Source organism: Streptomyces sp. NPDC005820, assembly GCF_040630255.1.
In the GTDB taxonomy this organism is placed as follows: Bacteria; Actinomycetota; Actinomycetes; order Streptomycetales; family Streptomycetaceae; genus Streptomyces.
This window is the reverse complement of record NZ_JBEXXE010000033.1, coordinates 1-46,961: the sequence shown is the minus strand read 5'-3', so window position 1 is coordinate 46,961 and position 46,961 is coordinate 1. Positions and strand designations below refer to the sequence as shown.

At 72.3% G+C, this 46,961-nt stretch carries 40 protein-coding genes and 1 tRNA gene; 32 read left to right on the top strand and 9 right to left on the bottom strand.

What is annotated here, in order from left to right; all coding sequences use genetic code 11:
* The first annotated feature begins 53 nt into the window (after positions 1-53).
* The 9 genes from ABZ464_RS34215 (at position 54) to ABZ464_RS34175 (ending at position 11,354) form a co-directional block, all read left to right on the top strand.
* Positions 54-1,253: an acyltransferase family protein gene (locus ABZ464_RS34215; RefSeq protein ID WP_359283580.1), complete on the top strand. Its 1,200-nt coding sequence runs from the start codon at positions 54-56 to the stop codon at positions 1,251-1,253.
* Between the two features lie 119 nt (positions 1,254-1,372).
* Positions 1,373-2,776, top strand: coding sequence for a nitrate/nitrite transporter (locus ABZ464_RS34210; RefSeq protein WP_359283577.1), 1,404 nt, complete (start codon positions 1,373-1,375; stop codon positions 2,774-2,776).
* A gap of 100 nt (positions 2,777-2,876) precedes the next feature.
* On the top strand, positions 2,877-4,052 hold the full coding sequence (locus tag ABZ464_RS34205; protein ID WP_359283575.1) for a uroporphyrinogen-III synthase: 1,176 nt from the start codon (positions 2,877-2,879) through the stop codon (positions 4,050-4,052).
* 112 nt (positions 4,053-4,164) lie between these two features.
* Positions 4,165-4,785, top strand: coding sequence for an ABATE domain-containing protein (locus tag ABZ464_RS34200; RefSeq protein ID WP_359283574.1), 621 nt, complete (start codon positions 4,165-4,167; stop codon positions 4,783-4,785).
* 337 nt (positions 4,786-5,122) lie between these two features.
* The gene (locus tag ABZ464_RS34195) at positions 5,123-5,644 is read left to right on the top strand and encodes a sigma-70 family RNA polymerase sigma factor (RefSeq protein WP_010039908.1); all 522 of its coding nucleotides are present in this window, start codon (positions 5,123-5,125) and stop codon (positions 5,642-5,644) included.
* 50 nt (positions 5,645-5,694) lie between these two features.
* On the top strand, positions 5,695-6,471 hold the full coding sequence (locus ABZ464_RS34190; protein WP_359283571.1) for a zf-HC2 domain-containing protein: 777 nt from the start codon (positions 5,695-5,697) through the stop codon (positions 6,469-6,471).
* A 96-nt stretch (positions 6,472-6,567) separates the two neighbouring features.
* Entirely contained in the window at positions 6,568-8,988 is a 2,421-nt protein-coding gene (locus tag ABZ464_RS34185; protein WP_359283569.1) for a UvrD-helicase domain-containing protein, read from the top strand.
* A 368-nt stretch (positions 8,989-9,356) separates the two neighbouring features.
* The gene (locus tag ABZ464_RS34180; protein WP_359283568.1) at positions 9,357-10,775 is read left to right on the top strand and encodes an NAD-dependent malic enzyme; all 1,419 of its coding nucleotides are present in this window, start codon (positions 9,357-9,359) and stop codon (positions 10,773-10,775) included.
* A 297-nt stretch (positions 10,776-11,072) separates the two neighbouring features.
* The gene (locus ABZ464_RS34175) at positions 11,073-11,354 is read left to right on the top strand and encodes an HU family DNA-binding protein (RefSeq protein WP_004000874.1); all 282 of its coding nucleotides are present in this window, start codon (positions 11,073-11,075) and stop codon (positions 11,352-11,354) included.
* A 167-nt stretch (positions 11,355-11,521) separates the two neighbouring features.
* Here ABZ464_RS34175 and murA read toward each other — a convergent pair whose 3' ends face one another.
* Positions 11,522-12,868 carry a UDP-N-acetylglucosamine 1-carboxyvinyltransferase gene (gene murA / locus ABZ464_RS34170; RefSeq protein WP_359283565.1) on the bottom strand — a complete coding sequence of 449 codons (1,347 nt, stop codon included), beginning with the start codon at positions 12,866-12,868 and terminating at the stop codon, positions 11,522-11,524.
* A gap of 346 nt (positions 12,869-13,214) precedes the next feature.
* Here murA and ABZ464_RS34165 point away from each other — a divergent pair, with 346 nt between their 5' ends.
* The 8 genes from ABZ464_RS34165 (at position 13,215) to ABZ464_RS34130 (ending at position 23,269) form a co-directional block, all read left to right on the top strand.
* Complete coding sequence (locus ABZ464_RS34165) at positions 13,215-13,787, top strand: YqgE/AlgH family protein (RefSeq protein WP_133914983.1); 573 nt, start codon at positions 13,215-13,217, stop codon at positions 13,785-13,787.
* Between the two features lie 29 nt (positions 13,788-13,816).
* On the top strand, positions 13,817-14,104 hold the full coding sequence (locus tag ABZ464_RS34160) for a DUF3039 domain-containing protein (RefSeq protein WP_133914984.1): 288 nt from the start codon (positions 13,817-13,819) through the stop codon (positions 14,102-14,104).
* Positions 14,105-14,623: 519 nt separating this feature from the next.
* Complete coding sequence (locus ABZ464_RS34155; protein ID WP_359283562.1) at positions 14,624-16,273, top strand: beta-N-acetylhexosaminidase; 1,650 nt, start codon at positions 14,624-14,626, stop codon at positions 16,271-16,273.
* Positions 16,274-16,522: 249 nt separating this feature from the next.
* On the top strand, positions 16,523-17,416 hold the full coding sequence (locus ABZ464_RS34150) for an FAD binding domain-containing protein (RefSeq protein ID WP_359283559.1): 894 nt from the start codon (positions 16,523-16,525) through the stop codon (positions 17,414-17,416).
* Complete coding sequence (locus tag ABZ464_RS34145; protein ID WP_359283558.1) at positions 17,413-19,299, top strand: 2Fe-2S iron-sulfur cluster-binding protein; 1,887 nt, start codon at positions 17,413-17,415, stop codon at positions 19,297-19,299. The genes ABZ464_RS34150 and ABZ464_RS34145 overlap by 4 nt, the downstream gene beginning before the upstream one ends.
* Positions 19,296-21,605: a molybdopterin cofactor-binding domain-containing protein gene (locus ABZ464_RS34140; protein ID WP_359283556.1), complete on the top strand. Its 2,310-nt coding sequence runs from the start codon at positions 19,296-19,298 to the stop codon at positions 21,603-21,605. Before ABZ464_RS34145 ends, ABZ464_RS34140 begins: the two co-directional genes overlap by 4 nt.
* Before the next feature lie 126 nt (positions 21,606-21,731).
* On the top strand, positions 21,732-21,953 hold the full coding sequence (locus ABZ464_RS34135; protein WP_359283553.1) for a hypothetical protein: 222 nt from the start codon (positions 21,732-21,734) through the stop codon (positions 21,951-21,953).
* A 125-nt stretch (positions 21,954-22,078) separates the two neighbouring features.
* A complete protein-coding gene (locus ABZ464_RS34130) occupies positions 22,079-23,269 on the top strand; it encodes an SUKH-4 family immunity protein (RefSeq protein ID WP_359283551.1) in 1,191 nt (396 codons plus the stop codon).
* On the opposite strand, the gene ABZ464_RS34125 is transcribed toward ABZ464_RS34130, so the two are convergent.
* Positions 23,266-25,641 (bottom strand): lamin tail domain-containing protein, encoded by a 2,376-nt coding sequence (locus ABZ464_RS34125; protein WP_359283715.1) that lies wholly within the window; start codon positions 25,639-25,641, stop codon positions 23,266-23,268. The two genes, ABZ464_RS34130 and ABZ464_RS34125, sit on opposite strands and share 4 nt — an antisense overlap.
* 291 nt (positions 25,642-25,932) lie before the next feature.
* Here ABZ464_RS34125 and ABZ464_RS34120 point away from each other — a divergent pair, with 291 nt between their 5' ends.
* Entirely contained in the window at positions 25,933-26,421 is a 489-nt protein-coding gene (locus ABZ464_RS34120) for a DUF6083 domain-containing protein (RefSeq protein WP_359283549.1), read from the top strand.
* Between the two features lie 76 nt (positions 26,422-26,497).
* On the opposite strand, the gene ABZ464_RS34115 is transcribed toward ABZ464_RS34120, so the two are convergent.
* Positions 26,498-26,569: transfer RNA gene (locus ABZ464_RS34115), tRNA-Cys, on the bottom strand.
* 208 nt (positions 26,570-26,777) lie between these two features.
* Between ABZ464_RS34115 and ABZ464_RS34110 the strand changes: the two genes are divergently transcribed.
* From ABZ464_RS34110 to ABZ464_RS34085, 6 genes are all read left to right on the top strand, one after another.
* A complete protein-coding gene (locus ABZ464_RS34110) occupies positions 26,778-28,256 on the top strand; it encodes an MFS transporter (RefSeq protein ID WP_359283546.1) in 1,479 nt (492 codons plus the stop codon).
* A 77-nt stretch (positions 28,257-28,333) separates the two neighbouring features.
* Complete coding sequence (locus tag ABZ464_RS34105) at positions 28,334-28,570, top strand: hypothetical protein (RefSeq protein ID WP_359283543.1); 237 nt, start codon at positions 28,334-28,336, stop codon at positions 28,568-28,570.
* Entirely contained in the window at positions 28,567-28,953 is a 387-nt protein-coding gene (locus ABZ464_RS34100) for a type II toxin-antitoxin system death-on-curing family toxin (RefSeq protein ID WP_359283540.1), read from the top strand. Before ABZ464_RS34105 ends, ABZ464_RS34100 begins: the two co-directional genes overlap by 4 nt.
* 120 nt (positions 28,954-29,073) lie before the next feature.
* Positions 29,074-30,876, top strand: a complete 1,803-nt coding sequence (locus ABZ464_RS34095) for a DEAD/DEAH box helicase (protein ID WP_359283537.1) — start codon at positions 29,074-29,076, stop codon at positions 30,874-30,876.
* Between the two features lie 322 nt (positions 30,877-31,198).
* Positions 31,199-31,840: a helix-turn-helix domain-containing protein gene (locus ABZ464_RS34090; protein ID WP_059202790.1), complete on the top strand. Its 642-nt coding sequence runs from the start codon at positions 31,199-31,201 to the stop codon at positions 31,838-31,840.
* Positions 31,841-31,932: 92 nt separating this feature from the next.
* On the top strand, positions 31,933-32,724 hold the full coding sequence (locus ABZ464_RS34085; protein ID WP_359283534.1) for a S16 family serine protease: 792 nt from the start codon (positions 31,933-31,935) through the stop codon (positions 32,722-32,724).
* On the opposite strand, the gene ABZ464_RS34080 is transcribed toward ABZ464_RS34085, so the two are convergent.
* The 3 genes from ABZ464_RS34080 to ABZ464_RS34070 form a co-directional block, all read right to left on the bottom strand.
* Positions 32,714-32,914: a hypothetical protein gene (locus ABZ464_RS34080; RefSeq protein WP_359283713.1), complete on the bottom strand. Its 201-nt coding sequence runs from the start codon at positions 32,912-32,914 to the stop codon at positions 32,714-32,716. The genes ABZ464_RS34085 and ABZ464_RS34080 overlap by 11 nt on opposite strands.
* The gene (locus ABZ464_RS34075) at positions 32,914-33,513 is read right to left on the bottom strand and encodes a winged helix-turn-helix domain-containing protein (RefSeq protein ID WP_359283531.1); all 600 of its coding nucleotides are present in this window, start codon (positions 33,511-33,513) and stop codon (positions 32,914-32,916) included. The genes ABZ464_RS34080 and ABZ464_RS34075 overlap by 1 nt, the downstream gene beginning before the upstream one ends.
* A 66-nt stretch (positions 33,514-33,579) precedes the next feature.
* Positions 33,580-34,059, bottom strand: coding sequence for an Lrp/AsnC family transcriptional regulator (locus ABZ464_RS34070; protein WP_359283711.1), 480 nt, complete (start codon positions 34,057-34,059; stop codon positions 33,580-33,582).
* Between the two features lie 122 nt (positions 34,060-34,181).
* On the opposite strand from ABZ464_RS34070, the gene hppD reads away from it, so the two are divergent.
* Together hppD and ABZ464_RS34060 are read left to right on the top strand one after the other, a co-directional pair.
* On the top strand, positions 34,182-35,327 hold the full coding sequence (gene hppD / locus ABZ464_RS34065; RefSeq protein WP_359283528.1) for a 4-hydroxyphenylpyruvate dioxygenase: 1,146 nt from the start codon (positions 34,182-34,184) through the stop codon (positions 35,325-35,327).
* Between the two features lie 39 nt (positions 35,328-35,366).
* Positions 35,367-36,221, top strand: coding sequence for a Teichoic acid biosynthesis protein C (Precursor) (locus tag ABZ464_RS34060; RefSeq protein WP_359283526.1), 855 nt, complete (start codon positions 35,367-35,369; stop codon positions 36,219-36,221).
* A 32-nt stretch (positions 36,222-36,253) separates the two neighbouring features.
* Here ABZ464_RS34060 and ABZ464_RS34055 read toward each other — a convergent pair whose 3' ends face one another.
* On the bottom strand, positions 36,254-37,693 hold the full coding sequence (locus ABZ464_RS34055; protein ID WP_359283523.1) for a tetratricopeptide repeat protein: 1,440 nt from the start codon (positions 37,691-37,693) through the stop codon (positions 36,254-36,256).
* A 92-nt stretch (positions 37,694-37,785) separates the two neighbouring features.
* Here ABZ464_RS34055 and ABZ464_RS34050 point away from each other — a divergent pair, with 92 nt between their 5' ends.
* Positions 37,786-39,192: an FAD-linked oxidase C-terminal domain-containing protein gene (locus tag ABZ464_RS34050; protein WP_359283520.1), complete on the top strand. Its 1,407-nt coding sequence runs from the start codon at positions 37,786-37,788 to the stop codon at positions 39,190-39,192.
* Positions 39,193-39,235: 43 nt separating this feature from the next.
* On the opposite strand, the gene ABZ464_RS34045 is transcribed toward ABZ464_RS34050, so the two are convergent.
* The gene (locus tag ABZ464_RS34045) at positions 39,236-39,649 is read right to left on the bottom strand and encodes an SsgA family sporulation/cell division regulator (protein WP_359283519.1); all 414 of its coding nucleotides are present in this window, start codon (positions 39,647-39,649) and stop codon (positions 39,236-39,238) included.
* A 262-nt stretch (positions 39,650-39,911) separates the two neighbouring features.
* On the opposite strand from ABZ464_RS34045, the gene ABZ464_RS34040 reads away from it, so the two are divergent.
* Complete coding sequence (locus ABZ464_RS34040) at positions 39,912-41,654, top strand: RDD family protein (protein WP_359283516.1); 1,743 nt, start codon at positions 39,912-39,914, stop codon at positions 41,652-41,654.
* Between the two features lie 82 nt (positions 41,655-41,736).
* The gene (locus ABZ464_RS34035) at positions 41,737-42,414 is read left to right on the top strand and encodes an RDD family protein (RefSeq protein WP_359283514.1); all 678 of its coding nucleotides are present in this window, start codon (positions 41,737-41,739) and stop codon (positions 42,412-42,414) included.
* A 76-nt stretch (positions 42,415-42,490) separates the two neighbouring features.
* On the opposite strand, the gene ABZ464_RS34030 is transcribed toward ABZ464_RS34035, so the two are convergent.
* Positions 42,491-42,781, bottom strand: coding sequence for a hypothetical protein (locus ABZ464_RS34030; protein ID WP_359283513.1), 291 nt, complete (start codon positions 42,779-42,781; stop codon positions 42,491-42,493).
* A 356-nt stretch (positions 42,782-43,137) separates the two neighbouring features.
* On the opposite strand from ABZ464_RS34030, the gene ABZ464_RS34025 reads away from it, so the two are divergent.
* The 3 genes from ABZ464_RS34025 (at position 43,138) to ABZ464_RS34015 (ending at position 46,817) form a co-directional block, all read left to right on the top strand.
* The gene (locus ABZ464_RS34025) at positions 43,138-45,483 is read left to right on the top strand and encodes an immune inhibitor A domain-containing protein (protein ID WP_359283510.1); all 2,346 of its coding nucleotides are present in this window, start codon (positions 43,138-43,140) and stop codon (positions 45,481-45,483) included.
* A gap of 133 nt (positions 45,484-45,616) precedes the next feature.
* Complete coding sequence (locus ABZ464_RS34020) at positions 45,617-45,949, top strand: hypothetical protein (protein WP_359283508.1); 333 nt, start codon at positions 45,617-45,619, stop codon at positions 45,947-45,949.
* Positions 45,950-45,980: 31 nt separating this feature from the next.
* Positions 45,981-46,817 (top strand): restriction endonuclease, encoded by an 837-nt coding sequence (locus ABZ464_RS34015; protein ID WP_359283507.1) that lies wholly within the window; start codon positions 45,981-45,983, stop codon positions 46,815-46,817.
* Positions 46,818-46,961: the final 144 nt, after the last annotated feature.

Sequence of the window (46,961 nt, the reverse complement as noted above, 5' to 3'; positions counted from 1 at the left end):
GTCGGCGGCGGCTCGGCGTTCGGAGAAGGCTCGGCGGTCGGAGGGGGCTCGGTATGACCGTCACCCAGCCCGCCGGCGGCGTCGCCGCCCCGGCGCCCGCGCCCGGGGGCGGCCGCGACCGCTACTTCGACCTGCTGCGCGCGATCGCCCTCTTCCGGGTCGTCCTCTACCACCTGATGGGCTGGGCCTGGCTGCCCGTCGCCTTCCCCTCCATGGGTGTGATGTTCGCCCTCGCCGGCAATCTCATGGCCCGCTCCCTCGGCAAGCGGCCCGCCCTGGAGGTCGTCCGGGGCCGGATGCGCCGGCTGCTGCCCCCGCTGTGGCTGCTCGGCGCGGTCGGGGTGAGCGGGATGCTGCTGGCCGGCTGGGGACCGGACGACGAGGGGCACCCCGGCTGGTGGTGGCTCCACCTCACCTTCTGGATCCTCCCGCTCAGCGACCCGCCGTACGGCGAGAGCCTCCCCGGCGTCCACGGGCTGCTCGCCGACGGCTGGGCCGTCGACCTAGCCGTACCCCTCTGGTATCTCCGCGCCTACCTCTGGTTCGTCCTGCTCTCCCCGCTGCTGCTGCGGGCCCTGCGGGCCGCGCCCTGGCCGACGGTCCTCTCCCCGCTCGCGCTGTCCGCCGCCCTGGAGTTCGGCGTGCTGTCGGTGTCCAGCTGGCGGCTGGACTCCACCCTCAGCGACTTCGGCGCCTTCGGCGCGTGCTGGCTGCTCGGCATGGCCCACCAGGAGGGCGTTCTGCGCCGCCTGCCCCGCTATGTCGTGCCCTCGCTGGCGCCCGCGGTGGCCGGATTCGCCCTCTGGTACGCCCTCGGCCACGGCTTCCGGGCGGGCCACGACCTGGACGACATGCCGTTCGCCCAGTCCCTGTGGTCCTTCGCCGCGGTCCTGCTGCTCCTGCACCTCAGCCCGTCCTGGACCGACTGGCCCCGCCCGCTGCGCCGCTGGGACCGGCTGGTCACCCTCCTCAACTCCCGCGCCGTGACGATCTATCTGTGGCACAACGTGTGCATCGACGCCGTCGAGGGGCTGTGGGACCGGCTGTGGGGCGTCCCGGGGCTGGAGGAGCACGCCTCCTGGCTGCTGCTGAGCCCCTGGCCGCAGCTCCCGGCCGTCTGGGCGCTCACCGCGCTGTGCGTGGTCTGCTGCGGCTGGGCGGAGGATCTCGCGGCCCGGCGCAGGCCCCGGCTGTGGCCCGACGGTTCGCGTAGCCTTGCCCAGAACCTCTCACCCGGCCGCCGCCGGAGGTGAGAGCAACGTTCCCTTCCGGTCACCGACAGCCACCGGACCGGAAACGCGCCCTCCCTACCTTCGGGACTCATCACCGCTCATCCCCCCGAACCACCCGGCCCGGAGCACGTGGAGGCGTCATGACAGCCCCGAGCACAGACACCGCACCCCCGTCCCCCACGGTTTCCCCCAAGAAGGGGAGCCGCTGGATCGAGGAGTGGGACCCGGAGAACGAGTCCTTCTGGAACGACAAGGGCGAGAAGATCGCCCGCCGCAACCTCGTCTTCTCCGTCCTCTCCGAGCACATCGGCTTCTCGATCTGGACGATGTGGTCCGTGCTGGTGCTCTTCATGGGCCCGGAGTACGGCCTCACCCCGGCCGACAAGTTCCTGCTGACGTCCATGGTGACGCTGGTCGGCGCGGTCGTCCGGGTGCCGTACACCTTCGCCGTCGCGATCTTCGGCGGCCGGAACTGGACGATCATCTCCGCCGGCCTGCTGCTCATCCCCACCATCGCCGCCTTCTCGGTGATGAAGCCGGGGACCTCCTTCTCCACCTTCCTCCTGGTCGGCCTGCTCGCGGGCATCGGCGGCGGCAACTTCGCCTCCTCCATGACCAACATCAACGCCTTCTTCCCGCTCCGCAAGAAGGGCTGGGCGCTCGGCCTGAACGCGGGCGGCGGCAACATCGGCGTACCGGTCCTCCAGCTCGTCGGCCTCGCCGTGATCGGCGCGAGCGGCGGCCCGCGCGTCCTGCTCGGGATCTACATCCCGCTGATCCTGATCGCCGCGACCCTCGCCGCCCTGTACATGGACAACCTGGCGTCCGTGAAGAACGACACCGGCGCCGCGATCGACTCCGCCAAGGACGCCCACACCTGGATCATGTCCTTCCTGTACATCGGCACCTTCGGCTCGTTCATCGGCTACTCCTTCGCCTTCGGCCAGGTGCTGACGAACCAGTTCGGCCGTACGCCGCTGCAGGCGGCCTACCTCACCTTCATCGGCCCGCTGCTCGGCTCCCTGATCCGCCCCGTGGGCGGCTGGCTCGCCGACAAGTACGGCGGCGCCCGCATCACCCTCTACAACTACGTCGGCATGGCCGCCGCCACCGCCGTGCTGGTCTTCGCCAGCATGCAGAAGTCGCTGCCGCTGTTCGTCTCGGTCTTCGTGGTGCTGTTCGTGCTCAGCGGCCTCGGCAACGGGTCGACGTACAAGATGATCCCCGGCATCTTCCAGGCGAAGGCCGTCGCCAAGGGCCTCGAGGGTGAGGAGGCCGCCGCCTACGGCCGACGGCTCTCCGGGGCCTCCATGGGACTCATCGGCGCGGTCGGCGCGCTCGGCGGTGTCGGCATCAACCTGGCCTTCCGCCAGTCCTTCCTCTCCTACGGCTCCGGCACCGGCGCGTTCGTCGCCTTCCTCGCCTTCTACGCGGCCTGCTTCGTGGTCACGTGGGCCGTATACCTTCGCCGCCCGGCGGGGAGGATCACCGCCGCAAGCTCCTCCTCGGAGGCGAAGCCGCAGCTCAGCTACGCCGAGGTGTGACGTAACACTGGCGACATGAAGCCGAACCGAGCCTGTCACGCACCGTTGACAGGCTCGTCGGCATGTAGGTGCAGGGCGACTCGAGTGCGGGACGAGAGTGATGTACGTGGAACAGCAGCGACCGGACGCCACGACGCAGGCATCCGTGGAACACGGCCCCCTGGCCGGTTTCACCGTGGGCGTGACGGCCGCGCGCCGGGCCGAGGAGCTCGGCGCGCTGCTCCAGCGGCGCGGGGCGACGGTGCTGCACGCGCCCGCCCTGCGGATCGTGCCGCTCGCCGACGACGGTGAGCTGCTCGCCGCCACCAAGGACCTCATCGACCAGGCCCCGGACGTGGTCGTGGCGACGACCGCGATCGGTTTCCGGGGCTGGGTGGAGGCCGCCGAGGGCTGGGGGCTCGGCGAGCCGCTGCTCTCCCGGCTCGGTGAGGTCGAACTGCTCGCCCGCGGCCCCAAGGTGAAGGGCGCGATCCGCGCCGCAGGCCTCACCGAGGAATGGTCGCCGTCGTCCGAGTCCATGGCGGAGGTGCTCGACCGGCTTCTGGAGGAGGGCGTCGACGGCCGCCGGATCGCCGTCCAGCTGCACGGGGAGCCGCTGCCCGGGTTCGTGGAGGCGCTGCGGGCCGCCGGAGCGGAGGTCGTGGGCGTCCCGGTGTACCGGTGGATGCCGCCCGAGGACATCGCCCCGCTCGACCGGCTCATCGACGCGGCCGTCTCGCGCGGCCTCGACGCGATCACCTTCACCAGCGCGCCGGCCGCCGCGTCCCTCTTCTCGCGCGCCGAGGAGCGGGGCGTGCTGTCCGAGCTGCTCGCCGCGCTCCACCATGATGTGCTGCCGGCCTGCGTCGGCCCCGTCACCGCGCTGCCCCTGCAGTCGCGCGGCCTGGACACCGTACAGCCGGAACGCTTCCGGCTCGGCCCGCTGGTGCAGCTGCTCTGCCAGGAACTTCCGGCGCGGGCACGGGCGTTGCCGGTCGCCGGGCACCGGGTGGAGATCCGCGGGCACGCGGTGCTGGTCGACGGCTGTCTGAAGCCGGTGCCGCCGGCCGGGATGTCCCTGCTGCGGGCGCTGTCTCGACGGCCGGGCTGGGTCGTCCCCCGCGCCGACCTCCTGCGCGCGCTGCCCGGCGCCGGCCGCGACGAGCACGCCGTCGAGACGGCGATGGCCCGCCTGCGCACGGCCCTCGGCACCCCGAAGCTGATCCAGACGGTGGTCAAGCGCGGCTACCGACTGGCCCTGGACCCGGCGGCGGACGCGAAGTACGCGGACGCGTGAGCCGCGACTGAACGGGCCGGACCGGTGGTACGGGGGTTCCGGCCGGGGCGGGACACAGGGCACTGTGAGGGGAGCGCTTTTCTCGTTCCTCTGTCGGTGCAGGCGGTGGCGCATGACACTGGGCACGGCCACGGACCCCTACGAGCTGCGCTTCGACGCCGGACGCAGTTGTCTCGACCTCCTCGCGACCAGCCATCCCCGGGAACACCTCGACGGCGTGGGCCCGTTGTGCGCCTGGATCCGCGGCGCGGGACTGGTCCCGCCCGGCACCCAGCTCGGCCACGCCGACGCCTCCTGGCCCCTCGCCTTCCGTGAACTGCGCTCCGGCGTCGACCGGTTGGTGCGGGACTGGCTGGCCCGGGCCCACCCCGGCCCGTACGAGGTCGACCTCGGCCGCCTCAACGACGCCGCCCGCGCCGCGCCGCCCGTCCCCCGCGCCGTACGCGACGAGGACGGCACCCTCGTACGGGAGTTGGAGGAGCCGCCGGAGTGCGCCGCGCTGCTCGCCGCCGTCGCGCGGGACGCCGTGGAGCTGCTCACGGATCCCGTGGCGCGGGCGGGGCTGAGGGAGTGTGAGGGGGACAACTGCCCGATCGTCTACGTCGACACCTCCCGTGGCAGACGCAGGCGTTGGTGTTCGAGCGAGGTCTGCGGCAACCGGGAGCGGGTCGCACGGCATCGGCGGCGCGCCGCCTTGGCACGCGCCCAACTGCCCGGTATACGCCTTCTCTGATGAGCTGACAGCAATTGCACAGTGTCCCGTGACAGCCTGGGCGCAAAATTGTCGAAGTGATTTCGACAACATCATGTTTGCCCATGCCTGAGCAAGGGCAGGCCGCGTGATCGCGCCCGTGTGGTGAAAACGTGAAGAAGAAGCGGTGGGAATGTGCCGCCATGTCCCCCTCGTCATGACACCCCGAAGAAAACTGTCACCTCGGTTTGAACACTGCGAACACCCCTTCCGTACCTGTCACCGAGCGACCGACTGGGGGATCCCCCGGACACCGGAGGTGGGCGTGCGCAAGGATGCGGCCGTGGCCAATGAACATGGATCGAGGGCCCGACATCGCATGTCCCAGCCCTCGGAGCCCGACGAGGAGCTGATGCGTGCTCTGTATCGGGAGCACGCCGGACCCCTGCTTGCGTATGTCCTGCGCCTGGTTGCCGGAGACCGCCAGCGTGCCGAGGACGTGGTGCAGGAAACACTCATCCGTGCCTGGAAGAACGCCGGCCAGCTCAATCGAGCGACCGGATCGGTACGCCCCTGGCTGGTGACGGTCGCTCGCCGCATCGTCATCGACGGCCACCGCAGCCGGCAGGCCCGGCCGCAGGAGGTCGACCCGTCGCCGCTGGAGGTCATCCCCGCGGAGGACGAGATCGACAAGGCGCTGTGGCTGATGACGCTGTCGGACGCGCTCGACGACCTGACCCCGGCCCACCGGGAGGTGCTCGTCGAGACGTACTTCAAGGGGCGTACCGTCAATGAGGCGGCCGAGACGCTGGGCATTCCCAGTGGCACCGTCCGCTCTCGGGTGTTCTACGCCCTGCGGTCGATGAAGCTGGCTCTGGAGGAGCGGGGGGTGACGGCGTGATGAGCATTTACGGGGGATTCGGATCAGGTGGTGCGGGTATGTCTGGCCCCATGCAGGGATCTGTGGGATCTCCGAGCCCGAGCGAACACGAGACCGTGGGCGCCTACGCCCTCGGCATCCTCGACGACGCCGAGGCGACCGCCTTCGAAGCGCATCTCGCCGGCTGCGAGTGGTGCGCGCAGCAGCTCGACGAGCTCGCCGGGATGGAACCGATGCTGGCCGCCCTCGCGGACCTGCCCGGCTCCGGCACCCCGGCGATCGGCGACTCCCTGTCCGCCCGGCCCAGCCCACGGCTCGTGGAGAAGCTGGTCGACGAGGTGTCCGAACGGCGCGCCCAGAAGCGCCGCCGCTCCTTCTACCTCGTGGCGGCCGCGGCGGCGCTGATCATCGGCGGCCCGGTCGGCGTCATGGCCGTGACCGGCGGCGACGACGGCGGCAAGGCGCCCGTGGCGAGCAGTACCACCAACCCCGCCAAGTCGACCTTCGAGACGCTCTCCGACAAGGCCTCCGCGACCGACTCCGCCAGCAAGGTGACGGCCACCGTCGCCATGGGCGAGAAGGCCTGGGGCACCGAGGTCGGCGTCGAGCTGAAGAACGTCTCGGGCCCCGAGAAGTGCTCGCTCATCGCCGTCGGCAAGGACGGCAAGCGCGAGACCGTCTCGTCCTGGTCCGTCCCGGAATGGGGCTACGGCCTCCCGAACGCCAAGACCGAGCAGGCCAAGAACCCGCTCTACGTCGTGGGCGGCGCGGCCTTCAAGCCGAACGAGATCGACCACTTCGAGGTCATGACCTTCGACGGCAAGAAGCTCGTCCAGGTCGACGCCTGACGAAGAACGCCGGGCCCGCCTTCGGGCGGGCTCTCGCCTCCACCGGTCCCCTTCGCGTACGGTTGACGGCTGCCCAGCACGTCAGAAGGGGGCCCGGTGGCCGCACAGGCTCAGCAGGAAACCGCGGTCGATGCCGCACCGGACACGGTCCGGGAACGCGAGATCGGTGTCGAACAGGAACACCTCGACCGGGTGTACCGGCGCCTCGAGGAGAAGATCCACGAGGCGGAGTTCCTCATGAACGACGCCGCCAAACGCGGCCAGGTGGGAACCCCCGGCGCTCTCGCCGAGCGCGACGCCCAGGTCTTCCGGGCCGGTGTCCACCTCAACCGGCTCAACAACGAGTTCGAGGACTTCCTCTTCGGCCGGATCGACCTCCTCCTCGGCAAGGACGGGAAGAAGGGCCCCGACGGCGCCTTCACCGCCGTGGAGCCCGCCGAGGGCGCCGTGCGCGAGGACAACACCGCCGACATCGCGGAGACCCTCCACATCGGCCGTATCGGAGTCCTGGACTCCGAGTACGCGCCGCTGGTCATCGACTGGCGCGCACCCGCCGCCGCGCCCTTCTACCGCTCCACCCCCGTCGACCCCGGCCGGGTCGTCCGCCGCCGGGTCATCCGCTCCAAGGGGCGCCGCGTCCTCGGCGTCGAGGACGACCTGATGCGCCCCGAGCTGACGGCCTTCCTCGACGGCGGCGCGCTGCCCGTCATCGGCGACGGCGCCCTGATGGCCGCGCTCGGCCAGGCCCGCGGCCACACCATGCGGGACATCGTCGCCTCCATCCAGGCCGAGCAGGACCTGGTCATCCGCGCCCCCGCCGCCTCCGTGACCTACGTCGAGGGCGGCCCCGGCACCGGCAAGACCGCCGTCGCCCTGCACCGCGCCGCCTACCTGCTCTACCAGGACCGCCGCAGATACGCCGGCGGCATCCTCATCGTCTCGCCCACCCCGCTGCTGGTGGCCTACACCGAGGGCGTCCTGCCCTCCCTCGGCGAGGAGGGCCAGGTCGCCATCCGCGCCATCGGCTCCCTCGTCGACGGCGCCGAGGCCACCCTGTACGACGCCCCGTCCGTGGCCCGCGCCAAGGGCTCCTCCCGCATGCTGAGGGTGCTGCGCAAGGCGGCACGGGGGGCACTGGAGCTGGGGCCGGGCGGGTCCGCCCGGCCGAACGGCGGCGGCAGCGGCGGCAACGCCGCCCGTGGTGCCAGTGCCAACGGCCAGCTCTCCTTCGACGACACCCCCGCCGACACCCCCGCCGACACCGCGGTGACCACCCCCACCCGGCTCCGCGTCGTCGTCTTCGGACGGCGGATCGAGCTGGAGGGCGCCGATCTGGAGCGGATCCGGCAGAGCGCCCTCGGCGGCACCGCCCCCGTCAACCTGCTGCGCCCCCGCGCCCGCAAGCTGCTCCTGGACGCCCTGTGGGAGCGCTCGGGCGCCGCAGGCCGGCACACCGACCCCGAGCTGGCCGCCGAGCTGCGCTCCTCCTTCGACGAGGACGTGACCACCGAGGACTCCTTCATCGGGTTCCTCGACGCCTGGTGGCCCGAGCTGACCCCCGGCGCCGTCCTCGCGGCGATGGCCGACGAGCGCCGGCTCGGCCGCTGGGCCCGCCGGATCCTCAACCCCGGCGAGGTCCGCAGGGTCGCCCGCTCGCTGCGGCGGGACGGCCTCTCGGTGCACGACATCGCCCTGCTCGACGAGCTCCAGGCGACCCTCGGCGCCCCGGCCCGCCCCCGCAAGAAGCGCGAGTACGACCCGCTGGACCAGCTCACCGGCCTGGAGGAGCTGATGCCGGTGCGCGAGGAGTCCCAGCGCGAGCGCGCCGAGCGGCTCGCCGCCGAACGCGTCGAGTACGCGCACGTCATCGTCGACGAGGCCCAGGACCTCACCCCCATGCAGTGGCGCATGGTCGGCCGCCGCGGCCGGCACGCCACCTGGACGGTCGTCGGCGACCCCGCCCAGTCCTCCTGGTCCGACCCCGACGAGGCCGCCGAGGCCCGCGACGAGGCCCTCGGCACCCGGCCCCGCCGCCGCTTCCAGCTCACCGTGAACTACCGCAACCCGGCCGAGATCGCCGAGCTGGCGGCCAAGGTCCTGGCCCTCGCCATGCCCGGCGCCGAGTCCCCCACCGCGGTCCGCTCCACCGGAGTCGTCCCGCGCTTCACCGCCGTACAGGACACCCTCGCCGCCACCGTCCGCGCCGCGGCCGAACGCCTCCTCGCCGAGGTCGACGGCACCGTCGGCGTCGTCGTCGCGATGCAGCGCCGCGAGGAGGCCCGCCGCTGGCTGGCCGGGCTCGGCGACCGGGTCGTCGCCCTCGGCAGCCTGGAGGCCAAGGGCCTGGAGTACGACGCCACGGTCGTCGTCTCGCCCGCCGAGATCGCCGACGAGTCCCCGGCCGGCCTGCGTGTGCTGTACGTCGCACTGACCCGGGCCACCCAGCAGCTCACCGTGGTCTCGGGGGACCGGGACGAGCCGGACGCGCGGGGGGTGCCCGACCTGCTCAGGGACTGAGCCGGAGGCGCCCGACCGGCCCCGGACGAACGTTTCCTGTGAACCGCCCCGCACGGGAATGGTGTTCGGGGATCCGTTTGTTAGCCTGGGTGTGACACCGGCTCGATCCAAGCCCCCGGGCCCAACCTTCGTCGCTACGAGCGACCACTTGCCGCGAGGCGAGCATGGCGGGTCGGTGTCATGAACGGACGGAGAGGCCCACATCCGATGTGATGTGGGCCTCTTCGCATGGCGCCCCCGCACGTCCCCGCACGTCCCCGCACGAACAAAACGACCGTAAGTTGAGGCGACTTTCCCGTACTCGTCAGTAGGTGCGACGATCGGACGGCAATCCCGCGACCCACCCAGCAGTGCAGAGGAAGTCGGCCATGGCAACGGCGCCCAGCGTCTCCTACTCGATGACGGTCCGGCTGGAGGTGCCCGCGAGCGGAACCGCGGTCTCCCAGCTCACCACGGCCGTCGAGTCCCACGGAGGCTCGGTGACCGGCCTCGACGTCACCGCCTCCGGGCACGAGAAGCTCCGCATCGACGTCACCATCGCGGCCACCTCGACCGCGCACGCCGACGAGATCGTCGAGCAGCTCCGCCTCATCGAGGGCGTCACGCTCGGCAAGGTCTCCGACCGTACGTTCCTCATGCACCTCGGCGGCAAGATCGAGATGCAGTCCAAGCACCCCATCCGCAACCGTGACGACCTCTCCATGGTCTACACGCCCGGTGTGGCCCGGGTCTGCATGGCGATCGCCGAGAACCCCGAGGACGCCCGCCGCCTGACCATCAAGCGCAACTCGGTTGCGGTCGTGACGGACGGCTCCGCCGTGCTGGGCCTCGGCAACATCGGCCCCAAGGCCGCGCTGCCCGTCATGGAGGGCAAGGCCGCCCTCTTCAAGCGGTTCGCCGGCATCGACGCCTGGCCGATCTGCCTGGACACCCAGGACACCGACGCGATCGTCGAGATCGTCAAGGCCATCGCCCCCGGGTTCGCCGGCATCAACCTCGAGGACATCTCCGCCCCCCGCTGCTTCGAGATCGAGGCCCGGCTGCGCGAGGCCCTCGACATCCCCGTCTTCCACGACGACCAGCACGGCACCGCGATCGTCGTCCTCGCCGCGCTGACGAACGCCCTGCGTGTGGCGGCCAAGAGCATCGAGTCCATCCGCGTCGTGATGTCCGGCGCCGGCGCCGCCGGCACCGCCATCCTCAAGCTGCTGATCGCGGCCGGCGTGAAGAACGCGGTCGTCGCCGACATCCACGGCGTGGTGCACGCCGGCCGCGCGGACCTCGTCGACGCCGCCCCCGGCTCGGCCCTGCGCTGGATCGCCGACAACACCAACCCCGAGGGCCTCACCGGCACCCTCAAGGAGGCCGTGCGCGGCGCCGACGTCTTCATCGGCGTCTCCGCCCCGAACGTCCTCGACGGCGACGACGTGGCCGCCATGGCCGAGGGCGCGATCGTGTTCGCGCTCGCGAACCCGGACCCCGAGGTCGACCCGGCCGTCGCCCGCGAGACGGCCGCCGTCGTGGCCACCGGCCGCTCCGACTTCCCGAACCAGATCAACAACGTGCTGGTCTTCCCGGGTGTCTTCCGGGGCCTGCTGGACGCCCAGTCCCGCACCGTCAACACCGAGATGATGCTCGCGGCCGCGAAGGCCCTCGCGGACGTCGTCAGCGACGACGAGCTGAACGCGAACTACATCATCCCGAGCGTCTTCAACGACAAGGTCGCGGGCGCGGTCGCGGGCGCGGTCCGGGACGCCGCGAAGGCGGCCGGCGCGTCCGCCTCGTAAACGGGCGGGACCTGCGGGACCTGCGGGGACTGTGAGGATCACCACGGTCCCCGGGTCCGGCGCGTCGCGGGGCCCCTGTCGGGGGGCTGTGTCTATCGTGGCCAGAGCCACAGGCGCGCTTCGGGTGACTCCCAAGGGTGTTCTCCCGACTCCTGCGGGTGCCGGATTGGCTTTCCCGCCGCAGGTAGGGGCAGGATGCGTCCCTGGGCGCGAGCACATCGCACTTCGCTGTGCCCGCTATGCGGCCCTCCGCCGCGTGGCACGCCGCAACGGCAAGAAGAACACGGGAGTAACAACATGAACCGCAGTGAGCTGGTGGCCGCGCTGGCCGACCGCGCCGAGGTGACCCGCAAGGACGCCGACGCTGTGCTGGCCGCGTTCGCCGAGGTCGTCGGCGACATCGTCTCCAAGGGCGACGAGAAGGTCACCATCCCCGGCTTCCTGACCTTCGAGCGCACCCACCGTGCCGCTCGCACCGCGCGCAACCCGCAGACCGGCGACCCGATCCAGATCCCGGCCGGCTACAGCGTGAAGGTCTCCGCGGGCTCGAAGCTCAAGGAAGCGGCCAAGGGCAAGTAACGCTCCGCCGAGAGCGCCGTAGGTGACTGCGGGCCGGCGGTGGCTGGTCGCGCAGTTCCCCGCGCCCCTTCGGGGGCGCGTCGTCCGCCACGAGCACGGACAACGACAAGGGGCGGCCCCCCTCCAGGGGCCGCCCCATCGTCGTACCGCGTGACAGCTGCCGACGGCTAGCCGAGCGCCTTGCCGGGCAGCTCGACCTTGGCGCCGAGCTCCACGAGCTTCTCCATGAAGTTCTCGTAGCCGCGGTTGATCAGGTCGATGCCGTGGACGCGGGAGGTGCCCTGGGCCGCGAGGGCGGCGATCAGGTAGGAGAAGCCGCCGCGCAGGTCGGGGATGACCAGGTCGGCGCCCTGGAGCTTGGTGGGGCCGGAGACCACCGCGGAGTGCAGGAAGTTGCGCTGGCCGAAGCGGCAGTCGGAGCCGCCCAGGCACTCGCGGTAGAGCTGGATGTGGGCGCCCATCTGGTTCAGCGCCGAGGTGAAGCCCAGCCGGGACTCGTAGACCGTCTCGTGGACGATCGACAGGCCCGTGGCCTGGGTCAGGGCGACCACCAGGGGCTGCTGCCAGTCGGTCTGGAAGCCCGGGTGCACGTCCGTCTCCAGCGCGATGGACTTCAGCTGGCCGCCGGGGTGCCAGAAGCGGATGCCCTCGTCGTCGATCTCGAAGGCGCCGCCCACCTTCCGGTAGGTGTTCAGGAACGTCATCATCGAGCGCTGCTGGGCGCCACGGACGTACACGTTGCCCTCGGTCGCCAGCGCCGCCGACGCCCACGACGCGGCCTCCAGCCGGTCCGACAGCGCGCGGTGCGTGTAGCCGCCGAGCTTGTCCACACCGGTGATGCGGATCGTGCGGTCGGTGTCGATCGCGATGATCGCGCCCATCTTCTGCAGGACGCAGATCAGGTCCTCGATCTCCGGCTCGACCGCCGCGTTGGACAGCTCGGTGACGCCCTCCGCGAGGACGGCCGTCAGCAGCACCTGCTCGGTCGCGCCCACCGACGGGTACGGCAGCTGGATCTTCGTACCGCGCAGCCGCCGCGGCGCCTCCAGGTACTGCCCGTCGGCCCGCTTCTCGATCGTCGCGCCGAACTGCCGCAGCACCTCGAAGTGGAAGTCGATGGGCCGGCCACCGATGTCGCAGCCGCCGAGGCCGGGGATGAAGGCGTGTCCGAGCCGGTGCAGCAGCGGACCGCAGAGGAGGATCGGGATACGGCTCGAGCCCGCGTGGGCATCGATGTCGGCGACGTTGGCGCTCTCGACATAGGTCGGGTCGAGCACCAGCTCGCCCGGCTCCTCACCCGGACGGACCGTCACCCCGTGCAGTTGCAGCAGACCGCGTACGACCCGCACGTCACGGATGTCCGGAACGTTGCGCAGCCGACTCGGCTCACTGCCCAGCAGGGCGGCGACCATGGCCTTCGGTACGAGGTTCTTCGCACCGCGGACACGGATCTCGCCCTCGAGCGGGGTTCCGCCGTGGACAACCAGTACGTCGTCAGAGCCGTTGACGGTCATGTATCTCGCGTTCCATGGGTGGTGGACTGGGGCAGGGGCCGATGGATCGGGGCAAGGGCCAGAGCAGACAGGGTAATCGCCACCGGGGCCCCTCAAGTAAGCCCGAGGACGACCCAGGAAGGTCATAGCTGTGTCACAACACGAACCGTTCCGCGGCGGGTACGTGCGGTCACCATGAAGGCCCCTTCGTGTTCGTGCGCCCGGACCGCATCCGTGCGCCCGCCCGTCTCCCACCACCACCCTCAACCGAGGCCCTGACGGGCCGCACCTGCTGATTCCGCTGCCCCTCGCCCATGTGTCCGCATTGCCTCCCCACTTCACGGGAAGATGCGGGATCATGTCTGGCATGACCGAGGTGTCCTCGCTCACAGGGCGGCTGCTCGTGGCCACGCCCGCCCTGGCGGACCCGAACTTCGACCGCGCGGTGGTGCTCCTTCTCGACCACGACGAGGAGGGTTCCCTCGGTGTCGTCCTCAATCGTCCGACGCCCGTCGGCGTGGGCGACATCCTGGAGGGCTGGGCCGACCTCACCGGGGAACCGGGCGTGGTCTTCCAGGGCGGCCCGGTGTCCCTCGACTCCGCGCTGGGCGTCGCCGTGATCCCCGGCGACTCCTCGGGCGACCGCGGCCCGCTCGGCTGGCGCCGGGTGCACGGCGCGATCGGCCTCGTCGACCTGGAGGCCCCGCCGGAACTCCTCGCCTCGGCCCTCGGCTCCCTGCGGATCTTCGCCGGATACGCCGGCTGGGGCCCGGGCCAGCTGGAGGACGAACTGGTCGAGGGCGCCTGGTACGTCGTCGAGTCCGAACCCGGCGATGTCTCCTCCCCGTCCCCGGAAAGACTCTGGCGCGAGGTCCTGCGCCGCCAGCGCAACGAGCTCGCGATGGTGGCGACGTACCCCGACGACCCTTCGCTCAACTGATCGCTGTGACCTTCAGTACCCTTGGGCGCATGAGCACTCTTGAGCCCGAGCGCGGTACTGGTACGGGGACCCTCGTAGAGCCGACGCCGCAGGTGTCGCACGGCGACGGTGACCACGAGCGCTTCGCGCACTACGTCCAGAAGGACAAGATCATGGCGAGCGCCCTCGACGGGACGCCCGTCGTGGCGCTGTGCGGCAAGGTGTGGGTGCCCGGCCGCGACCCGAAGAAGTATCCCGTGTGCCCGATGTGCAAGGAGATCTTCGAGTCGATGGGCGCGGGCGGCGGCGACGACAAGGGTGGCAAGGGCGGCAAGTAGCCCACTGAGTCTCCGAGGCCCTCGGGGCGCTGTTCGGCGCGCCTCGGGGGCCTCTGGCGTGTCACCGAATGGTCGAGACCTCTTGTGGTCGGGTTCATGGAGTCCGTAACCTCCAGAGGTGTTGTGGACGGCGAAACGGCCATTGCGCATGTTGCAACGCGATGCTTTGGCGGTCGCTTCGGGGACGTTCTGGTGGAGGCATGCGTGGTCGGGCTCGGCGGGGTCGTTCCTAAAGTCGTCGACGGTGATGATCCGCTTCTCCGGATTCCCCGCGGCGGGTGTTCGGGCGGCGGGAATTGGGTGTGATCGCGTTTCTCGCCGGGGCCGCCCCGACCCGATTCCGGTTCCCCTTCCGGACCCCCTTGTCGATCATGTTCCGAAAGGGTCCCGGAGGCACTGGAGGCGGTCGCCCGCATCGACGCGCGGACCGTACGCGCTTTCTGCGGCGGATTCTTTTCCCGGCCCGCGACGGCGAGCGGTAGACGGCGAGCGGTAGACGACGAGCGGTAAAGGACTGACGTGACTTCTCCGACCGATCTCATTCCCGCCCCCCGTGCCGTGGAGGGCCCCATGCGCTGCGGTGTCCTGTTCGACGACGACACCACGCTGTGGGCCGGGCCCGGCACCGGGACCACCGAACGCTGGCTGCGCTCCACCCTGGGCGCCGCCCTCGGGCTGACCCTGCCGCCCGGACCCGAGGGCGCCCGCGACTCCGTACAGCTGCTCCTGGACGACACGCTCGAGCCGGAGGCGTACCGACTGAGCGTCGTGGCGAACCGGGGCGTCGAGATCCGCGGCGGCGGCCCCGCCGGTGTCTTCTGGGGCGCCCAGACCCTGCGTCAGCTCCTCGGCCACCACGCCTTCCGGCGCGCCCCCGTGCGCCCCGGCATCCGCTACGGCATCCCGCACCAGATCATCGAGGACGCCCCCCGCTTCCGCTGGCGCGGGCTCATGCTCGACGTCGCCCGGCACTTCATGCCCAAGGAAGGCGTCCTGCGCTACCTGGACCTGATGGCCGCGCACAAACTGAACGTCTTCCACTTCCATCTGACGGACGATCAGGGCTGGCGGATCGAGATCAAGAGGTATCCCCGGCTGACCGAGGTCGGCTCCTGGCGGGCCCGCACCAAATTCGGCCATCGCGCCTCACCCCTGTGGGACGAGAAGCCGCACGGTGGCTTCTACACCCAGGACGACATCCGGGAGATCGTCGCGTACGCCGCCGAGCGGCATATCGCCGTCGTCCCCGAAATCGACGTACCGGGCCACTCGCAGGCCGCGATCGCCGCGTATCCGGAACTCGGCAACACCGACGTCATCGACACCACCCGCCTCTCCGTCTGGGACACCTGGGGCATCAACCCGAACGTACTCGCCCCCACTGACAACACCCTGCGCTTCTACGAAGGGGTGTTCGAGGAGGTCCTGGAGCTGTTCCCCGCCGGCGCCGACCAGTTCTCGTCGTTCGTCCACCTCGGCGGTGACGAATGTCCCAAGGACCAGTGGCGGCAGTCGCCCGCCGCGCAGGCCCGGATGAAGGAACTCGGGCTCGCCGACGAGGACGCCCTGCAGTCCTGGTTCGTACGGCACTTCGACACCTGGCTGTCGGCGCGCGGGCGCCGGCTGATCGGCTGGGACGAGATCCTGGAGGGCGGGCTCGCGCCCGGCGCCGCCGTGTCGTCCTGGCGCGGCTACGCGGGCGGGACCGCCGCCGCGCGCGCGGGCCACGACGTCGTCATGTGCCCCGAACAGCAGGTCTACCTCGACCACCGGCAGGACGGCGGCCCGGACGAGCCGGTGCCCATCGGGTACGTCCGCACCCTGGAGGACGTCTACCGGTTCGAGCCCGTGCCCGCGGAGTTCACACCCGAGGAGACGGCCCATGTGCTCGGCACGCAGGCCAACCTGTGGACCGAGGTGATGGAGGACCACGCGCGCGTGGATTACCAGGCGTTCCCCCGGCTCGCCGCGTTCGCCGAGGTGGCCTGGAGCGCCCTGCCCGCCCCCGGGGAACGGGACTTCGCCGACTTCGAGCGGCGGATGGAGGCGCACTACGGCCGGCTCGACGCCCTCGGGGTCGGCTACCGCCGGCCGGAGGGGCCCCGGCCCTGGCAGCGGCGCCCCGGCGTCCTCGGCCGCCCGGTCGACGGTCCGCCGCCGAACCGGTAGCCGCCCCGGCGCGGTGTGCCGCGTCACGGAAAAACCCCGGCAGGGTCACCGAAGAGTGGCAATTCACGCGCACCGGTGATCCCGTACGAAAACGGACCATCTCCTGGGTGAGGTGGGCGAATGCCTCCTAGCGGACCCCCGTCTTCGGGTGTGGCGAACATGTGCCAGAGTTGCCACGTCCGCCCTGTCAGCACGTACCGTACGGCGCACAGGCGGACCACGTGGGGCAGCGGGAAGGGGCAGCCGGTTTTGAGCACGCATGCACCGCAGGCGGCGCAGGCCGTCACGCTGCCGACGACGCTGGACGAGGCGGTGGCGGCCCTCGCGGCCATGCCCGCCGCCGTGCCCGTGGCCGGCGGCACCGACCTGATGGCCGCCGTCAACTCGGGACAGCTCCGGCCCGCCGGACTGGTCGGGCTCGGCCGGATCAGCGAGATCCGCGGCTGGCAGTACCAGGACGGTCACGCGCTGCTCGGCGCCGGGCTCACCCACGCGCGCATGGGCCGCCCCGACTTCGCCGCGCTGATCCCGGCGCTCGCCGCCGCCGCGCGCGCCGCGGGCCCGCCGCAGATCCGCAACGCGGGCACCCTGGGCGGCAACATCGCCAGCGCTGCCCCCACCGGTGACGCGCTGCCCGTGCTGGCCGCCCTGGAGGCGACGCTGATCATCGCGGGCCAGGGCGGAGCCCGCCGGGAGATCCCGGTGTCGCACCTGCTGGCCGGCGTGGACATGCTGCGCGGCGGCGAACTGATCGCGTACGTGCGCGTGCCGCTGCTGCACGCCCCGCAGGTCTTCCTGAAGGCGACCGGCCGCACCGGCCCCGGCCGCGCCGTCGCCTCCGTCGCGGTGGTCCTCGACCCCGCCCGGCGCGGCGTCCGGTGCGCCGTGGGCGCCATAGCGCCGATGCCGCTGCGGCCCCTCGACGCCGAGCAGTGGGTCGCCCGGCTCATCGACTGGGACAACGGCCGCGCGATCGTCCCGGAGGCGCTGACCGCGTTCGGCGAGTACGTCGCCGCCGCCTGCATCCCGGATCCGACCCCGGGCGTGGACGGTTCCGTACCGGAGCTTCCGCCCGCCGTACTGCACCTGCGGCGCACCGTCGCCGCGCTGGCCCGACGAGCACTGGGGAGGGCGCTGTCGTGACCGACGACCAGCACGGAGAGGGCGCGCAGCCCCGGAGCGGCGGCCGCTGGGACCCGCTGCCCCAGGGCGACTACGACGACGGGGCCACCGCGTTCGTCAAGCTCCCCGAGGGCGGCATCGACGCGCTCCTGGCCGCCGACAGCCCGCTCGCCGCGCCCGGCCACGGGTACGTGCCGCCGCAGATAGCGGCCGCGCCCCCCGCGACGGACGGCACCTGGGCGGCCCCGGCCGGCGGCACCGAGTGGCCCGCGCCGCAGTTGCCGCCGGAGACCTCCGGCGGCGACCGGTTCACGTACAACCCGGGCTCGACCGGCCAGTGGAGCTTCACCGACACCGCGGCCGGTCCCGCCGACCCGGCGGGACCGCTCTCGCCCGGACGGGGCCACGACGTGACCGGCCAGTGGTCGATCCCGGTGGCCGGCGGCGACCTGCCCGACGAGTCGGGCGAGTTCACCACGTCGGCCCTGGTCGAGCAGTGGGGCGGCACCCCGCCGGCCACCCTGCCGGGCGGCGCGGCCGCTCCCTGGGCGACCGGCTCCACCAACGGCGCGGGGGAGAACTGGGCCCAGCAGGCGCAGCAGCCCGGCATGGCCGAGGCGGGGCACACCGGCGTCCAGGAGACCGGCCGGCCGGCCCCGGACACGCCCGCGTTCGGGCACCGGCCGGAGCGGGGCGCGCCGCACGGCACCGGGCACGGGACCGCGTACGGGCTGCCGACCGAGACGGCGCACGACAACGGCCACACGCCCGCGTACGGCACCACCCACACCCCCGCGCACGACGTCCGGCACCCGCCGGTCCACGGCTCGGACCACCCGCCCGCGTCGCACGGCACGGACCACACCCCCGCGCACGGCACCGACCACACGCCCCCGCACGGCGTGGACCACACCTCGGCGCACGCCGCCGACCACGCGCCCGCGGACTCCGTGCCGCCCGCCCGCCCTGCCGCCGAGCCCTGGCCCGGCGGTGACCCGGCCGACGCGTCCGGTTCGGCCGGCCCCGCCGAGGAGGCCCAGGAGGACGTCACGGAGGCCGAAGGGGCCGCCGGGGCACCCAGGGGCCGCCGGGACGCCCATGAGCCCGCAGAGGCCGCTCAGGGCCCCACCGAGCCCTCCACCGAGCCCCCGGCCGGACACGATCCGCAAGCCGGTCCCCCCGGTTCCGCCGACCCGGCCGGCCACGCGCGCGGGGACGCCGACGACGACACCGAAGAGGCGCCCGAGGACATCCCCCCGCCCCCGGCGGAGGAACACCCCCTCGCCTCCTACGTCCTGCGCGTCAACGGCTCCGACCGGCCCGTCACCGACGCCTGGATCGGCGAGTCGCTGCTCTACGTCCTGCGCGAGCGCCTCGGCCTCGCGGGCGCCAAGGACGGCTGCTCGCAGGGCGAGTGCGGGGCCTGCAACGTCCAGGTCGACGGACGGCTCGTCGCCTCCTGCCTGGTCCCGGCCGTCACCACCGCCGGCAGCGAGATCCGCACCGTCGAGGGCCTCGCCGTCGACGGACAGCCCTCGGACGTGCAGCGGGCGCTCGCCCGGTGCGGGGCCGTGCAGTGCGGTTTCTGCGTGCCCGGCATGGCGATGACCGTGCACGACCTGCTGGAGGGCAATCCCGCGCCCACCGAGCTGGAGACCCGTCAGGCCCTGTGCGGCAACCTGTGCCGCTGCTCCGGCTACAAGGGTGTCCTGCGGGCCGTGAAGGACGTCGTCGCCGAACGCGAGGCCCAGGCCGAGGCGGACGCCGACGGCGACGAGGCACGTATCCCGCACCAGGCGGGCCCGGGCGCCGGCGGCGTCCACCCGTCGGCATTCGAGAACCCGGCACAGCCCCACCCGCACGACCCGGTGTACGGACAGGGCCAGGACGGAGGCCAGGCGTGAGCAACGAAGCAGCCACCGCGACGACGACCGCGGAGGCCGCCCCGGCCCCCGAGCCCCTCCCGCACGGCCTCGGCGCGTCCCTGCAGCCCGCCGACGCGCGTGCCAAGACGGAGGGCACGTTCCCGTACGCGGCCGACCTGTGGGCCGAGGGCCTGCTCTGGGCGGCCGTGCTGCGCTCCCCGCACCCCCGCGCGCGGATCGTGTCGATCGACACCTCCCACGCGCGCGAGATGCCCGGTGTGCGCGCCGTCATCACCCACGAGGACGTCCCCGGCAGCCCCGTGCACGGCCGCGGCAAGGCCGACCGGCCCGTGTTCGCCTCCGAGGTCGTACGCCATCACGGCGAGCCCATCGCGGCCGTCGCCGCCGACCACCCCGACACCGCGCGGATGGCCGCCGCGGCCGTCATCGTCGAGTACGAGGTGCTCGACCCGGTGACCGACCCCGAGCTGGCGTTCGAGGCCGACGCCTTGCACCCCGACGGCAACCTGATCCGGCACATCCCGCTGCACCACGGCGACCAGAGCGCGGCCGGCGAGATCGTCGTCGAGGGCCAGTACCGCATCGGCCGCGCCGACCCCGCGCCGATCGGCGCCGAGGCAGGACTCGCCGTGCCCCGCCCCGACGGCGGCGTGGAGCTCTATCTGGCCTCCACCGACCCGCACAGCGACCGCGACACGGCCGCCGCCGTCTACGGCCTGGCACCCGATCGGGTGAAGATCGTCGTCACCGGGGTGCCGGGCGCCACGGCCGACCGAGAGGACCAGGGCTTCCAGCTCCCGCTCGGCCTGCTGGCCCTGAAGACCGGCTGCCCGGTGAAACTCACCGCCACGCGCGAGGAGTCCTTCCTCGGCCACGTCCACCGCCACCCGACCCTGCTGCGCTACCGCCACCACGCCGACGCCGAGGGCCGGCTGATCAAGGTCGAGGCCCAGATCCTGCTGGACGCGGGCGCCTACGCCGACACCTCCGCCGAGGCGCTCGCCGCCGCCGTCTCCTTCGCCTGCGGCCCGTACGTCGTCCCGAACGCCTTCATCGAGGGCTGGGCCGTCCGCACCAACAACCCCCCGTCGGGTCATGTGCGCGGCGAGGGCGCCATGCAGGTCTGCGCCGCCTACGAGGCGCAGATGGACAAGCTGGCGAAGAAACTCGGGATCGACCCGGCCGAGCTGCGGATGCGCAACGTCATGGCGACCGGCGACGTCCTGCCGACCGGCCAGACGGTGACCTGCCCGGCGCCGGTCGCCGAACTCCTCCAGGCCGTCCAGGAGTTCCCGCTGCCGCAGCTCCCCAAGGACACCCCCGAGGAGGACTGGCTCCTCCCCGGCGGGCCCGAGGGCGCGGGCGAACCGGGCGCGGTGCGCCGGGGCGTCGGCTACGGCCTGGGCATGGTGCACATGCTCGGCGCGGAGGGCGCCGACGAGGTCTCCACGGCGACCGTGAAGGTCCAGGACGGCATCGCGACGGTCCTGTGCGCGGCGGTGGAGACCGGCCAGGGCTTCACCACGCTGGCCCGCCAGATCGTCCAGGAGACCCTCGGTGTCGACGAGGTGCACGTCGCGCCCGTGGACACCGACCAGCCCCCGGCCGGCGCGGGCTGCCGGGGCCGGCACACCTGGGTCTCCGGCGGGGCGGTGGAACGCGCGGCCAGGATGGTCCGCACCCAGCTCCTGCAGCCCCTCGCACACAAGTTCGGCATGTCCACCGAGCTGCTCCAGATCACCGACGGCAAGATCACCTCCTACGACGGCGTCCTGTCGACGACGGTCGCCGAGGAACTGCACGGCAAGGAACTCTGGGCGACGGCCCAGTGCCGCCCGCACCCGACCGAGCCGCTGGACGGCGCGGGCCAGGGCGACGCGTTCGTGGGCATGGCCTTCTGCGCGGTCCGCGCGGTCGTCGACGTCGACATCGAGATCGGCTCGGTGCGGGTCGTGGAACTGGCGGTCGCCCAGGACGTCGGCCGGATCCTCAACCCGGCGCAGCTGGCGGCGCGGATCGAGGCGGGCGTCACCCAGGGCGTGGGCATCGCGCTCACCGAGAACCTGCGCACCCCGCGCGGGCTGATCCGCCACCCCGACCTCACCGGCTACTCCCTGCCGACGGCCCTCGACGCCCCGGACATCCGGATCGTCAAACTCGTCGAGGAACGGGACGTGGTCGCCCCCTTCGGGGCGAAGGCGGCCAGCGCGGTCCCGGTGGTGACGTCCCCGGCGGCCATCGCCTCCGCCGTGCGCGCCGCGACGGGCCGCCCGGTCAACCGCCTCCCGATCCGCCCCCAGGCCGCGGTGGTGACGGGCCAGTGAGCGATCCGCAGCGCTACGAACCCCCGCCGAGCGTGGGCAAGCTGCTGCTGTGGATCGTGGTGTTCGCGGTGGCGGCGCTGGCCGTGGTGCTGGGCGGCGTCTACTTCACGTGACGGACCTCTCGGCGTGAAGGGCGTCGTCCTGGCGCCGGACCCCACGGCGGTGGCCGCCCGGGAGGCCGGCCGGGACGAGACCGGGTACGGGGCCGGCTGGACGGTCGCGGGGCTCGACGGGGAACCGCGCACCCGCACCCCGCGCGTCGGGCTGTGGCCGGACACCTGCGAGTGGACGGTGGGGGAGACGGTCGAGGCGATTCTGGCGGGAAGGGAACGCGCCAGGGTGGTTTGACGTCTCATCAGTGTGGGCGGCCGCTGCCGCCGGGGCGTCGTCGCAGGTCGGGGCCGTTGTCAGTGGGCCCGCGTAGGCTGCGGAGCAGTGGGACGGCGCACGCACTTTTCACGCACGGGGGACCGATGAGCACGACCAGGAGCACCACCACGATCGTTTTCACCGATGACGAGCTGAACCCCTACATCACGCACGCCGCGACGCGCCGCTGGCTGACCGGCCCCGGACTGCCGGGCGAGGGCGGCCTGCTGACGTTCGAGGCGCTGCGCACGGACGGTCTGCGCACGGTCGCCGACTCCACCGGCGACCCCGCGGGCCGGCTGGCGGCGGAGCTGCGCGACCGCCTGGTGATAGGCGGCATCCTGGGCACCGACGGCCGCGAGCGGGAGTCCGTCCTGCTGGACGGCGCGACGGGCGAGATCTCCACGACGTACTTCCTGCACGACCGCCCCGACCTGATGGACACCCGCCCGCTGGCGCCCTCCCTGGAGAAGCTGCTGCGCTTCGCCACGGCGGTCGACGAACTCGCCGCCCTGCGCGGCCAGTTCGCCTCCTACGCAGGCCGGCTGGGCCCGCAGGCGGTCGCCGAGGCGAGCCGGCAGCTCCTCGCCGTGTTCGAGGAGGGGGCGGCGGGGGACGGGACCGGCCTCTTCTGGAAGCTGGCCGCCGTGATCCGCCCGCTCGCCCTGGTGGCCGGCCCCGGCACCGTGTCAGGACTGGCCCTGGACCTGCCGCCCCGCCTCCTGGAGGACGAGTTCGGCGGCGGCGCGGTCGCCCGCTTCGAGGACGTCGACTGCCCGAAGGCCCTCACCCACGCACCGACCCGCCGCTTCCTGCGCGAGGTGGGCCTGCCGGAGGAGGTCGTCTGGTTCTCCCTGGAGACGGACATGCCGCTGCAGACCCTCGCCGAGTACTGCGCCGACGCCTACGAGGGCGTCCTCACCGACGAGCGGCTCCCGATGAACGCGGACCGGCTGATCCGCCTCGGCCATCTCCTGGAGGACACCAGCCTGGTCGTCGACGGCGACACCGGCGCGGTGCTCAGCTGGAGCGAGCCGGACCTCGCCCTGCGCCCGCTCAACGCCGATGTCTCCACCCTGGCGTTCACCCTCTGGCTGATACGCCGCGAGAAGGCCCTGGACGCGGTGTACGAACTCACCGAGGCCTACGACCAGCTCGCCGAGACGATGTGCCGCACCCTGGCCGCCGTCGACCCGGTCGCCTGCGACCCGACCCCGAACACCCCCACCGACGACGGCTGGCGCTACTGGCCGGGAATGTTCGAGGACGAGCCGGGCGGAGGGCTGTACGCCTAACGGCACCTGTTGACGTCGATCCGCACGATCTGCGGGTCGTGGTCGCTGGCCTGATCGGCGAACTCGGCGTTGAGGTGCACCACGTCGTAGTCGAAGCGGGTGACCGCCGGGCTCGTCAGGATGTGGTCCAGGGTCTGCGAGTTGCCGTCGTACACATAGGTGTAGCGCTCGGCCGCCGGCAGGGTGGTGATCAGCGGGGTGAGCACCTTGCCCTCGGTGAGCGTGCTGACGGTCTGGGAGAACTCGTAGTCGTTGAGGTCGCCGAGGACGACCGCCTTGGCGTTCTTGTCAGCGGCGAGCAGCGACTTCACGAAGGTGTTCACCTCGGCCGCCTGCGTCTGACGCTGGGTCTCGGAGCTGCGGGCCGGCGGCTGGTAGCGGCCGTGCAGGGGCTGGTCGCCGCCCTTGGAGGTGAAGTGGTTGGCGATCACGAACACGGACTCGCCGTGGAAGACGAACTCGCCGACCAGCGGCTTGCGGCTGCTGCTCCAGGCGTCGCTCGTCGGGTCGATCCGGCCGGGGGAGTAGGTGAGGTGCACCCCCTTGCGCGTCTTCACCACGCTCGTGCCCGTGGTGGCGTCCCCGCCGGCCCGGTCGGTGAAGGAGACCCGCTTGGGGTTGAACAGGAAGACCTGACGGATGTTGCCGCCGGGCTCGCCGCCGTCCTGGTCGTTGGTGGGGGCGATGTAGCGCCACTGATAGCGGGGGCCGCCGGCGGCGCGGATGGCGTCGGTGAAGCGGGTGAGGGTGGCCTCGGAGGTGACGGTGCCGTCGTCGGTGGCGCCGTTGTCGTCCTGGATCTCCTCCAGGGCGACGATGTCGGGAGAGCTGAGGTTGACCGCGACCCCCTGGGCGAGCCGGTCGAACTTCGTCTGGTCGTCGAGCGCGTCCAGGTTCTCCACGTTGTAGGTGGCGACGGCCAGCTCGTCGCCCTTCTGGCGGCGGGTCACCTCCTGCTTCAGCCCGTGGTCGACGCGGGTGCCGAGCTGGGTGGCCTGGACGTTGTAGCCGCCGTAGGTGGAGTAGTCGAGCGGCCCGGTGGTGGTGCCGGACAGCTCGTCACCGACGTCGGCGGCCGGGTGGGCGGCGGCGTCGAGCGACATCACCTCGATCCGCCCGGTGTTGGGCTGGTCATAGCTCGAGTACAGGGTGCCGCCGCGCACGGTCGGGCTCTCGTCCGGCTTGACGGTCACCCACATCTCGCCGTACGAGTTGGCGGCGCCGACCACCCGCGCGTCGGAGAACGCGACCCGCATGCCCTCGTTCGCCTCGTAGAAGTCCTGGGCGTACACGGTCGGTTCGAGGGCGAGGGACTCGATGCTGCCGCCGCCGGCCACCGGGATGTAGCCGGACGGCACGCTCGTGGCGTCCAGGGTGACGGCGGCGGGCAGGGCGTTGCCGCCGGACAGCACGGTCGCCGTCGGACCGGTGAGCTCGGTGACGGACTGGCTGGTGCTGCTCGGGTAGTACTCGCTGACCTTGCCGCTGACCAGCACCGAGTCACCGACCGCGACGGTGGGCGTGACGGACCCGGTGTAGACGAACACCCCTTCACTCGTACGAGGGTCGGAGTCGGCGGTCGGATCCTGGATCCAGTACCCCTTCGACCCGGACGTCCGGACGCCGGTGACGATGCCCGGGACACGGGTGACGGTCTGCCCGGCGAGCGGGGAGAGGCGGGTGGTGCCCTGGATGTCGTGGATGCGGACGGTACCCGGCTGGGTGGGGTCGTCGCCCCCGCCGCCCCCGTCACCGTCGCCCGAACCGGGGGTCTGCCCCGCGGAGTTCACGGGAGAGGGCGTCCCGGCCGCGAGATCGGCGGCGTTGTCGTCGGTGTCGGCGAGGGAGGCGGCGCGGGCCACGGAGGCGGTGTTGGAGGCCCCGGTGACCGGCCCGCTGCCCTCCCGGACGACCGCGCTGCCGTACCCCACGAGGTCCACGATCCGGCTGTCGGCGGCGCAGTCGGCGGCGGTCTTGCAGGTCAGCGCGGTGGTGCCGGAGACGAGCGCGAGGGTGCCGCTCGTCGCGCTCATGGCGACGGAACCGGTGGCGTCGGCGGTGGGCAGCGCGGTCGTCCCCCCGGACCCCGCCGCCTCGGCGACGAGGAACCGGCCGCCCGGCGCCACGGACCCGCCGAGCGTGGTCACCTGCCACTGCGAGGAGGAGGACGGCGAACCGGGCAGGTACTGCACGCTGTACCCGCTCAGGTCATAGGCCGCCGACCCCGCGTTGCCGAGCTCGACGAAGTCCCGGGTCAGGGTCGCCCCCGAGTTGCCGCCACCGCCGTACACCTCGGAGATCACCACCGTGGCGGACGGCGTCGCATACGCGGCGGGAAGGGAGACGATGCCGAACGCACCGGCCACACCCACGGATATGAGGGCGTGCGCGGCACGGCGCGAGCTGCGGACGGCGGGGGTTCCGGTGGACCTGGGGGCTCTGCTACCTGCGGGACTGGACACGCTGGCGGTCTCCTCGTACGTCGTCGGGTACGGCCGGGGTGGTGTGGGGGAGGCCGCAACAAGTTACGCGCGTAGAGAAGAACTCGCCAAGAGGGCGTAGGTTAAATCCGGGGAACGGAACGGCGGTTGTGCACGGCGGGCGCTCTCCTGCGCCCGGTTTGCGCTCTCCCCCCGCCCAAATGGTGCATGCACGCTCGAACCATGGGGGAAACGGACGAGTCGAGCATCATCCCGATTCCGGGCTCTGACGCGCACCGGCAGCCATCACCGGACAAACCGCAGTCATGGGAGAAGGCCGACCGCGCCCAGGCGGCACTGGAGGGCGCCACGGGACCCGAGCCGCCCGGTCCGCCCGTCTGCCCCGACTGCGGGCTCGCCGGTGAACGGCGTCCCACGTACTACGGCGCCCATGTCCTCCTGGAACCCGGCCTGTCCGCGCCCGCGCACATGGTGCCGGCCTGGCATCGCTGGTACGTCGACTCCAATGGGATCGGGTGGAACAGCCGGGAGGACGAGCCCGAGCCGGGAGCGGTGTGCCGGATCCCGCACCGGATCGCCTGCCCCGGCCTGGAACTGGAGGAGATCGGGCTGTGGCGATGGCTGGACGCGGTGCGCGGGGAGAACGCCCGCCACGCACAGCGCAAGGCGGACGAGGACGCCGTTCCGGGAGCGCTGCCGGACGCGGGCTGAACAAACCGGATGCCCGAAGGGCGGCACCCCGTACACGGGATACCGCCCTTTTGTTTTGCCTGGTCAGGCCAGGTAGAGGCCGTGGCGGGAATTGAACCCACGTACCTCGCTTTGCAGGCGAGTCCCTAAGCCACTCGGGCACACGGCCGGGTCGGGAGCGGGGGGTTGGGCCCCGTTCCGTCTCGGTGAGATGACCGTATGGGCCGGGTGGAGGTCGGCTCAAGGGGAACCGGGGCGCTGCAACGAGGCTGCCATGCTGCGTTCATGAACGGGGGGAGGCGTACGACCAAGGAGGTAGGTCGAGCTCCGACTTCTGACAGGGGTCAATGTCAGTGGCGGACCTTACGCTTGCGGGCATGGCAGCCCTGGAACCCCGCGACGCCGGTGTCGTAGACGAGTGTGTGAGTGCCGGCGCGTCCGAGGGGGAGCGTGTCCTCGGGCGGGCCTATCGGGCGCTCACCGTCGGGATCGTCTCCGTGGTGCTGCTCATCGCCTTCGAGGCGACCGCGGTGGGGACGGCCATGCCCGTCGCCGCCCGGGAACTCGGTGGGGTGGCGCTGTACGCCTTCGCGTTCTCCGGGTACTTCACCACCAGTCTGTTCGGGATGGTGCTCGCCGGGCAGTGGTCCGACCGGCGGGGTCCGCTCGGGGCGTTGGGGAGCGGGATCGCCGCCTTCGGGGCCGGGCTGGTGGTGGCGGGGACCGCCGGGAGCATGTGGGTGTTCATCCTCGGGCGGGCCGTGCAGGGGCTCGGCGGCGGGCTGGTCATCGTCGCCCTGTACGTGGTGGTCGGGCGGGCGTATCCGGAGCGGTTGCGGCCGGCCATCATGGCCGCCTTCGCCGCCTGTTGGGTGGTGCCGTCCATCGTGGGGCCCTTGGCGGCGGGGACCGTGACCGAGCAACTCGGGTGGCGGTGGGTCTTCCTCGGGATACCCGTGCTCGTCCTGCCGCCGCTGGCGCTCGCGCTGCCGCAGATACGGCGGCGGGCCGGTGGAGCCGTGGGGGAGGGGCCCGTGCCCTCCTTCGACCGGCGGCGGATCCGGCTCGCCCTGATGATCTCCCTCGGGGCCGGACTGCTCCAGTACGGCGCCCAGGAGCTGCGGCCCCTCTCCCTCCTTCCCGTCGCGGCCGGGCTCGCGCTGCTCGTGCCCGCCGTGCTCGGGCTGCTGCCGCGCGGGACCTGGCGGGCGGCCCGCGGGCTGCCGTCCGTGGTGCTGTTGCGCGGGCTCGCCGCGGGGGCCTTCATCTCCGCCGAGTCCTTCGTCCCGCTGATGCTCGTCACCGAGCGGGGGTTGAGCCCGACGCTCGCCGGGTTCTCGCTCGCGGCCGCCGGCGGGACCTGGGCGCTGGGGTCGTGGGTGCAGACCCGGGCCTGGGCGGAGCCGTACCGGGAGCGGCTGATGACGGCCGGGATGGTGCTGGTCGCCGGGGCCATCGCCGCCGCGCCCAGTGTGCTCGTGCACTCCGTGCCGGCCTGGACCGTGGCCGTCGCGTGGGGGATCGGGTGCTTCGGGATGGGGCTCGTGGTCTCCTCCACCAGCGTGCTGCTGCTGAAGCTGTCCGCGCCCGAGGAGGCCGGCGCCAACTCCGCCGCGCTGCAGATCTCCGACGGCCTGTGCAACGCGCTGCTGCTCGCGGCCGGCGGTGCCGCCTTCGCGGCGCTCGGCGGGGGAAGCGTCGCGCACACGGTCGGCTCGGCCGGCGGTTCCGCGGCGGGGACCTCGCATCCGGCCGCGTTCGCCGCCGTCTTCCTGCCGATGGCCGTCGTGGCATTGATCGGGGGCTGGGTGACCACGCGGCTGCACGAGCGGCGCCCCGCACAGCCGGCGGCTTGAGTACCGCCCCGCCTCTTCGGATCCCCGCCCCCTAAAACCCCTCGCCCTCCGCCTCTCCCCTTCCTACCCTCACCCCCATGCAGCCCCTCACCCCCGCCCGGCCGGCCGGCCGGTCCACCGTTCTCTCCCTCCCCCTCGACCCTGACCTCCACCGCGCCCTCGCCGACCTCGCGGACGCCACCGGGTGCCGGCCGGAGGACCTCGTGCTGGAGGCCGTACACGAGCGGCTGCGTGCGGAGGAGGCGCGGGTGCGGGAGACCGCCGAGCGGCTGGCCGAAGCCCACGCCGACCTGCTGCGGAGGCTCGGGGAATGAGCACCCGCCCCACCCGGCATCTCACCGTCGCCGAGGTCGCCGACATCGCCCGGATCGCCTTCGGTGGACGCGCCCCCGAGGCCCGCGCGCCGGGGCTGTTCGTCTCCGCCGTGCACCGGCCGCGGGCCCGGATGTTCGGTACGGCCGCCTACGAGGACCTCCACGAGCAGGCCGCCGCGCTGCTGCACGCCCTCGCCACGAACCACCCCCTCGTGGACGGCAACAAACGCGCCGCCTGGCTCGCCGCCGTGACCTTTCTCGCTCTGCACGGCGTGGACCTCGCCGGCTGCGACCAGGAGGCCGCGTACGACCTGGTCATCGATGTCGCCTCCGGCGCGGAGGCCGAGATCGGGGTGATCGCGGAGCGGCTGCGGGCGCTGTGACGTGGGTCCCACCCTGCGCCGCCCCGGCCCCGTTCGAGCGCTGCCGGTGCCGGGCCGCCGGTAGGGTGGCCCGGTTGTCATACGTTGCCGTGCCGAGCCCGACCCCCGAACCCGGAGACCGTGACTACCACCGCCGCCACCTCCACCTCGCACTCGCACCACCTCTCTCCCGCCTTCCCGGGCCGCGCCCCCTGGGGTACCGCCAGCAAGCTGCGGGCCTGGCAGCAGGGGGCGATGGAGAAGTACATCCAGGAGCAGCCGCGCGACTTCCTCGCCGTCGCCACACCCGGCGCCGGCAAGACGACCTTCGCGCTGACCCTCGCCTCCTGGTTGCTGCACCACCATGTCGTGCAGCAGGTGACCGTGGTCGCGCCGACCGAGCATCTGAAGAAGCAGTGGGCGGAGGCGGCGGCGCGGATAGGGATCCGGCTGGACCCCGAGTACAGCGCCGGACCGCTCAGCAAGGACTACCACGGCGTCGCGGTGACGTACGCGGGTGTCGGCGTGCGGCCGATGCTGCATCGCAACCGCAGCGAGCAGCGCAAGACCCTCGTCATCCTCGACGAGATCCATCACGCCGGTGACTCCAAGTCGTGGGGCGAGGCGTGCCTGGAGGCGTTCGAGCCGGCCACCCGCCGTCTCGCGCTCACCGGTACGCCCTTCCGGTCCGACACCAACCCCATCCCCTTCGTGACGTACGAGGAGGGGACCGACGGGATCCGGCGGTCCTCCGCCGACTACACCTACGGCTACGGCTCGGCGCTCGCGGACCATGTCGTGCGGCCGGTCATCTTCCTCTCCTACAGCGGCAACATGCGCTGGCGGACCAAGGCCGGCGACGAGATCGCGGCGCGGCTCGGCGAGCCGATGACGAAGGACGCGATCAGCCAGGCGTGGCGTACGGCCCTGGATCCGCGCGGTGAGTGGATGCCGAGCGTGCTGCGCGCCGCCGACCAGCGGCTCACCGAGGTCAGGAAGTCGATCCCGGACGCGGGCGCGCTCGTCATCGCCTCCGACCAGGACTCGGCGCGGGCGTACGCCAAGCTGATCCGGGAGATCACCGGCAGCAGGGCGACCCTGGTGCTCTCCGACGACGCCGGCGCGTCCAACCGGATCGACGACTTCAGCGGCAGCACCGACCGGTGGATGGTCGCGGTGCGGATGGTGTCCGAGGGCGTCGACGTGCCCCGGCTCGCGGTCGGGGTGTACGCCACCACCATCTCCACCCCACTGTTCTTCGCGCAGGCCGTCGGGCGTTTCGTACGGTCGCGGCGGCGCGGCGAGACCGCGTCCGTGTTCCTGCCGACCGTGCCCGATCTGCTGGGCTTCGCAGGCGAGATGGAGCGCGAGCGCGACCACGCCCTCGACAAGCCCAAGAAGGACGGCGAGGAGGACCCGTACGCCGAGGAGGAGAAGCTCCTCCAGGAGGCGGAGAAGCAGCAGGACGAGGACACCGGCGAGCAGGAGCAGTTCGCGTTCGAGGCGCTGGAGTCCGAGGCCGTCTTCGACCGGGTCATGTACAACGGCGCCGAGTTCGGGATGCAGGCCCACCCGGGGAGCGAGGAGGAGCAGGACTATCTCGGCATCCCGGGGCTCCTGGAACCCGAGCAGGTGCAGTTGCTGCTGCAGAAGCGGCAGGCGAAGCAGATCGCGCACAGCAAGAAGAGGCCTGACACCGAGGCCGATCTGCTGGAGCTGCCGGCCGAGCGGCGGCCCGTCGTCTCGCACAAGGAGCTGATGGAGCTGCGGCGGCAGCTCAACACGATGGTCGGCGCGTACGTCCACCAGAGCGGCAAGCCGCACGGGGTCGTCCACACCGAGCTGCGGCGGGTGTGCGGGGGGCCGGCGAGCGCGGAGGCGACGGCGGGACAGTTGCGACAGCGCATCGCCAAGGTCCAGGAGTGGGCGACCCGGATGAAGTGAGGCCCGCTCCCGGCGGGCTTCCGGCGTGCTCCAGGCGGTCCGACATATCACGGCAAAAGTGCGGCAAATACTAGTAGTCCATACCGGCCATTGACCGGATTCTGGACGTTCTCTTCCGCTCAGCGAACCTGCTTCGCTACTGTCCCGCTACGCACACGCCCCGTGGCAGCGCCGCCGCGGAGCGCAGCCGTGAAGCGACCGGGCCCGGACATGCCGGGCCCCTCTGCCGATCGGCGGCCTCTTCAGCGCGTCACTGACGGGACTCGGTGGCGCATCCGCCGCGACAGGGGCTGCCGACCTCACCACTGAAGGAGTGGGCGTCGTGACCGCGGAGACTTCCCAGACGCTCGACCGGGGCCTGAAGGTCCTCAAGCTGCTGGCCGACACCGACCACGGGCTGACCGTCACCGAGCTCTCCCAGAAACTGGGCGTGAACCGGACCGTCGTGTACCGATTGCTCGCCACGCTGGAGCAGCATGCCCTCGTACGGCGTGATCTCGGCGGGCGAGCCCGGGTCGGCCTCGGGGTGCTGAGGCTGGGCCGCCAGGTGCATCCGCTGGTCCGGGAGGCGGCGCTGCCCGCGCTGCGTTCGCTGGCCGAGGACATAGGGGCGACCGCGCATCTGACGCTGGTGGACGGGGCGGACGCGCTGGCCGTGGCCGTCGTCGAGCCGTCGTGGACGGACTATCACGTGGCGTACCGGGCCGGGTTCCGGCATCCGCTGGACCGTGGGGCCGCGGGGCGGGCGATTCTCGCCGCGCGGCAGAGGCTGGCGGGGGAGCCGGGGTACACGCTCACGCACGGGGAGCTGGAGGCGGGGGCGAGCGGTGCCGCGGCGCCGCTGCTCGGGGTGACCGGGGTCGAGGGCAGTGTGGGTGTGGTGATGCTGGCGGACGCGGTGCCGGAGCGGGTGGGGCCGAGGGTGGTGGACGCGGCGCGGGAGGTGGCGGAGGCGTTGCGCTGACGCCCGCGGGGCGCTGGGGTGCCGGGGGTGCGTACCCGCGGGGTGTGCACCTGAACGGCGGGGTGCACACGCGCGCCGGTTACATTGACCCCGTGCTCTCTCGTCTCACGCGTTTCCAGGCCGTCGCCGTCTGTGCTGTGCCCCTCGTGGGGCTTCTCACGACGGCGGTGTTCGCGCCGCTGCCGTTCTCGGTGGCGCAGCCCGGGATGACGGCGAACGTGCTGGGTGAGAACCAGGGCGCCGAGGTGATCACGATCTCCGGCGCGCCCACCCGGGACACGTCGGGGCAACTGCGGATGACGACGATCGAGGCCACCGGCCCGGACGCCGACGTCCGGCTCGGCGATGTGATCGACGGCTGGTTCCGCACCGACCAGGCGATCATGCCGCGCGACTCGGTCTACCCCAGCGGGCAGTCCACCAAGGAGATCGAGCAGCACAACACCGAGCAGATGGAGGAGTCCCAGGACGCGGCCACCGAGGCCGCCCTGCGCTACCTCGACCGTACGGACGACGGCATCAAGGTCACGCTGAAGCTGTCCGACGTCGGCGGCCCGAGCGCGGGGCTGCTGTTCTCGCTGGGCATCGTCGACAAGCTCGACGGCGACGGGAACGGCGGCGATCTCACCGGCGGCCGCACCATCGCCGGTACGGGCACCATCGACGCGGCCGGAACGGTCGGCGCGGTCGGGGGCGTCGCCCTGAAGACGCAGGCCGCCCGCCGGGACGGGGCGACGATCTTCCTGGTGCCGAAGGACGAGTGCGGCGACGCCAAGTCCGAGCTGCCCAAAGGCCTCCGGCTGATCCCGGTGACCACCCTCAAGGGGGCGGTGAACGCGCTGACCGCCCTGGAGACCGGCAAGGGGTCCGTGCCTAGCTGCTAGGCACCAGGGCGGCCGGCTTGGGCGTGGCCAGCCGCAGTCCCACTTCTACGAGGGTCCAGCCGAGGCGGGTGCGCAGGGCGCGGGGGTGCCGGGCGCCGGCCGCCGACGTGGCGAGACGGTGGGCCGCGGCTAAGGCGTGCAGCTCGGCGGCGCGGGCGTGGTGGAGGGCGAGGTGGGTCTCGGGGGTGATCACCGGGGCGTCTCCTGGTCCGTGGTGAGCGGGAAGGCGTGCGTGTGCAGGCGGACCTGCGCGGTCTCGGCGTCGTCCGCGTCGGCGGAGCGGGCGCGGTACGTCTCGATCAGCTCGTGCATCTTCTGTGTGAGTTCACGGGTGAGCTGAGGAGTCAGCCGTAGCGTCGCGCTGCTCATGTCCCAGGCGCGGTTCCAGTCCTCGGGCCAGGAGGCGCGGTTGCCCAGCCAGGTGGACAGGTCGCGGGTCTGGGTCGTCGCGACCTCGTGCAGATACATGTCCGCCGCTCCGCGTACAGCGGGATCGGCGTCCACGAGCAGCGAGTCGTCGAACAGCAGGCCCCGGTGGGCGGCCTTCCACCACCGCTCCCGGCCCTTGCCCCGCGCGGGATCGTCCTCGACGAAGCCGTGGGCGGCGAGCTGGCGCAGGTGGTAGCTGGTGGCTCCGCTGGACTCGCCCAGCTTCTCGGCGAGTTGGGAGGCGGTGGCGGGACCGCCGTAGCGCAGGGCGTCGAGCAGTTGCATGCGCAGGGGATGCGCCAGCCCCCGCAGGGAGCGCGCGTCGAGTTGACGGACCTGTGGATCCCGAGGCTCGGTCATGCATGCAAAACTACCGTTGCAAAGAACCCTTTGCAACGCCTTCTTTGTAAGTCGGTCTCACCGAAGTCACCCCTCCCCGTCCTCCGCGGCCGCCTGTTCCACCAGCGGGATGATCCGTAGCGGCACCGCGTTCTCCATCACGATCGTCGTCGACGCCCGGACGATCCCCTCGAAGCCGACGACCCGGTCGATGACCCGCTGGAGGTCGGCGTTGGAGCGGGCCACCAGTCGGCACAGCATGTCCCCGCTGCCGGTGGTGGTGTGCAGTTCCAGGACCTCCGGGACGGTGGTGAGGTGGGCCCGTACGTCCGGACCCTGACCCTGCCGGATCTGGAGCGTGGCGAAGGCCGTCACGGGGTACCCGATGGCCGCCGGGTCCACCTCCGGGCCGAAGCCCCGGATGACCCCGCTCGACTGGAGCCGGTCCAGACGGGCCTGCACGGTCCCCCGGGCCACCCCCAGCCGCCGCGACATCTCCAGCACCCCGATCCTCGGCTCCCGTGCCAGCAGCACGATGAGCCGCCCGTCCAGATGATCGATCGCCACGCCCGCCTCCGAGATGGTCACCCTGTACGCAAAGCCCGCCGAAACCCTCGTACCACTGAACAGACTGTCCAGCCGAGAAGCGAACTGTTGCGCACCTTGCGCCCCGGAGTGAGGCTTCCGCTATGACGCAGACCACACACCACGCTCCCGAGACCGCCCGGCAGGCCGACCCCTTCCCGGTCAGGGGAATGGACGCGGTCGTGTTCGCCGTGGGCAACGCCAAACAGGCCGCCCACTACTACTCCACCGCCTTCGGCATGAAGCTGGTCGCCTACGCGGGCCCGGAGACCGGCAGCCGTGAGACCGCGTCGTACGTGCTCACCAACGGCTCGGCCCGGTTCGTCCTCACCTCCGTCGTCAAGCCGGCCACCACCTGGGGCCACTTCCTCGCCCGGCACGTGACCGAGCACGGCGACGGCGTCGTCGACCTCGCCCTCGAGGTCCCGGACGCGCGCGCCGCGTACGCCTACGCCGTCGAGCACGGCGCCCGCTCCGTCGCCGAGCCGTACGAGCTGAAGGACGAGCACGGCACGGTCGTGCTCGCCGCGATCGCCACCTACGGCGAGACCCGCCACACCCTCGTCGACCGCTCCGGCTACGACGGCCCCTACCTCCCGGGCTTCGTCGCCGCCGACCCGATCGTCGAACCCCCAGCCCAGCGCACGTTCCAGGCGATCGACCACTGCGTCGGCAACGTCGAGCTCGGCCGGATGAACGAATGGGTCGCCTTCTACAACAGGGTCATGGGCTTCACGAACATGAAGGAGTTCGTGGGCGACGACATCGCCACCGAGTACAGCGCGCTGATGTCGAAGGTCGTCGCCGACGGCACGCGCAAGGTCAAGTTCCCGATCAACGAGCCCGCGATCGCCAAGAAGAAGTCCCAGATCGACGAGTACCTGGAGTTCTACGGCGGCGCCGGCGTCCAGCACATCGCGCTCAACACGAACGACATCGTGCAGACCGTGCGCACCATGCGCGCGGCCGGGGTGCGGTTCCTCGACACGCCCGACTCGTACTACGACACCCTCGGCGAATGGGTCGGCGACACCCGGGTGCCCGTGGAGACCCTGCGCGAGCTGAAGATCCTCGCCGACCGCGACGAGGACGGATATCTCCTCCAGATCTTCACCAAGCCGGTGCAGGACCGCCCTACGGTGTTCTTCGAGATCATCGAGCGCCACGGATCGATGGGCTTCGGCAAGGGCAACTTCAAGGCCCTGTTCGAGGCGATCGAGCGTGAGCAGGAGAAGCGGGGCAACCTGTAGTCACTGCGACAGGGCCCCCGCCGAAAGCGAGGGTGGACCGTGGCCGACCGTTTCGACCTGGCCGTACCGGCCGTGAGCTGGCTGGCCGGCAAGGCCCTGCGGGAGGGCACGGTCCTGCAGTCCTTCGCCTTCGACGAGAGCCACAAACACCTCTATGTCCTCCAGGTCCGCAAGGGTGGCGAGGCGGCCGGCGACCTGTGCCTCAACCGCCTCGACCACCAGGGAAATCCGCTCGGCCACATGTATCTCCAGGGCTTCGGGCACGGCGTCAGCATGGGCGTGCAGAACGCCCCCGACGGCACCGTCTGGATCTGGACCGAGGCCGCGTCCAAGAACGGCTACGGCCAGGGCGTCACCCGCTTCCGCTTCGTCTCCGGCGCCGTCCGCACCACCGACGACGTCAAGGTCCGCAAGCCGATACCCGGGTCCACCAACAACCAGCCCTCGGTCTGCATGACCTCCAAGCGCCTCTCCGTCCGCTACCGCATGGACGGCAAGCCCCGCTACCGGGTCTGGGACCTGGAGTCCTTCGTCGACCGCGACTACGACGACCCGGTCGCCGACTTCGCCCAGACCGGCGCCCACCCCGACCCGGAGATCCCCTTCCAGGGGTACGCGCTGCACGGCGACCACGTCTACCAGCTCGCCGGCACCGCCTACGACGCCCTGACGAACCCCCCGGCCAAGAAGGGCAACGCCTACCTCTCCTGCCTCGACGTCCGCACCGGCAAGCTCCTCCAGCGCACCCGCACCGGCGCCGGCCAGACCCTCACCTACCGCGAACCCGAGGGCCTCGCCGTCCGAGGCTCCCGCCTCTACCTGGGCTTCGCCTCCGGCACGGCCGGAGCCCGCCGCTTCTCCCTCTACTACAAGGCCGCGAAGAAGACGTCGTAGCGCTCATGGAGCTCATGGCGCTCACAGCGCGCTCAGGACTCCGGCAGCGGCTCGTCCGGCACCTCGCCCAGGCCCGCCAGCGCGGCCCGGGCCGTCCGGGCGTGCAGCGGGGAGAAGTACGGGTTCAGCCGCAGTGCCTCCGTGAGATGGCGGCGGGCGTTCGCCGTCCGCTTGAGCGCCCGTTCGACCATGGCCCGGTGGTAGGAGTACGGCGCGCTCAGCACCGCCCCGCCGTGCACCCGGTCGGTGGCGATCGCGGCGTACTTCAGCGCCTCCCGGTCCGCACCGGCCCGGTGCAGCGCCCAGCCCAGCGCGTCCGCGACCGCGACGCCCGGCCGGCGCTCCCACTCGGCCCGCAGCCGCCGTACCGCCGACGCCGGATCGCCGTGGTCCGCCTCGAACAGCCCGAGCACCAGCGCCCCGTCCACCCCGCCCGCCGCGTCCCGGCGCACCCGCTCCCGCAGCAGCGCGTACTGCTCGCGCGCCTCGCGGCCCCGCCCCAGCGACTCGTACAGCTCGCCCAGTTCCAGCGCGTACTGCGGCAGCGGCTGCCCGGCGAGCGCCTCGCGGTACGCGGTCAGCGCCTGCGCGGTCCGGCCCAGCGCCGCCAGCGCCCGCCCCTGCCCCGCCCGCGCCGCCCACTGGTCCGGGTCCAGCCGCAGAGCCGCCCGGAAATGGCTCAGCGCGCTCTCCCGCTCCCCGCGTTCGAAGGCCAGCTGCCCGCCCCGCTCCAGCCACGCCGCCTCCTCGGCGGGGGAGGCGGCCCAGGCCGCCGCGTCGGCCAGCGCGGCCTGCGCGTCCTCCCGGAGGCCCTGCTCCCAGTACACGCCCGCCGCCCGCGCCAGCACCGCCGGACCCGACCGCAGCTTGCGCAGCCGCTCCAGCGCCGCGCGGGCCTTCTTGTGGTCGCCGAGGCCCAGGTACGCGTCGACGAGCTGTCCGTACGTCGTCCAGCGCCCCGGCGCCGCCCTGCGCGCGGCCTCCGCCCACTCCAGCGCCGCTCCGTGATCCCGCCGCGCGTTGGCCAGCGATGCCAGCCCGTCCAGGGCCTCGGCGTTGCCCTTCGGCCGCACCTTCAGCGAGGTCCGCAGCGCCCGCTCGGCCTTCGGATAGAGGACGTCCGCCCCGGCGGTGCGCCGCCCCTGCTCGACGTACGCCGCCCCGAGCACCGCCCATGACACCGCGTCCCGGGGATGCTCGCGCACCCGGCTCTCCCGCTCCCCGATCAGCTCCGCCAGCCCGGGCAGCGCCGCCGGCACCCCCGCTTCCACCGCCGCGCCCGCCTGCGCCCCCGCAGCGGGCGCCGCCGCCCCGCGCCCCGGCCGCTCCCCGGGCACACACAGCAGCACCGCCCCGCCGGCCAGCACCAGACCCCCGACGAGCGCGCCGAGCGGCGCCCGCCGCCGGTACCACGGGACGACCCTCGTGCCTCCCCGCGCGGTGTTCTCCTCATGTCGTACGACGCTGTCCATGGCGCTCACTGTGCGCCCGCCCCGGGGCCGCGCCCGGGCAGGTGACGGCCCCCGGGGACGGGGTTCACACCGATGGCCCCGGGTGCGAACCTGTGATCATGAGCCGTATCGAAGCGCCACGCGACGAGGTCACGGGCAACCTCGCCGACCGTCTGCTCGCCGGCCTGCCCGCCGACGCCGTCCTCACCGACCCCGACGTCACCGCCTCGTACGCCAACGACATGGCGAGCTTCTGCCCGGCCGGCACCCCGGCCGTCGTCGTGCTGCCCCGCACGGTCGAACACGTCCAGCACGTCATGCGCACCGCCACCGAGCTGCGGCTGCCCGTCGTCCCGCAGGGCGCCCGCACCGGCCTGTCCGGCGCCGCCAACGCCACCGACGGGTGCATCGTGCTGTCGCTGACGAAGATGGACCGCATCCTGGAGATCAGCCCGGTCGACCGCATCGCCGTCGTCGAACCGGGCGTCGTCAACGCCGCGCTCTCCCGCGCGGTCGGCGAACACGGTCTGTACTACCCGCCCGACCCCTCCAGCTGGGAGATGTGCACGATCGGCGGGAACATCGGCACGGCCTCGGGCGGGCTGTGCTGTGTGAAGTACGGGGTGACGGCCGAGTACGTCCTCGGCCTCGACGTCGTCCTCGCCGACGGGCGGCTGATGTCCACCGGCCGGCGCACCGCCAAGGGCGTCGCCGGGTACGACCTGACCCGGCTGTTCGTGGGCTCCGAGGGCTCGCTCGGCATCGTCGTACGGGCGGTGCTGGCCCTCAAACCGCAGCCGCCGGGGCAGCTCGTGCTGGCGGCGGAGTTCCCGTCGGCGGCCGCCGCCTGCGACGCGGTCTGCAGGATCATGGCCGGCGGGCATGTGCCGTCCCTGCTGGAGCTGATGGACCGCACGACCGTCAAAGCGGTCAACGAGCTCACCCGCATGGGCCTGCCGGAGACCACCGAGGCCCTGCTCCTGGCCGCCTTCGACACCCCCGACCCGGCCGCCGACCTCGCCGCGCTGGGGGCCCTGTGCGAGGCGGCCGGCGCCACCCAGGTGGTCCCCGCGGACGACGCGGCGGAGTCCGAACTCCTCCTCCAGGCCCGGCGTTCGTCCCTCGTCGCCCTGGAGGCGGTCAAGGGCACCACGATGATCGACGACGTGTGCGTGCCCCGCTCCCGCCTCGGCGACCTGATCGAGGGCGTGGAACGCATCGCGGACAAGCACCGCCTGACCATCGGCGTCGTAGCCCACGCCGGGGACGGCAACACCCACCCCACCGTCTGCTTCGACGCCCAGGACCCCGACGAGTGCCGGCGCGCCCGCGAGTCCTTCGACGAGATCATGGCCCTCGGTCTGGAACTCGGCGGCACCATCACCGGCGAACACGGCGTGGGCGTCCTGAAGAAGGAGTGGCTGGCGCGCGAGATCGGCCCGGTGGGGCTGGAGATGCAGCGGGCCGTCAAGCAGGTGTTCGACCCGCTGGGGATCCTCAACCCGGGCAAGCTGTTCTGATCTCCACGCAGGGGCCCGCGCAGGGGCCCGCGCTCGGGCCCGCTCACTGGGCGAGCAGCTCGGCCAGACCCTCGTCCAGGCCGAGCTGCTCGCCCTCGGTGCCCGGCGGCACCGCCCGCAGCGTCCGCTCCAGCCAGGCCGACACCTGTGCCGTCGGCGCCTCGAGGAGCGCGTCGCCGTCGGGGGAGCTGAGCGCCATCAGCACGACACTGCGCCCCTCCGACTTCGTCGGCCACACCCGTACGTCCCCGTGCCCACAGGGCCGGAACACCCCCTCCACCAGCAACTCCCGGGCGAACGTCCAGTGGACGGGGTGCTCCGAGTTGATGTGGAAGGTGACATGCACGGCGAACGGGTCGTCGCTGCGGTAGCCCAGCCGGGCCGGGACGGGGATGCTGCGCTCCGGCGACAGGATGAGCTGGAGCTCCAGTTCGCGCTCCACCACGGTGTGATGCATGGTCGTTCTCCTCTCCGTACGGATGTGTACGGAGGGAGAGAGCGGTAGGGATGCGGAGCATTACGCGGGTCGGAGAACTTTTTTCGCGAGTTCGGTCGGCTGATCTCTTGTGATCTCTGGGCGGACGGTTCCGAACGTGTGAAGCGTGTGCACGGGGTTGCCCGGAAAGGGGTGGGTACGGCGGGACTGGCGGTGGGGGTTGCGTCCGTCTGATAGATGTGGATGCCCCCATCCCACCTCGAGCAGATACGGGACGACGGACATGAGCGCCCCAACCCCGGCCCCCGGCGACGACAGGCCCCGCGAGGGGTATTACCCGGACCCGTCCATCCCCGGATACGTCCGGTACTGGAACGGCTCCGCCTGGGTACCGGGCACCAGCCGCCCGGCCCCGTCGGACGGTACGCCGCTCACGCCTCCGGCCTCCCCCGTGGAGGAGACCGGCCCGCACTTCTTCGACGAGGATCCCGACCCGGCCGACCAGGTCGGCGGCGGCCGTCCCGAGCCCGCCTCGGCCTGGGGCGCCGACCGCTCCCACCAGTCCGGCTTCGGCGGCGACCAGGACCGCAGGGTGTCCTGGGGCGCACCCCAGGGCACCGACCCGAGGGCCCAGGCCCAGCCGGGGGTGCCGGGGGTGCCGGGACAGGGGCCGGCGCAGTACGGCACCGCCGCTGCCCCGGGGGTTCCGGGGCAGGGCGGTCCGGGATCCCCGACGCAGCCCGACGGCTGGTCCGCCCGCACGGACGGCACGGCGACGATTCCCCCGGCGGAGCCGGAGACCGGCGACGTGGCGTCGGGCGGCACCTTCGTCTTCCGCCGCCCCGGCGCGAGGGACGCGGGCGTCGGCGCCGGCGCGCCAGGAGCCGCCGGCGCCGGCACCGCCAAGCCCGGCTTCGGCGCCGGCAAGGCGGCCGCCGAGCGAGCGGCCGCCGCCCAGGCGGGGCAGGCGGGGCAGGCGCAGGGCACCCCCGGCCTCCAGGGCCCGCCCGCACAGGCCTCCGCCCAACAGGGCACGGCCCAGCAGGCCTCCGCCCAGCAAGGTCCGTCCGCCCAGATGCCCGCCCAGCAGGGCCCGTCCGCCCAGATGCCCGCCCAGCAGGGCCCGGCCGGGCAGGCCCTCGCTCACCAGGGCCCGCCCGCGCAGAGCCCCGCCCCGCAGGGCGGCCCGCTCCCGCAGGGCGGCCCGCTCCCGCAGGGCCCCAGCGCCTCCCCGCAGGGCGGCCCGGCCCCGCAGGGCGGCCCCCTCCCGCAGGGCCCCAGCGCCTTCCCGCCCGCCGCCGGGCAGGCGGGTGGGCTTCCCGGAGCGCCCCAGGCCGCGCCGGGCGTCCCGCAGCAGTCCGCGCCCGCCCAGGCATCCGCTCAGGCCGCCGCCCAGGCCTCCGCCCCCATGGCCGCCGGCCCCGGTGGGGGACAGTCCTCGTGGGCGCAGCAGGTGCACCGGCTGGCGGGGGCCGATGAGCAGCCCGTGTCCTGGAAGCCGCCCGTCGAGGACATCTTCCAGGCGGCCGCCCGCCGGCAGGCCGCGGCCCGGCCCGCGGGGCTCGGCAAGCGGTTCGCGGCCCGTCTGGTCGACACCCTCGTCCTCGCCGCCGTCACCTCGGCCGCCGCCGTACCGCTCGGCGTGAAGGCCCTCGACCACGTCAACGAGAAGATCGACGAGGCCGAGCTCACCGGACGGACCGTCACGGTGTGGCTGCTGGACGGCACGACGTCCGTGTACCTCGGCATCGTCCTCGCCGTCCTGCTGGTCTTCGGGATCGTGTACGAGGCCCTGCCGACCGCCAAGTGGGGGCGCACGCTGGGCAAGAAGCTGCTCGGTCTCCAGGTGCGGGACATCGAGGGCCACGAGCCGCCGGCCTTCGGCGCCGCCCTGCTCCGCTGGCTCGTCTACAGCGTGCCCGGGCTGCTCGTGATCGGGGTCGTGGGCGTCGTATGGGGCGTGTTCGACCGGCCGTGGCGCCAGTGCTGGCACGACAAGGCCGCCCACACGTTCGTGGCCGGCTGACCCGTCGGCCGAGACCGCCGGCCGACACCCGTACGGCCGCTCGCCGGATGCGGTGGTCCGGGCCGCGGGTTCCACTCGGGCCATGACCACCGAACCGCCCCCCGGCTCCGGCGGCCCGCCGGAGGACGACCCGCTCCGGAAACACCCCCCACAGGAGCCGCCGCGGGAGCCGCCACGAGAGCCGCCCCGGGGCTCGCCGTACGACGCGCCGTACGACGGGGAGCCGCCCCCGCCGTACTCGGGCGGCGGCGGCCCGTACGGCGGTCAGGGCGGTGACGCCTACGGCGGTTACCCGGCCGATCCGCTCGCCGGGATGCCGCCGCTCGCCGAGAGCGGCAGGCGCACGCTCGCCCGGATCATCGACATGGTGCTGGTGTACATCGTGGTCGCGCTGCTGGTGTGGGCCTTCCGGGTCGACCAGTACACGGTCGACGCCGACAAGATCGAGTTCGGCAAGACCCTCGGACGCGAGATCATCACGGCCGTCCTCTACGTCGCGTACGACACGATCCTGATCGCCCGGACCGGCCAGACCCTCGGCAAGAAGTGGTTCGGCATGCGGGTCGCCAACCTGGACGACGGCTCCACGCCCTCCGTGCAGACCTCGCTGGTCCGCGCCCTGGTGCTGTGGATCCCGTTCGCGTTCTGCTGCGCCTGTGTGTGGACGGCGGTCTGCGGCGGCTGGAGCTACTTCGACAAGCCGTACAAGCAGGGCCTGCACGACAAGGCGGCCAAGACGGTGGTGGTGGGCCTCGGTTGACCTGCCGGGGCACGGTCCCGGGGCACGAAGGAGGGCCCGGGTCGTCAGGCCCGGGCCCTTCCTTCACGCCGTTCGGTCAGGGGGCCGGTTCCCGGACGGGCTCGGGCGCGGCGGCCACGGAGGCGGGTACGGGCACCGGCACCGGCTCGGGCACCGCCTGCTCCGGCCGTGGTTGCGGCGCGGGGGCGGGCGACGACCGCGTCACCGGCACCGTCAGGGCGACGAGCACGCCGAGCGCGAGCGCGGCGACGGCGACGACGGCGATCCCGGGTCCCGAACTCGTCTGTGACAGCAGCAGCATGGCGAGCGTCGAGAAGATGACGGTGCAGGAACCGTACGTGAGCTGTGCGACAGTCGGACGAGGCATGGCAATCGTGTCCTCGGAAGCGGGGGAGATCTCGACTCTATTGGCCTGCATGCCCGAGTGGAACGAACGGTAAGCGTGACCTAACCCACGGTGCCGGTGCACAGGGGGCGCACGGAGTCATGGCGTCCAGCAAGTGGACGGTCCCGCGCGCCTGTTCGGGTTACAGTCATGTGTCCGTAATGCGAACACCGGCTCTCAATAATGCACTTGATCTGTCCAAGTCAAGGTCTGTCTTTTCTCGTAAACCAGTAGTCAAATGGCGTCACTTGACTACACGCGTATAACAGCGCGCGGACCTTCCTTGACAGGGATCCCCCCTTTTCCGCGCGTACGGGCGCGTTAGGGGAGGACATCAAGTGACCAGTAGATCCTGGACGTTCAGAACGGCCGCGACGGTCGTCGCCCTTGCGGCGGCCTCGACGACGTTCACCACGTTCGCCGTGGCGCAGGCCGCGGAGCGTGGCACGGGCGCGGCGGTGGACCGGCAGGACCCGCAGCCGGCCAAGGCCAAGGAGCACGACTTCGACGGCCCGCTCAGCAAGACCCAGGAGGCGCAGCGCGAGGAGGCCCTCAAGCAGGTCATCTCCGGCGAGGCCACCGTCAAGGACCGCGACGGCTCCAAGGTGGTCAAGCTCGCCAGCCGCAAGGGCGACAGCAAGTACGTCGAGCTCGGCCGCGAGAAGACCGACAAGATCTTCACGATCCTGGTCGAGTTCGGCGACCAGGTCGACCCCCGCTACGGCGGCACCACCGGCCCGCTGCACAACCAGATAGCCGCGCCGGACCGCACGAAGGACAACTCCACGGCCTGGCAGGCGGACTACAACCAGGCGCACTTCCAGGAGCTGTACTTCGGCACCGGCAAGAAGACCGAGTCGCTGAAGAAGTACTACGAGAAGCAGTCCTCGGGCCGCTACTCGGTCGACGGCGAGGTCACGGACTGGGTCAAGGTCCCCTACAACGAGGCCCGCTACGGCTCCAACGACGCCCCGACCGGCGCCTGGTACGCGGTCCAGGACGGCGTCAACGCCTGGGTCGCCGAGCGCGAGGCCGCCGGTGCCACGGCCGCCGAGATCAAGGCGGAGCTGGCCGGGTTCGACCAGTGGGACCGCTACGACTACGACGGCGACGGCAACTTCAACGAGCCCGACGGCTACATCGACCACTTCCAGATCGTGCACGCCGGCGAGGACGAGTCCGCGGGCGGCGGCGCGCAGGGCGCGGACGCCATCTGGGCCCACCGCTGGTACGCCTTCGGCACCGACGCCGGCTCCACCGGCCCGGACACCGTCAAGCTCGGCGGCACCCAGATCGGCGACACCGGTATCTGGGTCGGCGACTACACCATCCAGCCGGAGAACGGCGGCCTGGGCGTCTACGCCCACGAGTACGGCCACGACCTCGGCCTGCCGGACGAGTACGACACCTCCGGCGGCGGCGAGAACTCCACCGGCTTCTGGACCCTGATGTCCTCCGGTTCCTGGCTCGGCACCGGCAAGGACTCCATCGGCGACCTGCCCGGCGACATGAACGCCTGGGACAAGCTGCAGCTGGGCTGGCTGGACTACGACGTCGCCTTCGCCGGCAAGAAGTCCACCCACAAGCTGGGCGTCGCGGAGTACAACACCAAGAACGCCCAGGCGCTCGTGGTGCAGCTGCCGGAGAAGACGGTCACCACCGAGGTCGTCGCCCCGGCGCAGGGCTCCACCCAGTGGTGGAGCGGCAGCGGCGACGACCTGCGCAACACGCTGACCCGCACGGTCGACCTGACCGGCAAGACCTCCGCGTCCCTCACCCTGGACGGCTGGTGGGACATCGAGCAGGACTACGACTACCTGTACACCGAGGTCTCCACCGACGGCGGCGCCAGCTACACCCCGATCGACGGCACCCTGGCCGACGGCACCGCCATCCCGCGTGACGGCAGCGACAAGCCCGCCCTCACCGGCACGGTGGCCTCGTACCAGAAGCTGACGTTCCCGCTGGACGCCTACGCGGGCAAGCAGATCAGCCTGCGCTTCCGTTACGCCACCGACGGCGGCGTGGCCCAGAAGGGCTTCGCGGCCGACGAGATCACGGTGACCGCCGACGGCGCGACCCTGTTCTCCGACAACGCGGAGGCCGCGGACGCCGCTTGGACCGCCAACGGCTTCTCCCGCATCGGCTCGGCCATCACGGACGACTACGCCCAGTACTACATCGCCGAGAACCGCCAGTACGTGTCGTACGACAAGACCCTCAAGGTCGGCCCGTACAACTTCGGCTTCTCGACGACCCGTCCGGACTGGGTGGAGCACTACGCGTACCAGAACGGTCTGCTGATCTGGAAGTGGGACACCTCCCAGGCGGACGACAACACCAGCGCCCACCCGGGTGAGGGCCTGATCCTCCCGATCGACTCGCACCCGACCCCGTTGAAGTGGTCGAACGGCACGCTGATGCGCAACCGCGTCCAGTCCTTCGACTCCACCTTCAGCCTCTACCCGACGGACGCGATCACGCTGCACAACGCGGACGTGGCGACCAAGATCAAGTCCCGTCCGGGCGTCCCGGTCTTCGACGACCGCAAGTCGACCTACTACGACGCCACGAACCCGCTCGCGGGCGTCAAGGTCACTGACACCAACACCTCCATCAAGATCGTCAGCGAGCCCAAGGACGGCTCGACGATCACGGTGAAGGTCGGTCCCGCGGCGAAGTGATCTAAGAAACCGCAGGTCAGAAGCGTATCGGCGGCAACCCCTTGGCGGGTTGCCGCCGGTCGTGTTTAGGTGCCTCCTGTGACTCCGTTATTGACGCCGACCGCTGTACCGACTCGCACGGGGGTGTGACCGCATGGCCGCAGGAGGCTTCTGCAAGCTGCCGAACGGCAGGGTCGTGGTGGCCCTGAACCTGCCCAGTCCGACCGCCGCGGACCCGGACGCCGCCGTCCGCGTCCTCGTCCACGCCCAGAACCGGGCCAGGGCCCTGACCAGGCTCCGCAACCTCGGCCTGCGCGCCGTCTACCTCCGCGGCAACGCGGCCCCACCGACCCCCGACGAGATCACGGCCGTCCTCCACCACCCGGACGGCCTCATCTGGCGCACGACCCCCGACAACGCTGTTCCGGCGACGGTCCCCGAACTCTGGAGACCGATCAGAGCACTGCTCCGGGGAGCGGCAGCCTAGGACCGCCCCGGGACCCCGTCGGCGATACTTCATGGCTGTGACAAGCGAAAACACGTCGGCGGCCAGACCGTCCCAGCCCCCTGCCCGTCGTCAGATCCAGTCCTGGCAGGAGGCCGAGCACAACGCCGCGGCCTGGATGCGGCACTGGGGGTACGCGGACGCACGGGCCCGGCCCGGCGGCAGCGACGGCGGGGTCGACGTACGGTCGCGCCGGGCGCTGGGGCAGGTCAAGTACCAGGGGGCGGCCGTGGGCCGGCCCGAGCTGCAGCGCCTGTTCGGGGCCCGCGGCCGGGCGCTGGAGAAGGACCTGCTCTTCTTCACGGGCAGCAGCTACGCCGCCACCGCGATCGAGTACGCCGCCGAGAACGGCATCGCCCTGTTCGTCTACGGCCTGGACGGCTCGACGACCCCGGTCAACGCCCCGGCCCGCCGGATCGCCACGGCACCGGCCCCGGCCCCGATACCCCCGACGGCGCCCACGCCGATCCCCGTCGCCGCCCCTCCCCGCCGGGAGAGCCGTCCCGGCACCGGCCGGATCGTGCTCGGGCTCGTCCTGACCGCCGTCGCGCTGTTCCTCCCCGGCGGCGAGGACTTCGACCCCCGCCCGAACCGGACCCTGGTAACACTGCTGATGCTGGTCGTCCCCGCCGTCCTGACCGTCTCGGGCCTGAGGGAGAAGTCCCACCGCCGCTACTGGCCGACCGGGCTGGGCCTGTTCCTGCTGGACCTCGCGGTGGGCTGGCTCGGCAACGCGCGGCTGTGGCGCGGCGACACCGCCGACGACCTGGTGCCCGCCACGCCGACCGTCCTGGCCCTCACGGCCGCGACCCTCCTGCTCCGCTGGAACAAACGCCCCCGCGTGCCCTAGGGCCTGTCGTTTGGATCATGCCGCGCGTCGCGGGGTGCGGCACGCGCGTCTGCGGCGTTGTCGTCGGTTGCCGACTCCCCCACTCTCGGCTGCGCTCGAGCGGGGGGACCCCCATCGCGTCGCCGCCCTCCTCCGCCTTGCAGC

Bases quoted from the DNA above. Each gene is read 5' to 3' on its own strand.
- ABZ464_RS34215 (WP_359283580.1), top strand. From the start codon at position 54: ATGACCGTCACCCAGCCCGCCGGCGGCGTCGCCGCCCCGGCGCCCGCG.
- ABZ464_RS34210 (WP_359283577.1), top strand. From the start codon at position 1,373: ATGACAGCCCCGAGCACAGACACCGCACCCCCGTCCCCCACGGTTTCC.
- ABZ464_RS34205 (WP_359283575.1), top strand. From the start codon at position 2,877: ATGTACGTGGAACAGCAGCGACCGGACGCCACGACGCAGGCATCCGTG.
- ABZ464_RS34200 (WP_359283574.1), top strand. From the start codon at position 4,165: ATGACACTGGGCACGGCCACGGACCCCTACGAGCTGCGCTTCGACGCC.
- ABZ464_RS34195 (WP_010039908.1), top strand. From the start codon at position 5,123: ATGTCCCAGCCCTCGGAGCCCGACGAGGAGCTGATGCGTGCTCTGTAT.
- ABZ464_RS34190 (WP_359283571.1), top strand. From the start codon at position 5,695: ATGCAGGGATCTGTGGGATCTCCGAGCCCGAGCGAACACGAGACCGTG.
- ABZ464_RS34180 (WP_359283568.1), top strand. From the start codon at position 9,357: ATGGCAACGGCGCCCAGCGTCTCCTACTCGATGACGGTCCGGCTGGAG.
- ABZ464_RS34175 (WP_004000874.1), top strand. From the start codon at position 11,073: ATGAACCGCAGTGAGCTGGTGGCCGCGCTGGCCGACCGCGCCGAGGTG.
- murA (WP_359283565.1), bottom strand. From the start codon at position 12,868: ATGACCGTCAACGGCTCTGACGACGTACTGGTTGTCCACGGCGGAACC.
- ABZ464_RS34165 (WP_133914983.1), top strand. From the start codon at position 13,215: ATGACCGAGGTGTCCTCGCTCACAGGGCGGCTGCTCGTGGCCACGCCC.
- ABZ464_RS34160 (WP_133914984.1), top strand. From the start codon at position 13,817: ATGAGCACTCTTGAGCCCGAGCGCGGTACTGGTACGGGGACCCTCGTA.
- ABZ464_RS34130 (WP_359283551.1), top strand. From the start codon at position 22,079: ATGAGCACGACCAGGAGCACCACCACGATCGTTTTCACCGATGACGAG.
- ABZ464_RS34120 (WP_359283549.1), top strand. From the start codon at position 25,933: ATGGGGGAAACGGACGAGTCGAGCATCATCCCGATTCCGGGCTCTGAC.
- ABZ464_RS34110 (WP_359283546.1), top strand. From the start codon at position 26,778: ATGGCAGCCCTGGAACCCCGCGACGCCGGTGTCGTAGACGAGTGTGTG.
- ABZ464_RS34105 (WP_359283543.1), top strand. From the start codon at position 28,334: ATGCAGCCCCTCACCCCCGCCCGGCCGGCCGGCCGGTCCACCGTTCTC.
- ABZ464_RS34100 (WP_359283540.1), top strand. From the start codon at position 28,567: ATGAGCACCCGCCCCACCCGGCATCTCACCGTCGCCGAGGTCGCCGAC.
- ABZ464_RS34075 (WP_359283531.1), bottom strand. From the start codon at position 33,513: ATGACCGAGCCTCGGGATCCACAGGTCCGTCAACTCGACGCGCGCTCC.
- hppD (WP_359283528.1), top strand. From the start codon at position 34,182: ATGACGCAGACCACACACCACGCTCCCGAGACCGCCCGGCAGGCCGAC.
- ABZ464_RS34055 (WP_359283523.1), bottom strand. From the start codon at position 37,693: ATGGACAGCGTCGTACGACATGAGGAGAACACCGCGCGGGGAGGCACG.
- ABZ464_RS34045 (WP_359283519.1), bottom strand. From the start codon at position 39,649: ATGCATCACACCGTGGTGGAGCGCGAACTGGAGCTCCAGCTCATCCTG.
- ABZ464_RS34040 (WP_359283516.1), top strand. From the start codon at position 39,912: ATGAGCGCCCCAACCCCGGCCCCCGGCGACGACAGGCCCCGCGAGGGG.
- ABZ464_RS34035 (WP_359283514.1), top strand. From the start codon at position 41,737: ATGACCACCGAACCGCCCCCCGGCTCCGGCGGCCCGCCGGAGGACGAC.
- ABZ464_RS34030 (WP_359283513.1), bottom strand. From the start codon at position 42,781: ATGCCTCGTCCGACTGTCGCACAGCTCACGTACGGTTCCTGCACCGTC.
- ABZ464_RS34020 (WP_359283508.1), top strand. From the start codon at position 45,617: ATGGCCGCAGGAGGCTTCTGCAAGCTGCCGAACGGCAGGGTCGTGGTG.
- ABZ464_RS34015 (WP_359283507.1), top strand. From the start codon at position 45,981: ATGGCTGTGACAAGCGAAAACACGTCGGCGGCCAGACCGTCCCAGCCC.